We start from the raw sequence: 57,671 nt of genomic DNA, 5'->3' as shown, positions 1-57,671 counted from the left end.
ACCAGCAGAGATAGGCGGCATAAAGCCCCCAGATCACCAACGCCGCCGGAATGACCAGACCAAGGGTAAACCGCTTGAGAGAGCAACGCTCAACACCTTCGGGTATCAAAGCAGAGTCCATAAATCCTTACCCCTCGCCGCCCCATGAAGATGGAGGCGGCCATTTAGAGATTTTTTTAAACGCCCGTGGCTTTTGGGCGTCTGTCATGACTGAAAAAGACGCGCCTTTTAATGCCCGCCCTTGCCCTTGAGTTCATAAGCCCCCGGTGCTCCGGTGGGTTCTTCGTTGCTCAGGTAGTTGTCACCGGCCCGCCTCACCCACTCTCGCTCAGAGAGATAGTACACCTTCGGGTTGGTGTGCAGGCGTTCCAGTAAGCGAAAAGCACGCTTGTCCTTCTTCAGGGTGTAGACGGCGTGATCGGGGTTGTTCAAATCCCCGAAGGTGATGGCACCCGAGGGACACGCCTGGGTGCAGGCGGTCTGGTACTCCATCTCCTCCACGTCCCGCTCTTCCTGGTAAGCCTTATCGCGTGCCAGCTGGTAACGGTGGAAGCAGAAGCTGCACTTTTCCACCACACCGCGCATACGCGGAGAGACATCCGGAGAGAGAGATTCTTCCAGCTTGGCAGGCCAGACAGGATCCCACCAGTTGAAATAACGTGCGTGATACGGGCAGGCCGCCATGCAGTATCGACAGCCGAAGCAGCGGGTATAGATCTGGCTCACGATGCCGGTGGAGTGGTCGTAATCCGTGGCCGTGGCCGGGCAGACCGACACGCAGGGAGAATGACCGTCGTCGTGCTTGCCCCCGCAATGCTGGCAAGGGCGGGGGAAATAACAGATCTCGGTGTCGGGAAAATCTTTGCCGTTGGTGATGCGATAGACCCGTATCCAGGTGATGCTTAAAAGCTTATCGCTTTCATCTTTCCGGACGGGGATGTTGTTCTCGGCCGAACAAGCCACCATGCAGGACCCGCATCCGGTGCACTTGTCGAGGTCGATGACCATGCCGAATTTCTTCGCCCTCGTTTCATTTGATTCCGTATTCATGAAAAACCTCGTGTGAGATGGATTTTCGTCAGATAATCAAGCGCCGTTGTCTTAAAGGCGCTATCCCTTCGCCAGGGAAGCTCGGGCACCCCAGGTGCAATTAAAACCCGTGGCCGAATCGACCATGGTGCCGGAAAGGGCCGTGTAGCTTGTCCCCTTGCCGCCGATAAATCCGTCAAAGGCGGTATGTCCCAAGCCTGCGGCCAGAGCCACCACACCGGGCATCACCCCTTCAAAAAGGGTCACCCGGACCTTGGCGCTCCCGAAGGGCGTGGCCAGGGTGGCGGTGTCGCCCTGCGCAAGGCCTGCCTTTCGAGCGGTGGACGGATGCAACTCCACGTGGGAGACCCCTTCTGTCAACACCCGATCTTCGATGGTCTTCATGGTAAACGGCGCATCGGCAACCGCACCACTGGAGATACGAAGGGACCAGCTCGGAACCAGCGTCAAGGGATGGCTGGATGCCGACCCTTCGGCGGGCAGGGCCACCGGCCCTTCAGGAATGACAAAGGTAAAACGCTGGGAGGTTCCCAGGATGCGTTCAAGCCCCTTCTTCCAGGCGATATCACCCTGCCAGAGGCCATTTTCCGATAGAGACTCCCACATCTCGCCACAGCTCTCTTCGAGGTAGCTTTCGTAGTCGTCCCAGGAAAAGGCGTCACGACCTCCGTCCAGCTGAGCCCCCACGCTGATCAGCACCTCACCGGTATGCTTCGTGTCCATCACCGGCGCAATGGCCGCCTGGGTCAGAGTCACCGTAGACCGCTCAAGACCGGCGCGTACAGGCACATCCTGCATTTTTTCCAGATGGGTGTGATCGGGCAGGATCAGGTCGGCCATGGCGGCCGTCTCGTCCATATAAGGGGAGAAGCTCACGATGGTCCCGATGGAGGCCAGGGCTTCTGCCGCCTTTTTCGAGGTAGCCAGCGTGTAGAAGGGGTTGGTGCCCCAATCCAGAAGCAGCTCGGTTTTCCCCTTTTCGGTGAGGGTGGCCAGCTTTTCCCCCATGGCCTCGGATTCGGCAACCGCCACCGCATAGGGCAGCGCGCCCACCTTAACCAGGCCGCCGTCGCGCTGGACGGAGCCTTTAAGGGCGTTTAAGGCAAACACCGCCAGGGCTTCGGCAAGGCTCACGGGAGTTTCCCCTTTCCCTCGGCCACACAGAGCCACGGGGCGACGTGCGCCGGCAAAGGCCACGGCCACTTTTTTCACCATGGCTGGGGGAACCCCGGTCACGGCTTCGGCTTTTTTCGGGGTATAATTTTCCAGAAGCCAGGCGCTGAAGGCAGGAAAACCTTCCGTGGCGGTGGAAACGAAAATATGATCGTAGAGTTTTTCCTGGACCATGGCCGCGGCGACGGACAAGGCAAAAACCCCTTCGGTACCGGGTTTGGCGGGCACCCACATATCGGCCATGGAGGCGGTGGTGGAGAGATAGGGTTCCACCTGAATCATTTTTTTCGCACCGGCGGCTTTCACCATGCGCACGGGAGATCCCCACCCTTCGGCGACGGAGCTGCCGAGGCTTAAAATCAGATCGGTATTTTCCGTGTCAAACCCGACGCCCTCACCGGGCGCGCGGCCCATGGTCAGGGCCATGGCCTGTTCCAGGCTGTCATGGAGGGAGGGCAGGGTCAAAAAACGATCGGACCCGAGGGTGTCCAGAAGGCGCTGAATCAGAGCCGAAACACTCCCGCTCCGGAAGGCCGACAGGGCGGCAACGCCCTTGCCATCTGAGAGGCTGTTGAGTTTCTTTGCCAGCTGGGCTTCCGCCTCCTCCCAGGTGAGGCGTTTCCACTTGCCCTCTCCCCGTTTGCCCTCGCGGGCCATGGGGCCTTCTATACGGGAAGGTCCATAGAGGAGCTGAGCGGCCGAGAGGCCCACCCCGCAGAGATCGCCGGTGTTGACGGGGCTGTCTGCCTGCCCTTCAATTTTCACCACGCGCTCGCCCACTTTGCGGACCGCAAGATTGCAGCCGCCGGGACAGAGGGTACAGGCACCCCCGGTGTACAGATACTCTCCGGTTTCAGGGACCGGCGTCCAGGCCCAGTTCTGGGTCCAGATAGACGCATCGTCCGTCAACTTCCAGGGAAGAGGAGAGAGCAGGGTACCGGCTGTGGCTCCCATTCCCAAAGCGAGAAAATGTCTCCTGTTGATCTTCATATGTGAATCACCCCTTGAGGCTTGATCGTTCGCGTTGAGATCAGACGGATGTCCAATCTACTTATGGCACTGGAAACAGGCACCTTTGCTGCCCATGGTCTCCTTATGGCAAGCGCCACAATCCTCCATCTTCATACGATCCCAGCTGTTCTTCTTCATGCCTGCGATGTTCTTGCCCCAGATATCCCGGCTGTAGCCGGTCAGTCTGTTCTCTTCGTAGGGCTTCAGGCTCTCGGATTCACCGATGTCGCCATGACACTCGGCACAGTCCATCCCAGCTCCGGTCACATGGGCCGCATGGGAAAAGAAGACACAGTCAGGCTGCCGGGAATAGATTTTCCAGGGCACCTCTTTTTCTTCGGCCACATACTCATTGACGAAGGTCTCCTCGGCTTCACTCTCGCCCTGCACCTCTTCATGACACTCGGTGCACTGTGCAAGGGTAGGGACACCGGCATAGGTGCCATCCTCACGGAAAAAATGACAGCTTTCGCAGTCGCCCACCGCATCGGCGTGGGTGACATGGCTGAAATCAAAGGGCTGCTCGCTCTTGGAGTAGAGAAGCTTGGGGAAGACAATCCATCCTATGGCAAGACTTGCGGCCAGACCCACGATAAAAAAGAGAGCCACCAGTCCCGACTCCCCTTTGTTTGTCGGATCACCGGATGACCCCGTTTGCTCACGACCAGTCTGTTTTTCACCAGGTAAGCTCATGAAAACTCCACGTGTTAATTGTTGAACACCAGATACCCGACCACCGGGTGATTCGGGCATACACCGCGCCAATCTAATGATACAAAAACAGAAGCACGGACATACAAAAAGCCCCTGGCCCCCTGATTACATACCAGGAGCTAACGGCTTTTCCGAACCTGTGGGTGATGACTCCGCACGCCTGTCGAGGCACTCTGCCTCTCAACGGTATCAAACGAATTCACCACATATATCGTCAAACCGACAAACCCCATTCGCCGGTCTTCGAGCATTTTGACACGTATCCTATACGTGCTCGCGCACATTTTTTCAAGGCATGACAATGGTACCTGACGCCCCATATTCCTGTCCCGAAACGATGAATAAACCATTTAAGTATCTGCAACAGGCACAGATTCAAGCAGGACCGTCACCCCAAAAGGTAACCTTTGAGGCGCCGAAAAATATTCCAGCGACACACCCAACTCTTGGGTTGCCATGAAGATTTGAGATCAGGTCTCCGGTTTGTGTGGTGCCCTGTTTTTTCCCGCCACGGCCTGAGAGCTCCCCCCTTATTTACTTGCATTGAGCACATATAAGATTTTCAAGCACAAAATATTGCTAGCACTATTTCTATAGTAACGCCGCCACCTGTGTCAATAAAAAGATCCTTATACTCTCACAAAACAACCCCATGCGTCCGGATCTGTGTTCGCCTTTAAAACCAAAGAAATGGTGCGAATTCCCACAAAAAAAGCCGCTCCCCCCTGTGCGGGAAAAGCGACTTGAAATCCATGCAGCTTAATCAGCGGCTACATACTGCCATAGCTGTGCAGGCCAGGCAGGTAGTTCACACCAAAGTAGGTAAACATCACCGCCATAAAGCCGATGATCGAAATCACGGCAATTTTGGCACCACCCCAGCCCCGCATGTAACGCAGATGAAGCATGATGGCGTAAACAAACCAGGTGATCAGGGACCAGGTCTCCTTGGGATCCCAACTCCAATAGGTCCCCCAGGCCGAGTTGGCCCAGACCGCTCCGGTAATAATCCCCACGGTCAGAAAAAGAAAGCCGAACATCACGGTCTTCTGGATCAACTCATCCAGGACGTACCCCTCGGGAAGCCTGGAAATCAACCCGCCCTTCCTGCCCGGCAGACACTCCCGGACCAGATACATAACCCCAATGCCAAAGGCTGTGGCAAACCCGGCGTACCCGAGAAAACAGGTGACCACATGGGTGGTGAGCCAGTTGCTTTTCAAGGCCGGAATCAGGGGCTGAATCTTGTCACTTACCGACGGCGAGAGGGAGGCGTAGGCCAGGGCGATAAAGGCCAGAGGCATGGCAAAGGTGCTGATCATGTCGTTGCGGTAACGCAGGCCGATGGCGATGGAAATCAAGGCAATGGTCAGGGCAAAGAAAACCAGGGACTCGTAAAGGTTGGAGAGAGGGATATGACCGTAGCCATGACCATAGGACTCCACCCATCGCAACACAAATCCGAACAGGTTGCCAATCACCCCGGCGATGGCGGAGTATCGAGCGACCTGCGCCGGCGTCTTCCGGGCAAAAATCCACGCGGAGATGTATAGAACGGCGGAAAAACCGTAGACAAAGGTAACGATGGAAAGTACCAGGGAACTGTTGATCATTTCACCACCTGCCTTTCTGGGATTCGTGTCTCTCTTTCAAGTTTTTCGGTCAGACGGCGAATCACCATCTCCATCCCCAGCCTGTTTTTGTTGACGCTGCCGTAAAGGGTGACGGCGGATCCCGAGGTATCGGGCGTCACCTCCACCATAAAGCCCTGATGGCTCATGAAAAAGGTAATGTAACACCCGACGATGAGAAAGATGAACCCGGTATAAACAAACCACACTCCCGGATCTTTGGTCACCTGCAGGCCGGTGTAATAGCGGTTTTCAAACTCCCCAACGGTGACGGTGACCTCCCCTCGGCGCATGCGATCAAACTTGGGGGACTTGATGGGCAGGGCCAGGCGAACCTCCTCCCCCCCCTTTTTCTTTAACACACCCAACACCGTGGCCCCCACAGCATGACCACGAAACTTATAGTTGTTAATAAAGTGCAGCGGCGTAAAGGTCCCGAGCCCCTCGGGGATAGGGATGGGCTTGCCGAAATTCCCGTCAACCGGATAAGACATCCCGCTTGCCTTACTGGTAAAGACAAAGGACGCCGACTCCGGCGGCACCGTGCCGTAATTCGACTGATAGAAGCTGATCCCCTTATAACGAAGGGGATCGTTTACCACGATCCGCTTGGAGAGAACCTCCCCCCCCTCGTCCACCACCACCAGGTCAGACCGATATTCTTTCGGAGCCCCTGTGTCGTAAAACGAGACGGCAAAATCATCGCAACGAATCTGAAAACCAAGGGGAACGGTGGCATTGGAGTTGTTAAGGATCACGGTCTGATCACTCTGACCTTCCGTGATGTTCATGTAGCCTTCATACCCAAACAGGGAACCGATCAGCCCCCCGGCAAGCAGCAGAAGCACCGCACCATGCACCACATAAACCCCCAGCCGCGTCCACCGACCTTTCTCGGCAAAAAGAAGCTGCCCCTCCCCCTCTTCAACAAGGGTAAAGGTCGCCATGGGGGCTTTCAACCGCAGGGAAAGGCCCTCGGCAACCTCGGCCGGGGAGCCCTCCATCTTCAGGGTCTCACCTTTCAAGGCACGCCGGTAATTCTCGGGATTGAGGCGCTGCGTTCGTCCGACAATCTTCAAGGCACTGGGAAGCCGATCCATGGAACAGATCACCAGGTTAATCCCCAGAAGCAAGATCAGAAACTGAAACCACCAGGAGTGATACATATCGAATATATCAAGGAAGTGAAGCACGCGATAGGCCGCCTCCCCATACCGTTCCAGATAAAGATTCGCCGCTGCATTCTGGGGAATCACCGTCCCGAAGATGGAGGTAACCGCCAGAAGTGTCAGCACGATAACGGAGAGCCGAACCGATGAAAAGACACCCCACAGGGTATCGACCAGCCCCTTTTCCACTTGTTTCTTGTTCATAGATCCCTTTCGACGCGTCATGAATGGATAATGATACGACCTGAAAACACCCCGGGGAGAACGTGCCTTCCCGGCACCTTCATCAGACGTTCCACAGAGGCACCAACCGATAAAAAGACAAGGCACTCTTACCGTTGTCACAAACCGGCAGCGCATAATACCACAGAGGGCGGCACGGTCACAACGGCCATCGCATGAAAGGCGTCAGACAAATATGTACCCTATTCCTGCCCCACAAAAAAAAGCCGGGCAATCAACCTGCCCGGCCTTTTTAAATCATTCCACGGAACCACTTAAATTCATTTTGCGATAAATTCAAGCCGTTGGTTACATATCGCCCATCACAACCTGAGCAATGTTAAAGGCCTGGTCACCTGTCTTCTCCAGGTTATTCAGAATATCGACAAAAAGAATACCGGTCTCAACAGAACAGGACCCTTTCTGAAGACGGGAAAGGTGATGTTTCTTGAACTCCTTGCGCATCTTATCGATGGTGTTCTCATCCTCGGTGTCAATCTTACGGGGAAGTCCGCCGGCATTGTAGGCCTTCATGACATTTTCCGTAAATCGAATCGCCACGTCAAAGATCTCCTCCATCTCCTGCATCGCCTCATCTGAAAAGCGGATACCGGTTTCGATGAGTTTGTCGGTGTAATTGACAATATTCTCCGAGTAATCCCCTATTTTTTCGAGGTCATGCAGCACATGGAGAATGTTGTTCAATTCACGGGAGGTCTTGGCACTGATCTGCTCCTGGTTGAGCCGAACGAGAAAGGAAGAAATATCCTTTTCAAGAAGATCCACGGTGTTCTCCAGGTCATAGACCTTGAGGATCACTTTGGGGTCCCGCGTGAAAAAGGCGTCCCGGCTCAGTTTGAGCATCTCCAAGGCAAGGGCCGACATGCGGCTCACCTCTTTCCTGGCCTGTGAGACAGCAAAATCAGGCGTTTCGATCAAACAGTCGTCCAAAAACACCAACCCGTCGGTCCGTCCGTTCCCCTTGTCAGGAATAATCCGCTCACACAGACGCGCGAGGAGATGAAGCACAGGAACAAAGATCAAGAGGTTAATGATGTTAAACCCGGTATGAAGGTTGGCGATATGCCGCGCGATAAAGGGTTGGGTGCCGTTGGCGTCGACAAAATTGGGGTCCCCCGGTGTCATCACATCCACCACCTGCATAAAATACTTCAGGAAGAAGAGCATGTAACAGACCCCAAGGGCATTGATCAAAAAATGACCGAAGGCGGCCCGTCTGGCCGTGGGGTTGGTACCGATGGCAGCTATGTTTGCGGTAATCGTGGTTCCAATGTTTTCGCCTAGGACTAGAGCACAGGCAGCGTAATAGTCAATAAGCCCCGTCGCGGCCATGGCCACGGTAATCCCGATAGTCGCCGAAGAACTCTGAACCACCATGGTCAGGATGGCACCTGCGGCAACCGCCAGCAGGGGGTTGTGAGAAAAGGTAATAAAGGCCTCACGAAAAAGGTCGCTGTGCCTCAAGGGGATAAAACCATCTTTCATGATCTTGAGCCCCAGGAAAAGCAGGCCGAAGCCGATAATCACCTCACCCCAATAGTGATACTTTTTATTGCTCGTAAACATGCGCATAAACACGCCGATACCGATGGCGGGGAGAGCAAGTTTACCGATTTTAAAAGCAATGAGCTGAGCCGTGACCGTGGTTCCGACGTTGGCACCCAGGACAACACTCAAGGCCTGAACAAGATTCATGAGCCCGGCGTTGACAAACCCCACCACCATAACGGTTGTGGCGGAGCTACTCTGGATTATCGTGGTTACCACCACCCCGACAAAGGCGCCGATAACCCGATTGGTGGTCAGTTTTTCAAGGATGTTTCGCAGGCTGCTGCCCGCTGATTTCTGAAGGCCCTCCGACATCATTTTCATGCCGTAAAGAAAGAGCCCAAGCCCGCCGACCAGACCGTAGACAAGCGCCAACCAGTTCACTGATTCCACTTAAATCTCCTGTAATAACAATACATTGTATCAACACCCAAGCCGATTTTTACGGCAGGCGCACCTCACGTGAGTCGTAAATGTTTGTGGAGACTATATAAATGATCACTTCACAGGTGTCAACACCCGAAAGGCCTCATCCCCCGGCCCGACATAAAGATGTTATCTTACTGGATACATAGGTCTTTCCAACCGAAACAGCTACAAACACGAATGTTCTCTCCGAAGAAACGCCAGCCCCTCGGCCTCGGTTGGCGAAACCCCATCGCCTCGCACCCCGATTTTTTTCGCAATAAAAAAAAGCCGCCTCGAAAAAACGAGGCGGCTTGATATCGATCCAGGCAACGGGTCCCCATCAAGGCTGAGGGCGTACCGTCAGGGTGGCGGCTTGGGGCTCCGTTAAATAGGTCCGGGCAAGAGCCTGTACCTCACCGGCGGTGATCGCCCCATAATCCGACAGGATATCCAGGGGCCAGACCAGCTTCTCCGGATACCGTGAGGAGTCCTGCATCACGCTGGAGAGCCAGTACCCGTTGGTACGTCGAAAATCAGCGATACGATTCACCAACGGATCCACCACACGCCGTATTTCATCTTCAGAAGGGGGAGCCGAACGCAACCCTGCAGCGATCTCCTTAACGGCCGCCACCACGCCCTCTATCTGCTCTGGGCTCACGGTAATCACCGCCCGCAGGACCCCATAGTCAGAATAGGCCCTGCTGGAACGGTTCCAGGCGCTGGGAGAATACGCCGCCCCCAGCTTCTCTCGAACGGTCTCCCGCAGGCGCTCAGAAAACAGAGACCCCAGAATGCCCAGGCGCCTGACCGTATGAATCTCGGTCATCCCCGTCGTGGGCCAGGCCACGGTCACCACAGCTTTGTCGATGGCGCTTTCAACGGCAAGCTCTAAGCGTTTGCCGGCAGGAAAGGTTAAGGCATGGTCCGGTGTCGGCAAGGCCGAACGCCCGGGAAGACTCCCGAGCCATCGGCCGCACAGGGAAATCGCCATCTCCACATCCATGTCACCGGCCACGGAAAGTTCGAGGGGTGCCTGGGACAACGGGGGCATCACAAGCCCCTTCACCGCGTCAAAACTGATTCCGGCAAGAGAAACGTCCGGGTACCCGAAGCGCGCCCGGTCCCCGGTCAAAAACGTCTCGCTGTGTTGCCGAAGCACCCCATCCACGGTTCGCCCCAGCTCCTCCAACCCTTGAGTATACCGCTGAACGGACAATTGATAAGCGTCCTCTTTCAGCTGGGTATCCACAAGCCGGGTATGGAGCACCTGGAACATCAGCTCCAGCTCCTCAGGCGTCGTCCGGCCGGAGAGAGAAAACCCATCCTGGCCGATTCCGTAAGAAAAGGAGGTGTTGGTACCGACCAGGGCACGAGCCGTCTCTTCTCGATCCAGTTTCCCCAGCCCGCTCTCATTGACCACCATCTCGGAAACCGTCGAAAGGCCGGGGACCAGATCCTTCGAACCCAGAAGCCCCTGGCCGTACCGAAGGGAGTAGAGCACTTCCTTTGCCTTGAAGTCGGTGGGCTTCAGGTTCAGAACCATGCCATTTTCAAAGGTAACCACGGTAAGCCCCAAGGCCTCATGGACAACCCGGGAGGCGATACGCCCCGCAGCGTCAGGGGCGGAAAGATAAGGAAAAACCGCCTCCGACTTCGCCACATAGGGTGTGGCCGCAACCTTCCGACTCCTTTCATATGCGGCGAGTAGAGAGGCTTCCGGGCCGATTTTTCCACCCTCGAGCTGGACATTCCCCTCCACCATCACGAGACGATGAGAAGGGCTCCAGGCCTCTTTTAAGACCTGATGCAATTCGTCCTTTGTCACCGCATCCACCACCGGCTCAAAAAGACGCCGCGCGTCTGAAGGCGAGACCACCGTCTTCTCTGTGGTAAAGCCTCGAATCAACAGAGACGCCAGTTGCCGACTGTTGCGGGTGGAAGCCTTGCGCTCAGCCTGAAGCAAACTGTTTTTCATCTCCTTTTTCACCCGCGCCAGCTCCCCGGAGGTAAACCCAAAGGCCAGGGCGCCCCGCAGGGTATGATCCACAGCAGAAAGGCTCTCTTCCCACGCCTCCGGAGGGCACTCCGCCGAGACGATCCCGTAGCGCACATGCCGCATATAGGTCCCCATGCCAGCCCCCGCATCGGTAAAGGGAGTCCCCGGCTTTCCGACCTGCTCTGCCAGCCGGGTTTCAAGGAGTTGACTCACCATATCGAAGAGAAGCTGACGGCGCCTTGCCACATAGGTATCGGGTGTGCGCTCCACGTACCGCAGCACCTCCAGGGTCACGGTGGTGCTTCCCGCCTCCGGGTTGTAACTGTAAAACGCTTTGGTGCCCACATGAGCAAAGGTCCCATCGTCTGGAATCTTCCCTTGCGGAGCCCGCGCCTCAAGGGAGGCAAATCGGTCCTGAATCATCACCGCAAGGCCCTTTGGGTCCATATCCCCCACCACCACAAGCGCCATGTTGTCCGGACGATACCAGGTATCGTAATAGCTCCGCAGCAAGGCGGAATCGGCGCCCCGAATGACCGTCTCAAGCCCGATGGGGTGCCGCTCATTGATGCGCATCCCGGGCAACTCAAAGGCCAGGCTTTTGACAAAATTTCGGTAGGACTCGGAGTCCCGGTCCCGTTTTTCAGCCAGGATGACCCCGCGCTCATGGTCCACCTCCGACTCCAGCAGAAGCGCACCCCCGGCATAATCGCGCATCACCAGGAGCCCTTCGGCCAGACTCTTCTCGTCCCCGGTGGGCAACACCACGTCATAAACGGTTTCATAAAATCCGGTATGGGCGTTGGCGTCCCCTCCGAACATCATCCCGATCCGCTGGAAATATTTGATCAGCTCTCCGGGAGGAAAATTTTCCGACCCGTTGAACAGCATGTGTTCATTAAAATGCGCCAGCCCCCGCTGGGCTTCTGTCTCAACCATGGAGCCCGACTTGACGGCCAGATGCATGCTCACGCGCCCCTTGGGCTCGCTGTTTTTCATGATCAAATAGGTCAACCCGTTCTCAAGGGTCCCTTCGATCACCGCCGGGTCCTGGGGAAGTCTCGCCGGGTCCCCACCGGCAACCCGGGCATCATGACGGACACAGCCGATCATCAAAGCAATCAACATGGCCAGCACGCCATACACCGCTCGTCGTGAATATCGTTTTCCTGTCATGGTTTCTCCTGAAATAATAACAAAGGCCGGCCAAACGTCGTAACGTTCGCACCGGCCTCCATCAATCGTTTATTCTCTCTGTTTACCTGATAAAGGCAAACCAGATATATCCAATGAAGATCCCCACCCACATAAAGGCGGCAAGGTACCCCAGATAGTTGATCGGCTTTTTCGCCAGTCCAAACCTGTCCACCTTCCCCACACGTTTATGACATCCCAGGCAGGTCTCTGCGGTAAGACTGAGGTTGGTAAAACAATAAGGACATCGCTTAAATGTAAAGACCCGCTTGGCTTTTGCTTTCCCCATACACCCTCTCCTGCTGTGACGTTACCGTGAAATCGGTTGCGTTGACCGCCGTTCCTTTATTGTGGGGGCGAAACGTTCAAAAGCCAGGGAGACGTTGACCGGGGTTGCATCAGCGCGCCGGAGATACGGGTAAACTGCCGCCCGCCGGAAGGAGACGTCCTCACGCCAGAACCTCGGCAGCCACTGATTAACCGCCACTCCGGCCCATGAGACCGTGTGGGTTTGTCCACCACTTCAACCACTTCATTGGGTATGCTACCATAAAAAAAACCTGTCAAGCAAGCCTATGAAGCTTTCCTGACAGGTTTGTGATCTCTCCGGTGCACGTTCAACACCCCACCGCCCATGGACGCCATGATGTTGAACAGTCAAAGGCCCTTACTGCTCCTCTTCGGTGGAATCGAAACGGGGGTCTCGTTTGATCTCTGCACCGTCCCGCAGCTCCTCAATCCACTTGGTCATCACATCGCGGCGCTTGCTGGCCAGGAGTTCAGCCTTCAAGGCCTCCGAGGCGTCGGCGTAGCCATCCAGGCTGGGGATCTTCTTCTCTTTCAAGGCCACCACATAATAGCCGCCATTGCCCTTCACCACGGTATCGGAGACAGGCGTTGTGGCGTTCAGCCCAAAGGCCACCTCAACCACTTTTCGATCGAGATCCCCGGCATCTTTGCCATCCCGTGTAAATAAGGGAGACTCGGTAACCTGGGACCCTTCAGGAAAATCTTTCCCATCTTTAAGAAGCGCCAGAAGCGCACGGGCATCCCCTTCAGCCTTCTGCATCTTCGCCTGCGTCAGAGCATCGGCGGCCACACGCTCTTTGACGGTGGCTAACTCAGGAATCACAGCCTCTGTCTTTTCCATAGACTGGATGATGTAATACGTGCCGTTGTACTCCAAAATATCACTGATCCCGCCAACCTCAAGCCCAAAGGCATCTTTGGCGATACGCATGCGGTCTACTGAGGCCACAGCCTCCGGCCCTTTCCAGCTGGCGAAAAAATCACTTTCGGTCACCGGAAGCTGAGCCGTTACGCCAGCTTCTTTGATACTTTCGCTGCCCAGGACCATATCAAAGGCATCCTCTGATGCCGAATAAGCGTCGGTCTCCGCCTGCTCGTCCACAAGGGCCGCCCGAATCTCATCGGTGACCTTCGCCAGACTCGTCTCCGTGGCGGGGTTCTTCTTCTCCACCTTGATGACATGCCATCCGAACTGGGTCCGCACAGGCTCGCTGACCTCACCGGCCTTCATGGCAAAGGCTGCGTCTGCAAAGGGTTTGACCATTGAGGACCGATCAAAAGCTCCCAGCTCCCCGCCCTTTGATGCGGAGGGGCCTTCTGATAAATCCCTGGCCAGCGCAGAGAAATCACTGCCCTCGGCCGTGGCTTTGGCATAGACCTCTTCGGCACGTTTGAGGGCTTCCGCCGTTTCATCGTCGGTCGCGCCCTCAGCCACCTTGATCAAAATATGACGCGCCTCAACGGTTTCCGGGGTCTGGTATCGGCCCAGATTGGCCTGATAAAAACCAGCGACCTCTTCGTCAGTGACGGTGACTCCGTCTCGGAAGTCCTCGCGGGCAAACCGCATAAAAGAGATTTTTACTTCGGGGTCGGTCTTGTACCGCTCGCCGTTCTCGGAATAAAAAGCCGTCACATAGGCCTCATCCACGGTGATACTTTTATACGATGCCGGATCCATCAGCGCATAGCGTACCGACGCCTGGGTGTTTTTATACTTATACAGCTCCTGGGTCTCGCCGTCTGTGGCCTGAACCCCACTCTCCACCATATTTCGAAGTTTAGAGATAAGCAGAGATTTACGCTGCTGAGCTTCAAACTGAGGAACCGTGAGCCCGTTCTGCCGAAGCAGGGCTTCGTAAAGCTCCATATTAAAGATGCCGTCCCGCTGAAAATAGGGCAAATCCACGATCGCCTTCTCCAGCTCCTCGTCGGTCACCTGAAGCTTTAATCGCGACGCCTCCTGAATCATCAGTTCACTGGTGATAAGACTCTCGAGGGCCTGATCACGCAAGCGGAACATTTTGATCATCTCCTCGCTCAGGTTGCCCCCGAGCTGGCGCCGGTACCCATCCACCAGTTCGTTGTAAGCCAGTCTGTAATCGTCCCAACTGATAACGGTCTTATTCACCTCGGCAACAATATTACTTCCGTTGTTGCGATCCGGCCCAAGCCCGAGAAAAACAAACACCAGGACAATAACACCCAGCAGTATCTTGATTATCCAGGAGCCCGCATTGTTACGCATCATTTGTAGCATCAATATACCTCTGTAATCTTATTGTCGTCGTTTGAAATTTTATCCGCTTCCAGGTTCATACCGCACATAAAAAACTCGAATACCTTTACCATCCCTTGTTTTGAGAGTACAGATTTTATTTACCCGGCAGAACGGATATCGATGGATTTCAAATGGGTCCGGGACCCTATCTTCCTTGAGAAATCCATGTTTTCAAAAACGCCCTCTTTTTTTCATTGACACCCCCGCGGCAATGGTCTAAATACTCTCTCGTTCGTTGCTGACTTTCTTTTGGCATCGAAAAACGTGGGGCTGTAGCTCAGCTGGGAGAGCGCATGACTGGCAGTCATGAGGTCAGGGGTTCGATCCCCCTCAGCTCCACCACAAAAAAAATAATAAAGCCTGTTGATTCTTTCAGCAGGCTTTTTTTATTTTCTGCCCCCGTCTGCCCTCCACCCCCCCTGACTGGTTGACCCGGATTCAAAGGCAACGGTATACTGGTCCCCACCAAAAAAACGACACGCCCCGGATGCGCGACCATCCCCGATGATAAAACCGCCCAAGGAGACCCCCATGAGCGCCTTAACAATCGCACACACCAACTTCACCGTTTTCGACCTCGAAAAAAGCCTGACCTTTTATACCGAGGCCCTCGGCTTTCAAATCGTCCGCCGCCATGAAGCACCAGACGGCAGCTTTGTCCTTGTTTATCTGGGGGACGGCACCGGTGGCCATCAGCTGGAGCTCACCTGGCTTAAAGACCGCAAAGAGCCCTACAACCTGGGAGACAACGAAATCCACCTGGCCGTCACCACCGATGACTATGCCGGCTGGCACAACCGCCACAAGAAGATGGGCCTGAACCTCTGGGAAAATGAGGCCATGGGCATCTACTTCGTGGCAGACCCCGACGGCTACTGGATCGAAGTGGTTCCGGAAAAAATGATGGACTAAGCGAGCTCTTCTTCCAGAATTCAAAAACCGTGGGGGGGGGAGGGGGTGACCTTTCTCTTTTACACGGCTCTTAAGCCAACACCCAAATGGAGCACATGAAAACTTTATCCTGGGAAACAAAAATCGGACTGATCCTGGTGGCCCTGGCCATTGTCCTCAATGGGCTGCTCTACGCCATGTACCACGATTTAAATCACATCATGCTCTGGGGCCTCACCAACCTCGCCTTTCTCCCCGTCTCTGTGCTTTTTGTCAGCCTCATCCTCGACTCTCTGATGGAAAAGCGCAACAAACTGCAGAAGCTCGACAAGCTCAACATGCTGATCGGTACCTTCTTCAGTGTTGCCGGAACCCCCATGCTTCGGTTCTTTGCCGCCTGGGACCTGAATCAAGAAGAGATCTGCACCGCCATGACAAAAAAAGAGGCCTGGACTGACCGCCGCCATTTTTACAAAATCAAGGAGACCCTTGAGGACCGGACATTTAAGATTGACGAAGAAAAAATGCACCTTTCCGCCCTGCGGGATTTTCTTTTGCCACACACCGACTTCATGCTCCGCCTGCTTGAAAACGCCCATGTTCTTGAACACGAAGCCTTTACCGATGTCCTGCGTTCCGCCTTCCACCTCACCGAAGAGCTGAAGGCCAGACAGAACCTGGACGCCCTCCCCGAAAGCGACCGCATCCACCTCGCACGCGACATCGAAAGGGTTTACGGTCACCTGGCCCTCGCCTGGACCGACTACATGAAACACCTCCACAGGGAATTTCCCTACCTCTTCTCCTTTGCCCTGCGCATCAATCCATTTGATCCCGAGGCATCAGCCATCGTATCCTGATAACTTTAGAAACATAGAGGGAAGAAACCATGATCACAATCGACAAAACCCGCACACGCATCGGATGGATCGGAACCGGAGTGATGGGACAATCCATGTGCCGCCACCTGATAGAGCAGGGCTTCCAGACCCACGTCACCAACCGAACCAAAGCCAAGGCCCAACCCCTCATCGACCTGGGCGCAACCTGGAAGGAGACCCCCGAAGAGGTGGCACAAAACTCGGACGTCATCTTTACCATCGTGGGCTTTCCCAAAGATGTTGAAGAGGTCTACTCAGGGGAGACGGGCATCCTTAAAGGGGCAAAACCCGGCTCCGTGGTGGTGGACATGACCACCACCCAGCCCACCCTGGCCCAGACGATTGACAGGGCCGCAAAGCAAAAAGGGGTCTTTGCCGTAGACGCCCCCGTCTCCGGTGGGGACGTGGGTGCCCGAAACGCCACCCTCTCCATTATGGTCGGGGGTGACAAAGAGACCGTCACCGCCCTCACCCCCCTTTTTGAGATCCTGGGAAGCCAGATCGTCTATCAGGGCCCGGCCGGATCCGGACAGCACACCAAAATGTGCAACCAGATCGTCATCGCCGGCACCATGATCGGCATGTGTGAATCGCTTCTCTACGGGCAGAAGGCCGGGCTCGATCTTGAGGTCATGCTCTCAAGCATCACAGGCGGAGCTGCGGCCTGCTGGTCCCTGACCAACCTGGCACCCCGAATCCTCAAGGATGAATTCGACACCGGTTTTTTTGTCGAACACTTTGTCAAAGACATGGGCATCGCCCTGGAGGAGGCAAGGCTGATGGACCTGGCCCTGCCAGGCCTCGCCCTCGTCAACCAACTCTATCAGGCCGTCATGGCCCACGGCGGCGCTCGCATGGGCACCCAGGCCCTCATGCGCGCCCTGAAACAGCTCAACAACGTGGGGTAAAAAACGTGCCTCCGGCGGCCAGGGGATGATCCCCTGGACCCCAGGTTGCGAATGCCCCCTCCCCTCGTGCCTCGGGGAGTGGGCACTCGCATACGTGTCATCACGTGAGCCACCGGATGAACCACCGAAGCATTTTTAGCCCTTAGCCCTTAGCCCTTAGCCTTTAGCCTTTAGCCCTTTAGCCCTTAGCCCTTTAGCCCTTAGCCCTTTAGCCCTTAGCCCTTTAGCCCTTAGCCCTTAGCCTATCACCTATTAACTGGATTTCCCTCATGCCCATTGACACCCTCCGAACCCACCTGAAAGAGATCTTCCAAGCCGGCCTCGACCGGGTCAACCCCTTCACCATGATCACCGAAAATGTCCACCTCGAGGGGGAGTTACTCAAGGTGAACATGGGCGGCGTCATCCTGACAGAAGACCTCACGCACTATGATCGGATCTTTCTGCTGGGGGCTGGCAAAGCCTCTGCCCGCATGGCCCTGGCCTTCGAAGCCCTCTTGGGCGACAGGATTTCAAAGGGGCTGATCTGCGTCAAATACGGGCACACCGAAGCCCTCGTCCATGCCGAGGTGGTGGAATCGAGTCATCCGGTCCCCGATAAAAACGGCGTGGAGGCGGCCCTGCGCCTCGCCGCCCTGGCCGATGAAGCCGATGAAAAAACCCTGGTCATCACCTGCATCTCTGGAGGTGGCTCGGCCCTGACCCCGGCCCCCCTTTGCGTGGAGACACCCACCGGATCCGCCCGCCTCACCCTCGCCGACAAACAGGAGACCACCCGGCTTCTCCTCGCCTCCGGCGCAGCCATTGAAGAGCTCAACTGCGTACGCAAACACATCTCAAGCCTCAAAGGCGGACATTTTCTCTCCCGGCTTCACCCGGCCCGAAGTCTGACCTTTATCCTCTCGGATGTCATCGGCGACGACCTTGGAAGCATCGCCTCGGGCATGACCCATTATGACACCACCACCTTTGCCGATGCCCTGGCCATTCTTCGCAGATACCAGGTGCTGGAGACCGTCCCCTTAACGATTCGCACCCTGCTGGAGCAAGGGGCCAACGGGGACATTCCGGAGACCGTCAAGCCCGGCGATCCGCTGCTGTCCCGGACAACCAACCTGCTCATCGGCACCAACCGCCAGGCCCTCCTGGCTGCCGCCGATAAAGCAAAAAATCTGGGGTACACCGTCTCCCCCATCACCGCACGGCTCACCGGCGAGGCCCGGCACGCAGCCAAAGCCATCGCGGATATCGCTCGAGATGCCGCAGACTCGGAGACCTTCACCCCCAAACCGGCCTGCCTGATCTTCGGGGGCGAGACCGTGGTCACCCTCACCGGCAACGGCAAAGGCGGCAGAAACCAGGAGATGGCCCTGGCCTTTTTGCATGACATGAAAACATGGGGCACCGAAAAACACCGCGTGGCCTTTCTCGCCGCCTCCACGGACGGCAACGACGGCCCCACAGACGCCGCCGGCGCCTTTGCCGACGCAACCCTCCTTGAAAAAGCCCTCACATCAGGCCTCTCAACCACCGCCTGCCTTGCCGCCAACGACGCCTACACCTTCTTCGACACCCTGGGTGCCCTCCACAAAACCGGCCCCACCAATACCAACGTCTGCGACCTCCAGATTGTGCTCATTGCCTGATAAAAAGCAGGCTACGGCGGCAAGGTGGCGCCACCTTGAAAGCGGGTTTGCGAATGCGCGACGGTAACCGGGACCCTCACCACCTCGTGTCCGCATTCGCGTGAGGGGCGAGGGGTCGCCTTCCTTCTGTTCCTTTTCCCGTCACTCTGATATATTTTTCTTATTCATTGATTCAACAACAACCCCTCTGGTTCTACCAACACCAAACCCCAGGGATGCCTGCATGATAAAAACGACCCGCCGGCTCGGAATCATCGCGTTCATCGCCTGTCTCCCCCTCCTGGTGTGCCGAACAGGGGCCGCTGAAATCGACGTCACCATTTACTGCGACGACAACTACCCGCCTTACAGCTACAGCATCGACGGCCAGGCCCGCGGCATCTACCCCGCTATCCTGGAAAAAGCCTTTTCACGGATGAAGGGCTATCGCATCACCGTCCTTCCTATCCCATGGAAGCGAGGGCTGCATGACATCAAAAATGGCAGAGCCTTTGCCATCTTCCCACCCTACATCAGACCCCTGGCACGTCCCTACATCTGGCCCTACTCAACACCCATATTAAAGGAAGAGGTGGTGGTTCTCTGCCGCGATGAAATCATGGAAAGCGCCCCCAGACACCGGTGGCCCGAAGATTTTTACGGCCTGGCCATCGGCAGCAATGACGGCTTCGTCCTCGGAGGAGACGCCTTCTTCCAAGCCGCCCAAAAAGGCCATCTAACCATTGAAGAGGCCAAAAGCAATCGAATCAACATCCTCAAACTCGGCATCAAACGAATAGACTGCTACATCAACGATCGACGCGCCATTCTCTGGGAGCTGAACCAACTCAAACAAAAGGGCCTCTATGACGAAGGAGGCAAGCACGCCGCGCTCCAAGAGGCCCTTGTCATCTCCTCGGAATGGGGTCATCTGGGATTTACGCGCATGGACTCCGGTCGGTTTCACTTCAAAGAAGATTTCATCAGGCAATTCAACGCCATCATAAAAACCATGCACGAAAGAGATGAGATTCCGCGCATTATGGACCAGGTGATGGCCCCCCTCACCGAATCGCCCCCCACGGACTGATGTCCCCCCCCATCTTTTTTTCTCTTCCCCCGATAAAAACCACAGTAAAAGAAGCACACCCCTCGACATTCCTGTACCTGCACCTCTGCTTTCCTTACAATTTCCAGAAAGCCAGCCGGACGTCACGGATGCGTCACCTGCAAGCAAACAAATCTGCGTTTTCAAACATCTGACGCCACTATACATCCGACCTTTCCGGCTCCATTACCTTACACTTTTAAGGAGTATTGTATCATGCAGAGGAAAGACCAGAATCTAAGTATTCTCACAGGGCATTTGCCAGAGCCATTAAAGGAATCGTCCATCAAGGTATTTATTGACGGATTCGGACAAAAGATTGACCACCTCATGCTCAATCCCCATGACAGCAATCAGGCAAAACGGGTCTACCGAGACGGGGCTGACTTTACGTCTGGAATCTATGCTCTCTGCGAAGGAAAGCTTGTGGGCCTTATAGGACTCCAGTTTCAACGACAGAAATTCATTCACCTCAACCTGACAACCCTCCACCAGGAGTTCGGCTTTTGGGGCGGGGTGACCCGCAAACTAAGCGGGTCTGTATTCAAGGACCTTCACCCCCTCAAGGACGATGAACTCCGGGTGCAGGTCATCTCGGTGGCCGGGTCCTTTCGTGGCACGGGGGTGGGACACCGCCTTCTGGAGGCACTGTTCGCCTGGGGCAAGGCCCGCCACCTGACCTGCGTGCGCCTGGAAGTCGTTAACACCAACCCCCAGGCAAAAAAACTCTACCACGAGTTGGGGTTCACCCGATGCGGATGGCTTCCCTACGGCCCCATCGCCTCTAAAGCCGGCTTTTCATCACAATTCCTGATGAAAAAAGAGCTGTGAACCCGGGACCGAACCCGCCCCTCCTAAAAAACCGCACGACGCGGACCCACAGAGAAAAATCACACACAGCGCGGACACAAACCGCCAGAAATTCGCAAAAGGAACCCCAACGTTATGCAGAGCTACAAAAAATTCGGTTCATTTACCATGGCCTACTCCGTGAAAGCAGACCCAAATTTCTCACAGTTCAACCACGAAAAAGGCTCCATCGCCTATCAGGATGCACAGGGCGTCCGGATCTTTGTGGGCGACCCCTTCTGCAGAAAAACCGATGCCGAAGCCGTGGTGAAGGCCTTCATCAAGGCCAGCCATGAATGCCACCTCCCCCTGGTCGGCCTGCAATGCAGCCTCGAGACGGCACGACAGTTTAACGTATTCGGATTTAATGCCACCCACATGGGCGTTGAGACCCTGATCCTGCCGGGCTGGACCCTCAAGGGGAAAAATGTCGGACGGCGGATCCGCAAAGCCCGCAAAAGCAAGTTGTCCGTCTCTGAAGCCCGATGGGACTCCGAGGCAACCCTGACCGAAGAGGCCATCGCCGTTTCAACGAAATGGCGATGCACCCGATCAACCCAAACCCCGTTGAACATCCTGCTTCGGGACCCCACCTTCCGGGATGAGCCCAATGAGCGAACCTTCTTTGCCTGGCTGGATCAACAGCTGGTGGGCTATGTCACCTTTGAGGCGATGTACGACAATCACCAAAAAATCGGCTGGTATGCAAACATCAACCGACGAGATGACAGCCGCAACGTGGCCGTCTTCGATGCCATCATCGATGTTGCCCTGAACTGCTTCAAAAAAGAACCCGGTTTTCAGACGCTCTCCCTGGGCCTGGCCCCCATGGCCTGTGCGCACAACACCCATGGGTTCGCCAACCGGATCGTGGCAAAGATCACCGCCCTGAGTTTTGCCCATGGGAATGAGATCTACAACTGCAAAGGAATCCTTCAATCCAAAAAAAACTACTGGCCGAAAGCCCCGACCCAACACCCGAACCAAATTGAGGTGCGGGACACCTACTGCATCACCCACGGCCGGATGCCCCTGAATTCTGTGGCCCGGGCCTTCATGGAGGTCGGTATTCTTCCCGACGGCCTCCGGCGCACGGTGTGGTTTGCGGTCAGAATCACAATCCAAGGCACATGGCGTGAGTTCTGGAAAAACCATCCCGTGAACCCCCTGGCCCTCTGGCACGACCTGACCACCTGAACCGGAGCCGTCGCGAGGCTGCCAGCCACCCAAACAAGCCATAACAACAGGCCATGCCTCCGACACCTTCCCTGAAACACCCCGGGGGCTTTGTCAAAACAAAGCCCCCGGATACCGCTCAAAAAATAAAAATCCGACCCCAAAGGGCCGGACCGTTGATCACCACATCAAGGTGGTTTTTACTCCCGTGGCTTGGCCACCTTTCAGGCATCGACGATGGAGGGCACGCAATGCTGGGGCGTTCCAGCCAAATACATCCGAATGTTTTCCGCGGCAATTTCCAGCAGACGGATTCTTGCTTTTTGGGTGGCCCAGGCGATGTGGGGGGTGATGTAGCAGTTCCGGGCCGTCAGAAGGGGGTTCTCCGGTCCCGGAGGTTCGACGTCCAGAACGTCCAGGCCGGCACCGGCGATTGTTCCGGCATTTAACGCCGCGGCCAGAGCCGCCTCATCAATAACGGCGCCCCGGCAGGTATTAATCAAAAAGCTGCCTGCCTTCATCCCGGCCAGCCACCGTCCATTGACCATCTGGTGGGTCGCCTCGGTCAGGGGGCAGTGCAGAGAAAGTACATCGCTCTCGGCAATGAGCCGGTCCCGATCACAAAAAATCACGCCCTCCTCGCCCCCCTCCGGGACGGTGCGGGTATGAACCAGCACGTGCATTCCAAAGGCGCGCCCCAGAGCCGCAACCCGCCGCCCGATGCCCCCAAACCCGAAAATACCCAAGGTCTGGCCCGAGAGCCCCACCTGGGGGTAATCCCAATAACAGAAATCCTGGCACGCCGCCCATTGTCCCGCTTTGACGGTGGCATCATGATGGGCCACCCGGTTGGTCAACTCCAGCATCAGCGCAAACACCATCTGAGCCACGGCATCGTACCCGTACCCCGGCACATGGGTCACCACCACCCCCTTTTTATGGGCGTAGGCAATGTCCACCACGTTGTACCCCGTGGCCAGCACCCCAATGTAGGAGAGTTCCGGGAGCAGGGCATCGATCTCGGCTTTGCCCAGGGCCGTCTTGTTGGTGAGCACGATCCCGGCCCCTTTGGCCCGGGAGAGGACCTCATGGGGTTGGCTTCGATCAAAAATCTGGGTCTCACCCAAGGCTTCAATCCCACTCCAGGCGATGTCTCCCGGAGAGAGAGCGTATCCGTCCAATACAACAATTTTCATCATATCCTCCTTCATCGGGAAAGGGGCCTTACATCCCTGGAATGCGTTTCATCGTAAAAAAGCCCTTGATGATCTTGTTTCCAAAGCCTTCCATCTCGTCCAGGGCGGCCTCCTGAAACTGGAAAAAGGTATCACAGATCACCTGAGGCGCCGCGTAATACCGGTGTCCCAAGACAAACTGCTCGAACTTAATCCTATTTTCACCAAAATCGTAACGCGGATCCGCCAAAAACGAATCGAGAATCACCGCATAATCATCGGCGGCCTGGGGCGGTGACGGGTTGTCCCTTGAGGCCCGGATCACGTCGGCAATCGCCGCCTCATACGCCTGACGCAATTCGCCATTCGGATAGACCAGGAATTCCCCATGGACCTCTCGCCGGGACGCAATGATCTCTTCACAGTCACACTCGGCGCTCCCCTGGCAGTCGGCAATCTCAGCCTGAAGGGTCACAAAATAGGATCGAAGCGCCTCGGCAGGGGCCCTGCGCGCACAGGTTAAAAAATAGGCGCTGACATCCCGGCTGGAGATCTCCACCAGAAATTCCTTTGGCATCTTCCCCTGCAGATACTCACGCTGATAAAGACGCAGTTCATGATACATTTCCGCGTCCCCGGTTCTCAAAAGATCCCACAGCGGCTCACTGAGAAACGATGAGGCGTCATTGCCGGCCGCTGCCCTGCCACCGAACATCCCGGAGTCTTTAAAAATAACCGCCTCCGAGGTAAAGATAACACCGACAAAAACCAACCAACCAATGGCGCGGCCCATGCCGAAGTGCCGTTTTGCAAAAAAAGCGGCCGTGTATGACAGAAGGGTGGCAATGAGAAGGACAAACAGAAATCGCATCAGAAATCCTTTGCGGTGGCTGCCGCCACCCGGTTCAGGGTTATCGTCCGATCGTGAAAACGTATTTTTTTGAAGGATCTTTCTTAAAAACGGCGCCATAGATGGAAGAATAAAGGCCTTTTGCATTCCAGGACTGGACTTCATGGGGATAAAGGTAATGCGGGTTTTCAAAGGGATAACTGTGGTAATGGACCTCGCCGTCAAAGGTCATGATCCATTCATAATGGTTCTTGAAACTGGTATTCGGTTTGAGGTAAACCCTGGCTTCGTTGATCCCGCTTTTCAATCGGTAAGCGATTCTGCCGTTGATCAGAGTAAACGGCTTGTAAAGGCCGTTGAAAAAATCATTGGGAAACCCGGTGGCTCGAAAGCAGAGCTTCTCCTCTTCGGCGGTTTGGGGGGGAGGGCAGGATTCCACCTGGAGATCGCAGGGCCCGCTCCCGTCGGCAAGCTCCCAGCGGCCCCCGGTATAGTTGGCCCCACGACCCCGGGGCACATTTTTCAGGACGTATGTGCTGCGACGGGAGGTTCCATTGCGGCGGGTCGAAATTTTCCCAATCTCCCATCTCCCGGTATTCTTCTCGCAATTGCGGGCCGACAGGTAATAGGGGCTGAACACCCTTCGGTACTCCGGACATCTCTTCTCCAGAGAATAAACCTCCTCGTAGATGCCATTTTCCACATAGCCCCCAAGGGAGAAGACGCGATAGTAGTTCGGCATTCGGATAAAGATCTCTTTTTCATCCTGAGAAGAGCTTGAGGCATCATCCACGGAGGCCACCTTGGATTCCGGTATCCCGATCGTCTGCTCGCCGACCACACAATAAACAAAGCCGTTTTCCCGGTAATAGGAATCGGCTGTAATACTTCGTCCATTGACCAGATGGATGACATCCGCAAACGCCCCGCCCACACAAATCAACATCAACCCCACCAGAAAACTCAGTACTTTTGTCACCTGCTCTCCCCTTCCTGCTGCGACGCCTCCCCGGCACCCAATCATCCCTCGGCACTCAGGACACCCCCATGCCAGCCAGAACCTTAACTTAAAGTCCCTTCCCTCACCGATCGTACACCTCAATCCGCGTGATTTTTACGTGACACCTTTTTCTCGAGACCCGGTCCTTCCACGCTTCGATATCCTGGGGATAGGTTTCCGGCGACACGCCTTCCGTCTCCGCATACACCACCTCGGGCCCCGGGTTGATATACACGCGACTTGAGCCGGCCAGATTCCACGTCCATTTTTTATAATGATGGACCGTGGCGAAAAGAGTATAGCCGTTTTCATTGGCATAGAAGGGATGCGCCACATTCTTTTTGTACGAAATCTGCGGCGTGTACCGACCTTTCATTGCGACGTTGGGGGCCTCATCTACGATGAAATCATATTTGACCCAGGGATATCGATCCAACGGCACATCGGAGATCTCCCTGAAATAGGTATGATCATAGGAATCGGCCGTCACCGGGACCCATTTTTTGGTCACACGGATGGGGTACAGGACCTTTTCACCAATCTCGTGATACCAGGGGGTCGACGCAACCGGCGAGGAATCCATGGGCAATTGACGGGTACGGTAATAGGTCTTGCCCCCACCGGCGATCTTCCACGTCCAGCGCCCCTCCCCCCCGCTGCCACTTAAATAAATTTTATGCGGGGTGGCCTTGGAATCCAGCTTAAAAAGCATCACATTCCGAGACCCTTTCGCGGGAATGTACGTTCCGTTTAAAAAAGACTCCTTTGCATTTTCAACAATATATATTTCAGCTGAAAAATACTTATCTTCCTGAATCACTTGGTAGTCGTTATCGTCCTGCATCATCGATTTTTCCTGGGGCGGTGCATCGGAATAGTGGGTCACACCGTCGCTGTCCCGCCACGTATAGACGCCACAATAACCGATAGAAACAAAGAAAAACAAAATGAGAGAAATGCCCCAGACCACCCATCCCCGGCTATTATCCAATGCGTTGCCCCTTGGCGAAAAGATTAAATGACTACCCGAATAAAAACATGAATTACTTTTGGGGTATACTAAAAAAAGCGCCATTTTTCTACACTATTTTTACCACAGAGGCGGGATAGAAATTTCGTTTTATACAGGTAATTCAGGTGTACAGGGAGGCTGTCTCAGGAAGGACCAGGCGCGAAACCTACGCCCTCCCTTTACGGTCAAAAAACGATGCAGTAGATGTCGGAAACACTGATCACCTCCTCTGCATCGCTGAAACCCGACTAATCTGATTCGGAAGCCAGTGGCTTTTTCATTCTATGTCCCGGCTTGGCCAGGATTTCCAAATAAAACGATTCCAGCTGTTCTTCTTTCACGCCATCAAGGCACTTGGGAATTTCAGTGACATGAATCTCCCGGGCCTCGTCCTCGATATTGCCGAAGCGGCAGTCGAAATCCCAGAAATCGACACCTTGCGGCAACTGCTTATTGCGTTCTCTCTTCAGATACTTCCTGACATCGCATCGTACCGCTTCCAAAAGACGGTCCGGCTTGATTTTAGGATGGGTCAATTTAAAGGTTTTTTTCATAATCATCCTCAAAAAATTATTTCGAATCATGCGGTCATGCTCTGCATTTCGGGACAGTTCTAACAGACTCTCTGGATTTAGCAAAAGGGATTCTTTTTCCATCTTTTAATCGCCGGTCATCGCCCCTCGCCAAGACCGGTTCCCACCTTGAAAGGCATAACATCCACAACGCATTCGCCCCTTCCATCGGAGGAGGCCGTAGACAGAGCCCGTATTAAAAAAACCCCTTGGCACGTCACGGCTACATTTTGCTGATACTGAAGACAATATAATTGTAAGGAATGGACGTCGCCGGGTCAGCTGTTGAGATAATTTGCCCGCTGGTCGGGCTGTAGACCCATTGGGCCCAGTCAAAGGGCAGCGGCGCTTGAACGACCACATAGGACCCCTCCTTCAGCTTCGCCCGGGTCTGAATGGTGCTGAAATCCAGCCCCAGATCAAAGGCTTGAACCGGCACGTTCTTTTTCCCGTTGAGCACGGCCTTCGTGATTCCCGTGGCGAAGCCTGTCACAACGGGAATGGCCGGATTGACCGTGTTGACGAGTTGAAGTCCCTTCTTGAACGCGTCGCCCTCCATGATCCCCAACAGCTTTTCATCTGCTTCGTTTTTTACATTAATGGTCTGGCATTTGAAGGCGACGCCTTCAGATCCGACGTTCAATCCGACAAATATCGGGTACCCGGAAATGGGGGCACTCTGCCCCTCCTGCACACGATAGGTCTGGGTAAAATGAAGATCCTGAGCCTGCCCCGTCGTCTGATGCTGAGCATAAAAATCAAAGAGAATATGATGCACCCCTTTCCCCGGATAATCACGCACGACCAGCCGATCCAGGGTAATCTTGATCGCCTGATCCTTCAGGGCGGTATCCGCGATGATATTCCCCGCGTTGACGATGGAGACCTGGGCGTCCGAACGAGAGTCTGCAGGCGGAATAAACCCATAGGCATGGGAGGTGAACTTCCAGATCGGATCGTCTTTATCCCAGGGCCAATTGAGAAAATTTAATTCAACATCCTGATCACTCATCAAGGCGACTTCCCGGACGTCAAGGGCATGTCTATCCCCAAGGCCGTCGAGCAAATCAGCCACATCGAAAGCGTTCATGTTCCCCAGCACCTTTTTCATGTCGCGTCCTCCATGTCCGTTTATGAGAGAGTGTCCAACTAACTGATTTTAAACAGAGCCGCGCCCCATTGTCAATGGGTCATCCCCCGCCACATTCGCCTCCTGGGCCTTTTTTCTTCTTGATTTTTTAGTTAGGGTACCTTACAAAAAAAGCCATGACCCCAACACACCAAGCATTCGAGACAATGCAAAAAAACCTGATGGAGCTCATCGACACCGTCAACAGTCGACACGCCAAAGGGGTTGATTTCGGGACGGGGCACCGCCTCTTTCCGGCAGAGATTCACACCTTGACCGCCATTGAACGTGACGAAGGGCTCACCATGACCCAGCTTGCACATGCGCTTACCGTCTCCAAACCCACCGTCTCGGAGCGCATCCGCAAGCTGACAACACACGGACTGATCACCCGGGAGAAAGGCCCCACAGACGCCAAGTCTGTCCTGCTTCGCTTGACCGACGCCGGTCACATCGCCTGCCAGGGCCATAAAGCCCTGCACGAAGAGATGTATGACCGATTTGAGGCCCATTTTGCCGAAGAAGCCCCCGAAAAAATCAAGCAATTCACCGACACCTTCACCCAGCTTCTCACACTGGCCAAATCCTTCGACTCCCACCGTACATAAGGAGTGAAAGCCGTCGCCAGTGAACTCTTATTCACCACGCGTCCCCCCACAGGAGGTTCCCATGAAAACTGCGCTGATCTTCTTCTCTGCCACAGAAAACACCGCCCGCATGGCGCGGGTCATCAGACACCGGCTTGAACGTTCCGGGGTTGACGTGGATGAGTTCGACATCACCGCCTGGTCGGACCGGCAAAAACAATTGGATCTCGCCCCGTATCATACCCTTGTCTTCGGATTTCCGGTGCACTCGCTGCGCGCCCCCCGGGTGACGAGGGAGTGGCTCCGCACCTTAAACGGCGGCGGAAAGAAATGCGCCCTGTTTTTCACCTTCGGAGGCTTTACGGTGCACCCTGCCCATCAGACCACACGAGAGATTCTGAGGGAACAGCACTTCTCCGTGGTGGCCTCGGCCGAGTTCCCCGGTGCCCACACCTTTAACCATGGCGGATGGAGAGCGCTTGCCGATCGACCCAATGCCGCAGACGACGCTCTGGCCGAGGAGTTCGCGGACCGAGTCCTCAAACGCTTTACCGGCGAGGACCCCGCCATCCTGGGAGAGCTCGATCCCGGAATCTACAGCGCCGAGGAGTTGGATCGGTTCGAAGGGTTCCGTTTTCGCATGGTCACCCAGATCCCCACGCGAGCCGGCGCCCCCTGCAGCCTCTGCGGCCTTTGCGAAGAGATCTGCCCCACCCAGGCCATGGACGCCACCTCCGGCACGGCAGACCCTGAAAAATGCATCGCCTGCCTGCGGTGCCTGGCCAGCTGCCCGGAGCAGGCCCTGACGATCAACGACATGTCTGCCTCATGGACCCCAAAGCTTAACCTCGGAAAAACAACCGAAGACGCCTTGAACGCCCAGCAGGGGACGCTTTACCTGTGAACCGTTACAAAAGGTCCTCAATATTCAGCTCTCCACGGATGCCGAAACGCGTGAGGCAAAAGTCGTAACGGGTGGGATCCTCGGAATTGAGGCGGGCAAGGTGTCGGGTGACCTCTACGGCGGTTTTAAGATCGGCGGCTTTGCGGGTGGTGAACCCCAGGGCCAGGGATATTTTATGCATATGGGTGTCGATGGGGATGATCAGTTTGGAGGCGGGGAGGGCCTCATGCCATCCGCCGGGGTCGACCTCATCGCAGCGAACCATCCATCGGAGAAAAAGGTTCGCCTTCTTGCAGGCGCTCTTGCCGTCGGGATCGGAGAGAAGGTGACCGGGAATAAGGCGATCACCCTTCACGGCTTTCACGTAATGGGAGAGCGCGGGAAGCAGGGTCTCATCCTCCGGGCTGTATCCGGCAAGGAAACACGATTTCAAGGAGCCGTGGGTGAGGATCGCCTCGCGAATGCCTGTAAGGAGTGCTGCCATGTGCACGTCTTTGGTGAAGCGGTGGACGAAGCCGGCGCAGGCCGCCTCAATTTCTACAGATTCCCGGGAGACCAGCCAGCCGCAGGGAGACGGCCCCATAAAACCGAGAACCCGCCGGACGCTGATGAGAATCTGGGCCACACGCCCATATGCCAGGCTTGAAGCCACCATCCCCACCACCTCCCGGTCCCGGGGATCCTCATAATCGTAAAGGGTCTCCAAGGGATCCGGGCTCACATACTCCCGCCGGTTCCACGCATCGTGCAGAGCGTCCAGGCGAATTTTCATGCCTTTTTCTTTTTGATTCACACACTCATCCTTTACGGAAGGTCACGATTCAGCCCGGAGATAACAGCCTTCTATGGTTAAAGTGACCCAAAAAATGCCTCCGGCGGCAAGGTGTGCCACCTTGAAAGCAAGTTGCAAATGCGCTTTGTCCTTCGTTCCTCAGGCCAAATCACATTTGCCTTAGGTTTTAGATTGACCCGAGATTTTTTTAAAGACCTGTTTGGCAACCTTTTCAAAAGGTTGGCCCCCGGCAGGGCCGCCACCCTTGGACATAGAAGACTGGCGTTCTAAAAGTTCACCACAATCTCATCGTATGTTTTCCGCCATTTGGGCGGGGCGAGTTCCTGGGCATCGTTAAAATAACCCACGGAGATAAGGAGGGGCACCCAGTAGGTCTCCGGAATATGAAACTCTTTCATGACGCCGTCCATGGAGAAGCCGTCCATGGGATGGGTATGAAGGCCCTTACTCCGGGCGGCGAGCATCAATGCCATGGCAAAAAAACCGGTGTTTTTGGTGGCAAAGGCGAGCTGGGACGCTTCAGAGGTGCCGTAAAGATTGGTGCGTGCCTTGGAGAACCAGGCGCGCCGCTCTTCGGTCATGGCACCGGCTTGGATCATCTCCTGGAAATTCTTCTCGGTAAAGGGGCACTCATCGGCCCACCCTCGACGATCGGCGAGCACAATCAGGGTCACCGGGGCCTCACTGACCTTCCCCTGGCCCATGGCCTGTTTCTGAAGTCTCAACTTCTCCTCTTTGTCCCGCAGGACCATGAGGCTCCAAGGCTGGAGATTAAATGAGGAGGGTGTCGTGGCGGCCATCTCCACGACCTCTCGCAGGAGCGCGTCCGGCACATCCCGGTCGGGATCAAAGTAATTCACGGCACGTCGGGTGGCAATCACGTCAGAAAAATCCATGGGGTCTCCTTCATGTCAGAATAAAAAGAGAGGCTCCTGCGGCAAGGGACGCCACCTTGAAATCGGCGTCGGCCTTACCGGGAGTCCACATTCGCCTGTCCCGGATATTTCACGGGTCGAGTGCACTCATATTTAAGGCATCCGGGAGAGGGCCGGAGTCCTATCCAAGCGACTTAAAGGCCTTTTTGCTGGCCCCGCATACCGGGCATTTCCACTCTTCCGGCAAATCCTTAAACGCGGTGCCTTTGGGAATCTTTCCCCGACGATCCCCTTTATCAGGGTTATAAATGCATCCACAATTGGCGATCTGGCACTGGTACATCTCTTCAGGTTGACAGGTCATCATCACTCCTTTCATAGTATTCACCGATACAGGCAAAAGAATCACTCATTTGGATCAGAACAAATTCAGGGTCAGGCACAAACGTCCTTAGCCCGGACATTTCATGTAAAAACGATCTATACGTAGCGATAAGACGTCATTGCAGTCTGTTACTGTGATAAATTTAGATATTTGTAAAATACAAAATGTAATTCACGCTTTCTGCTCGATTTTCTCACCCTTCGGGCGCATGGGTCGCATTGCCAATGCCTCTTTTTATCTCACCTTAAATCTTATTATATCAAAAACCGTGCCATAAAGCTGCATCCGTGTCCTTTGACGGTTTGCCGCTTTTTTCAGCCAAGAATAATGGGGGTTATCCTTCCCCACCCTTTGACATCCCGTCCACCAAGGGCTCAAAAAATCAGCGCCCGGCCATGCCGCGGGATGGTTCTGTCTCACCTTTCGCGACACATGAGACAATTCAAGCCACCCCGCCCCCTGACTGAAGGCCACCGTATCATTTCATCTCAAAAAAATAAGGCCTTGAAAATAAAATAACATGTTTCCGTAAAACGGCGTTACAATCAAACAGTAAAACGCAGCATCCCATCGTCAACAGCGTTTTACAGCGATGGTTTTGCCACCCCTGGCCAGCGGCACGGGGTTTTGCACGCGTTATCTTTATTGCACGCCTTTATTTTCAGCCGGAGCTAAAAAGCGGTCCGCGTCATTCCAGGGATCGGTATTTTTATTCCGACATGGTCTCTAATTTGCAACTTACCCTGTCAGGCGGCCCCAACCCTGCAAAGGTGGCAGGATTAAGCGGACCTGGAAGGATGAAAACTGTTGTATTCCAGACAAGCTATAAAGCTTTTCACGAATAGAGCACCCTTCAGGCCCACACGTGAAGGTGTCCATATCTTTTCCACCTTGGCACCCCTTGCTTCGACATGGCGTGATAGCTTTGCCCGAAATCTCACGGGCAACTCACCCTGACTGTCTCGCGCATGAAAAAGCAAGGGGACGGCCGCCTCATTTCTAAAGAAGGAAATGCCCTCCATGAGCCTTGACACCCGAATAAAAGAAAAAGAAAAAACACGAGGCCGGAATTACGTGCCCCGCACACGGCACCTGAACCCCGACGGCACCGCGACATATACCAATCGGCTCTTCCTGGAAGAGAGCCCCTACCTGCTCCAACACGCCCACAACCCCGTGGACTGGTCTCCCTGGGGAGAAGAGGCCTTTTCCCGTGCCAGGGCAACAAACCGCCCTCTTTTTGTCAGCATCGGCTACGCCACCTGCCACTGGTGCCACGTCATGGAAGAGGAGTCCTTTGAAGATGAAGAGATCGCCGAGGTGCTAAACACCCATTTCATCCCGGTCAAGGTGGACCGCGAAGAGCGCCCCGATATCGACGCCATTTACATGAACGCCGTACAGCTGCTGACCGGGGCCGGAGGCTGGCCCCTGAACGTCTTTTTGACCCCCGAGGGAAAACCCTTTTACTGCGGCACCTACTTCCCGGCACGGGACGGTGACCGCCCCCCACACACCGGCTTTCTGACCCTGTTGCATCGCATCAGCGATCTCTACGCCACCGAAGAAGAGAGAATTTCCGATTCCGCCCTCAAAATCACCCAGGCCCTTCACCGCCTGGGTGAAGGCGACAACGGCGGTGCGCTCCCCGACAGGCCCTGGGTGGAGACGGCCATCGCCACCTTTGCAGACCGCTACGACCCACGCTTCGGTGGATCCAGGGGCGCGCCCAAATTTCCTTCGACCCTGCCGGTCTCCCTGCTTTTACGTGCCCACCAGAGAACAGGTATCTCACGGTATCTCCATAGGGCCGAGCACACCCTTTCTGCCATGGCCAATGGGGGCATCCATGACCAGGTCGGCGGCGGATTTCATCGTTACAGCACCGATGAAAAATGGCTGGCCCCCCACTTTGAAAAAATGCTCTACGACAACGCCCTTCTGGCCGCCACCTATGTGGAAGGCTTTCAGGCCACGGGCACCCCCCGATTCAAAAAAGTGGCCGAAACCACCCTGGATTATCTGCTTCGGGAGATGGAGTCCCCCAAGGGCGGCTTTTACTCCGCCACCGATGCCGATTCCCTGACCCCTTCAGGCGAAAAGGAAGAGGGCTATTTCTTTACCTGGAGCCGCAGCGAAATCGACGCCGCCCTTCCCGAAGATCCCTGGGCACCTGTCCGGGATCACTTCACCCTCACGGGTCCGCCTCATTTCGAGGGACGCTATATCCCCCACATCCAGACGCCGCTTTCAGAGACGGCCAAAAAACACGGCCTCACCGAAGAGGAGCTGTCACATCTCGTGGACAATGCCTGTCAGCTTCTTCGCGGCGCCCGAACCGATCGAAAAGCCCCCCTCACCGACACAAAAATCATCGCCGCGTGGAATGGATTGACCCTCTCCGCCTTTGCCCGGGCAGGCCGCGCCTTTAACAACGCAACCTACCTGAACGCCGCCGATCGCACCGCCCGATTCATCCTCTCTGAGCTGACAAACAAGGGCCGGCTCCACCGCAGTCGGCTCGAAGGGCTCGGCCCCTTGGGATTCCTGGAGGATTACGCCTTTGTCATCGCAGGCCTCATCGACCTCTTTGAAGCCACCGGAGAAAAAAACTGGGTGGAAGCTGCCCTTCACCTTCAAGCAGAGACCGACCGGCTCTTCTCTGCCAAAGACGGCGGCTACCTCATGACCGGCATCGACGGCGAAATCCTGATCACCCCGGACAAACCCGCCACCGATGGCGCCATCCCCTCCGGCAACAGCGTGGCCGCCATGAACCTCTTCCGGCTCTATGCCCTCACCACCGATACCACCTGGCTCAAAAAAGGACTCGCCACCGTCTCGACCTTCATCCCCCCCAACCAGGACCCGGCCCCCTATTCCGGCATGATCACCGCCCTGGATTTCCATCTGTCCGAGCCCCTGGCCCTCGTCCTCCTCCTGCCGGAAAACCCCTCGCCGAAAGACCCGGTGGCCCTCTCCACCCTCGCCTCGATCTACACGCCCTATGCCGCCATCATCCCCGTCCGGGAAGGCGCGCCCCTCAAAAACCTGAAATCGCTCCTCCCCCTCATCGATGGAAAAACCATCGCAAAAGAGTCCCCCACCCTCTACCCCTGCCGAAACGGCACCTGCAACCTCCCCGTTTCTGACCTATCGGAATTTAGAAGGGTGATTTTGGATAAAAGAAACCTGCCTCCGGCGGCCAGGGGATAATCCCCTGGACCCCAGGCAGCAAATACCCTCTCCCTTCGTTCCTCAGGGTGAGGGCATTTGCGAAGGTTTTCATAAAAACAAAGAACCAAACACGAAGAACGCTCTTTCCCTTCCCATCGATGGAGCGGAGCGACTCCTCAACCAAGAACGAGGAACCAAGCACGAAGAACGCTTTTTCCCTTCCCATCGATGGAGTGCAGCGACTCCTCAACCAAGAACGAAGAACCAAGCACGAAGAACGCTCTTTCCCTTCCCATCGATGGAGCGGAGCGACTCCTCAACCAAGAACGTGGAACCAAGCACGAAGAACGCTTTTTCCCTTCCCATCGATGGAGCGGAGCGACTCCTCAACCAAGAACGAAGAACCAAGCACGAAGAACGCTTTTTAAAACCCCCACGCCTCAACCAGCTTTTCCCGGTTGTCCATCAGAAGATAGATATAGGAGAGTTCTAAGTTAATCATCTCGGCGTCGGCTTTACGAAGCCATTCGGAGAGCCAGGCGTACCGCAGGGCCATAATGCATTCAGGGAGAAGATTCCAGCTGGTGGTATCCGCAAAATCAGTGGAATGAAGAGCCCGGGTCTGGGTGGGGGCCAGGCCATGAAGAAGAGCGTCGGGGGTTTCCATACCGCAGCATCCCACCATATTGGCCACGTCGTAGAGAAGGGGTTTGCGGCCGAAAAACTCCCAGTCAATCACCGAGGCGATCCCATTTTCGCCCCAGAGAATATTCATCCCATGGACATCGCCATGGGCCAGGGCCGTAGGCAGATCCTGCCAGCAGGGAAAGAGACGCCCCCTCAAGTAAGCGGTGGCTTCGGCGAGGGCTTCGGCCACCCGGGGATGCCGGTCTTCAAGGGTATGGGTGAGGGTCTCAATGTAAGCGGGTAAATTGAAAGAGTCTCGTAGGAAGGACGCATCGAGTCCGTGAGAGACGGCACGCAGATTTTCTAAAAAAATGGCCAGGGAGTGTCCCCTCCATGCTTCCCGGGTGTATCCGGGCCGATCCAGGCTGATCCCCTGCACAAAGGGTGTCAGCTGCCAAAGGCCGGTTTCCCGGGCCACCAGAGCTTCTCCGGCAGAGGTCATCAGTGGCGCAGCCACGGGCAACCCGTCCCTGGCCAGGGCCCGCATTAAGCGGCCCATCTCCCGTTTCCTCGGAGCCACCGTGCCGTCAATCCGCTCCAGGAGAAAAAGCGCCCCGTCCCCCCCTTCCACCACGGTTCGCTCCAGGCACCGCTCGGGGCTTCCTGCCAAATAAAGGTCTTCCCGGAACGCAGCGCACCGAACGCCCCAGGCCCCAAGGGCTCGCACCCCGTCACTCCTCTGCATGTCATCTCCCCATAAAAAAACCACAGCCTTTGCTCCCGGAAACCCAGGGAACAAGCGCTGTGGCTGGTTGTTTCATCGATCTATACCGCCTGGCTATTCGGCAGGTGTCGCAGAAGAAGCCGTCGCCATCCGCTTTCCTAATTCGCCATCCATCATAATCAGAGCGGAAGGATTGTCTCCGACCCGGCGAAGGCGCTGAAGAACCTGACCGACGCTCTCCTCTTCCTCCACCTGCTCGGTGACAAACCACTGGAGAAAAATACCGGCGGCGTGATCCGAAGCATCGCGTGCAATATCCACGAGGCTGTTGATCGATCCGGTGACAAAAACCTCATGGGCCAGGGTCTCTTCAAAAAGTTCCAGGGTCGATTCCCATCCCACTTTGGGTCCGGCCACGGCCTCAAGACGCACCGTGCCGCCCCGCTGCTGAATGTAAGCGTAAAACTTCTGGGCGTGGGTCAACTCTTCCATCCCCTGAGCGACCATCCATTGGCTGAACCCAGGCAAATCCTGACTGTTCAGCCATGCCGCCATGGAGAAATAGAGGTAGGCGGAAAAAGTCTCTCTGTTTAACTGAAGGTTCAACGCGTCTTCCACATCTTTTTTCAACATGGGTTACTCCCTCTTCCAATGGCCATAAAGGTTGCAGTCAGTCCGAGCAATATCTTGTCTTACCTGATCTTATTTTAATAAGGATGACAAACCTCTCATCATCCGGCAGCACTCGAATCATTGCTGAGTAAGCTTTTCAATAAGCATGCCAGCCGCCACAGCCGCAGACAAAAAAGGATACAGGCCTTTAAAATAACAGGATATTAAATGTACGATTCTGTTTCCGAACGAATGGATGTAATGCAAAGGAGGAGGGCTTGGGATAAAAAATGCAAAAAAAGTGTCTCGCCAAAATGTCTCACGACTCCCTTTCCGGGACAGGACGCATCAAAAAGCGCTGTTTAACACCCCCACAATGGAGGCCATGTGCTTTTTCTCGCCCTCGCCGATATCGAGGAAAAGCTTTTTAAGGGTGGGATCGTCGGAATGTTCCCCAGCGTAACGGTAAAGATCATAAGCCGTGAATTCGATATCCAGAGCCAGCTCATAGATGGCCAAATCCATGGGAACCATCGTGCTCTCCAGGCGAAGCATCGCCTCGGTCAGAGACATGCCCCCTTCGAGGAGTTCCCCTTTGAGCCCGGCAAACAGGTCTTCGAACTGCGGAGGATCAGCCTCAGCCGTTCGCCACACATCATAAAGCGCTTCGGCGTGATTCATCTCCGCCATGGAAAGATACTCAATGGTCTGGGACAGGCGAGTTCCCGGAAATTGTTCCTGAATATAACGGTAAATATTCCAGGCACCTTTTTCAAGGTCCATGGCCGCCATAAGGGTCTGCTGCATCCCCTCTTCAAGGACCAGGATTTTCACGCGGGGAAAGTCCGTGACCGTGTAGCCCTGCCAGGCGAGAATACCGCCTTCCAGGTTATAAAGGGTGCCGTGCTGCCCCATCTTTTCGGCAGCCATCTGAGCCGCCACCCGGGATCTGACGCCACTGCGGCAGGCAAAAATAAGATCACGATGCGGGGGAAGATCACCGAGGCGGGATTCCAGCTGCCCGAGGGGAAGCAGCTGAGCCCCAGGGATATGAGCCTGTTCATACTCCGGGGGTTCCCGGACATCAACGAGCAGGTACTCGCCATCGGAATGCTCGCTCATATACCTTCGAAACGAATCAGGGGTCACATCAACAACAGGATTCTCACTCATAAAACCTCCAGCTCGGCACAATGAGAAAAAGCGGTCACGGGCAAAACCTTTAAGACCGCAGACACGTATCAGGGTCTTTCAGACCTCCTGGCCCTCCGCAACATCGAGGGAATCGGAAATGTCTTTATCCAGCTTTGTCTCTGGCAATGTATCAAAAAATCGCCAACTTGCGCCAGAAATAATCCGCGCCCCTTTTTTATTGGTCAGGTAGGAAAAACACCACTTCAGAAAAATGGAGAGGCGATTGTTAAATCCGGCGATAAAATAAATATGCACCAGGAGCCAGGTCATCCAGGCGATAACCCCCTGGAGACGGACGAAGCCCAAGTCCACGATGGCCCGACTGCGACCGATGGTCGCCATCTGCCCCTTATTCGCATAGTCAAAACTCACCCGAGGCTCCCCCTTAATATCCCGAAGAATATTTTCGGCAATGGCTTGCCCCTGCTGAATGGCCACCGGAGAGAGGCAGGGAAGAAGCTGGCCTGAAGGATCGGTAAAAGCGGCCTGATCGCCAGCCACAAAGACATCGGGCTGCCCGGGAATATTGAGATATGCATCCACCACGAGACGCCCCTTGGCTCCCGTCTCTACCCCAAGGCCCTGGTTGATCTCCGTACCGGTAATTCCGGCGGCCCAGAGCACCGTCATGGTTTCGATCTTCTCGGCCCCCACCTCGATGCTCGTTTCGTTAATCTGGCTGACCGGACTCTGGATCCACACCTGCACCCCGAGTTTTTCGAGGTCCCGCGTGGCTCGGCTGCTCTGCTTTGGGGGAAAGGAGCCCAGAATTCTTGCCCCGGATTCCACAAGAATAATACGGGTCAACTTGGGGTCGATGTTGCGAAAATCCCGAGACAGGGTGTAGCGGGTCATCTCTCCGATGGAACCGGCCAGTTCCACGCCGGTGGGGCCTCCGCCCACCACCACAAAGGTGAGCGCTCGACGCCGCACCGCCGCGTCTTCGGCCCGCTCTGCGACCTCAAAGGCGCTTAAAATTCGCCGTCGAATCTCCACGGCCTGCTCCAGGGTTTTTAAACCCGGAGCATAGGGTTCCCACGCTTCATGGCCGTTGTAGGAGTGCCGGACGCCACAAGCAAGAATCAGGTCGTCGTAAGAAAGCACCCCAAAGTCGGTGGTCACCGTGCGGGCCTTAAAATCGACCCCCGTCACCTCTCCCTGAAGGACCTTGATATTTTGAAACTCAGACAGGATGCTTCGAATGGGCATGGCAATATCGGACTGGCTGAGCCCGGCTGTGGCAACCTGATACAAAAGGGGTTGAAACAGATGATGGTTGGCCTTGTCAATCAGTGTGACATGAACCCCTTCTGTATGTCCCAAAACCTTGGCTGCCCTAAGACCGGCAAACCCTCCACCATCAATGACCACCTCTTTCGTCATAATCCCTGGTTCCCGCCGCTGAAAATGAAAAAAAATAACCCCCGGAGCCCCGCCCCAAAGCAGAATGTGGTCCCTCTGATACAAAAGAGGGGCACCCAAAGCGTCTTAGACGCCTTGATGCCCCACTCTATCAGATCAAGGTATTTCTTACCTACTCAATAATATGTCAACAGAATAATCCCCGTCTGTCACCCGTCTTACTCAAAGGGCGTCCAGCTGCCCCTTGAGCCAGCTTTTGATGTTCGGGTCCAGTTCGTAAATCCCCCGATGGTTGCTGATGGACGTCATAAACGCCTTCTCCATGTCCGAAGGCATACGAAAGGTGGCCAACTCCTCCATATCAAATCCTTTGCGGTATACCAGCGTGATCACCGGATACTCGCCCCAGGTGTTGATGGCAAAGTACGTGGATTCATCGTCACTTCCCCGGCCCCGCTGGTCATCGTAATACCATCCGGCGCCCCACTCAAGATGACGGCCCACCGCTGTCGCGGGGTTCATGTTCCAATCTACGCTGTTGATCAGAGAGATATCATTTTTAAGCTCGTCCAGTCTTTTCATTCGGCGCCTCCTGTGTCGTGGCGTTTATGTCATGCCCATCCGCATGAAGCTCAGTTCTCACCTTCTGCATGCAAGGGGTCTTGAAGTCCCTTATGTCTCTTCAGGCTTTTTTTAGAAGGAGTGGCACCCGCCATCCTTGGCCCTGTGCCATAGAACACTACAAAAGCTGTGCCAACGCCAAAGCAAAAAAGCAATCACACTTAGTTACAGGGTGTTACCCAGAAACATCACAGTCAGAGACGACCGGCCCACGGCATTTAATGACACACCTGTGTATCAAATAGGTGATACACACCGCAGACAGACAGGCTTCGCTGGCGAAATGAACAAGGGGGGTGGATGGAACCACGAGACTCTGACGAAGCCCCTTCGGCTTACGTACATTATGATTCAACGCGACCCCCCCCCACGATACACCCCTTTGTATCCCGCACCGGTACATGCCACACGAATGCGGACGCATTTCATCCCGGAATTACGACCCCCGATGCGCATTCGCAAACCCGCTTTCGAGGTGGCACACCTCGCCGCCGGAGTTATTCCGGTTAAAGTCAACCCGTGAATTGACACGGAAGCACCGACAGCTCATGCACTTGCGAGATCCGTTGTCATCCCTCACCCGTCGCGCGAATGCGGACGCGAGGTGCCCAGGGTACCGCCAGCCGTAGAGCATTCGCAAACCCGCTTTCAAGGTGGCGCCACCTTGCCGCCGGAGGCACTTTTTCTCAAAGCCCGAACACAACGGGTGATTTGACCATGGGGGCCTTGCTCCAAAAAGGAGCTCAAGGGGGCCTCAAAAAATGGAAAGGGTGAGGTTCCGGAAAGGGCCAGGGCGGTCAGGCGTTCGGCCTCCGGGCCAAAGACACGGCCCAGCTCGGGCAGGGAGGTGTTCCGTATCGAGGCGTCAAGGCGGGCCTCCAGACACCGGTAGAAGAGCCTTCGTCTGGAAGGAATCTCCATCTGGGCGGCCATGGCACTCCAGCGTGCGGCCCCCTCTTCATCGCCACCGCGAAGCCGGACCAGGGCAATCATCTCGGCCACCCTGGCATCGGACCAGGCGCAGCCGTCAGCCACCTCCACCCCCACCAGCTCACACAAAGAGGCCTCCGGCCCCCAGCCCCCCTCCTCCAGAAGATCGGCGAGGTGCTCCGCCTCTTCCGGCGTCAGATGCTCCAGCTTAAGCAGGGAATGTCTCACCTCCGCCTGCCTGCTTCGGTTTTCCCAGAGAAGATCTTCCACGGGGTAGATCTCGGACATCCCCGGCACCACCATCCGGCAGCAGGGCATGCCCAGATGATCCGTGACCCAGCTGTAAATCTGAAATCCCGCTTCGTGGATCTGAGCCGCCAGGGTATCGTACTCCCGGCCTCGGCCGGTATCCGCGGCTTCCCCTATCCCCCAGGGGGTAAACGGATAATCCGGGATTTCCTTAAAAAAATCCCAGTGGAGCACGCCAGCCGAATCCACGAAATGTTCTTCAATATTGGTGGGAGAGGCCACCAGCTCCTCGTCAAAACTGGGAGCCGGAAACCCTTTGAGCTCTTTTCGCCCCTGCAGCATCTCGGTGAAGGTGCGTTCCAGGGCGACCCCGAACATCGGGTGCGCGCCAAAGGCCGCAAAGACACCGCCATCCTCTGGATTGGCCGCCACGATGCAGATCACGGGCCAGCGCCCCCCTAAGGAAGCATCCTTGGCGTAGATCACAAGGCCTCGTGCCTCAAGCTCCGTCAGGGCCGCCTTCACCCCCGGGTACCGATCAAGGACCTCCCCCGGAATATCGGGCAACGCCATGCCCTCTGCAATAATTTTACCCTTAACGTACCGCTCTACCACCTCGGAGAGCGCCTGCACCTTCGCTTCCAAAAAAGTGTTCCCCGCCGCCATCCCGTTGGAGACATACAGATTTTCAAGGATCGCGACGGGAAAGAGAATCGAGGCCCCACCTTCCTCAGAAAAAGGCAGACAGCACACCCCGCCTGCCCCGCCGGTGTTAAAATCTATAAAATGACGCGCCTCAAGCTCTTCCTCCGGATCAAAATAATCCCAAAGCGAGGGGGAAAGCGCCTCTTGACGAAGGGTTTCCATCTCGGACGCCAGCCACACCTCTCCGGGTCCATGGAAAAAACCCCCGTCCGGCGGGATCTCCGGCAAATAAAGATCCGAGAGCAGGTACCCGGTACTCAGCCGCTCAAAAAGCTCCCCATAGGCACTGGCCAACGCCGCCCCCTCCGAGCTCCCCTTGCCGTTGGTGTACAGGTTCGGGCAGTCTGAGAGACGAAGATTCACCGACCACGCCCCGGCCACGGGATGCAGCCAGGCCCGCTCCTCGACCCCAATGCCCAGATCCAGAAGCTTCGCACGCATCGCGTCAATGGACGTCCCAAACCAGGCGTCCTTTCCCAAAGGCAATTTTATCGTTGTGTTTGTCATCTCTTCATTTCTTCCCTATTTGAAAACTGCCTCTGGCGGGCAGTTTTTTTTTACCCACGTGGCTTCGCCACCCACTGTTCACTATTCACTATTCACCACGGACTGTCGATTATTCATCATTCCGCCCTTTTCCCCTTTTCCCCTTCTTCCCTTTCCCCTTTCCCCTTTTGCCTTTTGCCTTTTGCCTTCTGCCTTTTGCCTTCTGCCTTCTGCCTTTTGCCTTTTGCCTTCTGCCTTTTGCCTTTTGCCTTCTGCCTTTTGCCTTTTGCCTTCTGCCTTTTGCCTTTTGCCTTCTGCCTTCTGCCTTTTGCCTTTTGCCTTCTGCCTTTTGCCTTTTGCCTTCTGCCTTTTGCCTTTTGCCTTCTGCCTTCTGCCTTTTAGCCTATCCCCTTTATCCTTCCACAATAAACCAGACGGCGACGCACTCAAAGAAAAGAAAAATCAGGTCGTACCAGAGACGGGCCACAAGGCCCATGGGAAAAAAGACAGATGTCGGTATCGCTTCATGGCCCCTCCATTCCCATTTTTTGAGTGGTTGTGATACTGTACCCTTTAATAGGGTTTAAATTGCTCCCGACGTAAAGAGTCATCACAACAACGTCTCACGGCACTGTCTCAAACATACCCGAGCACAGGTCTCGTCACCCGACCACGGCCATCGTCACTCTGACTCCCCGGGCGAGCCGTACCAAAGCCCAAACATTCAGCCATTTCAAGAAAATAAACGACACCTCACGGGCTGTTCAACAAAAAAAACAACCCGTCCACCCATTCTGGCATTGCCTTTGCTTTTCTCTTACCATGCTATCTCTTCTGGAGCGTCCTCCCGGAGATCATTGCCAAAGGAGACCCATCGCATGAACCGTACCATGAAAGTAGCCGTCCTTTTGATTCTGGCCCTGCTGGTCGTGCTCTTTTTTGTTTTCGACCTCCAGGAGCTGCTTACCCTGTCGGCCCTGAAAGAGAAGCAGGCGGAGTTCGGGGCTTTCTATGCCGATCATGCCTTTTCAACCCTCGCCCTCTACTTCCTGACGTATGTGGTGGTGGCCGCCCTTTCCCTTCCGGGCGCGGCGGTGATGACCCTGGCCGGAGGGGCACTGTTCGGCTTTCTCACCGGCCTGGTGGTCGTCTCCTTTGCCAGCACCCTGGGGGCCACCCTGGCTTTTCTCGTCTCCCGATTCCTCCTGAAGGATTGGGTCCAGAACAAGCTTGGAGAACGGCTCTCGGCCATTAACGAAGGGATTGAAAAAGACGGTGCCTTTTATCTTTTCACCTTGCGTCTCGTGCCGATCTTCCCCTTCTTCGTCATCAACCTCGTCATGGGACTGACTCCCATTCGCACCCTCACCTTCTCCTGGGTGAGCCAGCTTGGCATGCTGGCCGGCACCATGGTCTACGTGAACGCCGGGACCCAGCTCGCGCGCATCGAAACCCTTTCAGGGATTCTTTCCCCGGCGCTGCTCTTCTCCTTTGCCCTGCTGGGAATCTTTCCCCTGATTGCGAGGCGGATGATTGACGCCGTCAAGGTCAAGCGGGTCTTCAAGGCCTACGAAAAACCCAGGCGATTCGACTACAACCTCGTGGTCATCGGCGCAGGCTCAGCCGGCCTGGTCTCCGCCTACATCGCGGCAGCGGTCAAAGCCAAAGTGGCCCTGATTGAAAAGGACAAAATGGGCGGAGACTGCCTCAACACCGGCTGCGTGCCCAGCAAGGCCCTGATCAGATCCTCCAAGATGCTCGCCTACGCCAGGCGTGCTGAAGAATTCGGGTTTAAAAGCGGATCCTTCGATTTTCATTTTGCCGACGTCATGAAACGGGTCCACACCGTCATCTCCAAGGTGGAGCCCCACGATTCGGTGGAGCGCTACACCAAGCTCGGTGTGGAGTGTCTCAAGGGCGAGGCAGAGATTCTCTCCCCCTTTGAGGTGAAAGTGGGTGACCAGGTGCTCACCACCCGAAGCATCATCATCGCCACGGGCGCCCGCCCCTTTGTGCCTCCCATCAAAGGCATGGAACAGATCACCCCCTTGACCAGCGACACCGTGTGGAACCTCACAGACCTTCCGAAACGACTGGTGGTGCTGGGCGGCGGCCCCATCGGCTGCGAGCTGGCCCAATGCTTTGCCCGCTTCGGCTCAGAGGTCGCCCAGGTGGAGATGTCCCCCAAATTAATGATCCGGGAAGACCCGGAGGTGGCTGATCGGATCACCAAAAAATTCGAGCAAGAAGGAATCCGGGTTCTCACCGGCCACGCGGCCACCGAGATCCGTGTGGACAACGGGGAAAAGGTCCTCCTCTGCAACGCCGGAGGCCGGGAGGTGCCCGTCCCCTTTGACGAGATCCTGGTGGCTGTGGGGAGAAAACCCAACACCGAGGGATTCGGACTGGAGAAACTCGGTATCGGCCTGGTCCCCCGGGGCACCATCGAAACCGACCCTTTCCTTGCCACCACCGTTCCCAACATCTTCTGTGCAGGGGACGTGGCCGGGCCTTATCAGTTTACCCACACGGCCTCCCACCAGGCTTGGTTTGCCTCGGTGAATGCGCTCTTCGGTTTTTTAAAACGCTTTAAAGCAGACTACAGCGTCATCCCCTGGTGCACCTACACCGACCCCGAAGTGGCCCGCGTGGGCCTCTCCGAGACCGAGGCCCGAGATAAAAAGATCGCATATGAAGTCACCACCTATGAGATCGGCGAGGTCGACCGCGCCATTACCGACTCCGAAGACCACGGTTTCGTCAAGGTCATCACCGCCAAAGGAAGCGATCGCATCCTGGGGGCCACCATCGTGGGCCATCACGCAGGAGATATCATCGCTGAATTTGTCCTGGCCATGCGTCACAAACTCGGCCTGAACAAAATTTTAGGGACCATCCACATTTATCCCACCCTGTCCGAAATGGTGAAGGGCACGGCCGGAACCTGGAAAAACGCCCACAAACCGGAAAAAGCCCTCCAATTTCTTCAAAAATTTCATGCCTGGAGACGTTCATCATGAGACACCTTTACCCTGACTCAAACAGACGGCCACCCCACAGCCACTCATGGATGAGAGCCAAGGCAGAAAGCCTGCCCGCCCCGTCCCGAGCCCTATGGGCAGCCCTCATGCTCAGCCTGATCCTCGCCCTGTCCACCACCGTGCGGGCTGAAAACTACAACCACGCGCCCCTGGGTGATCTCCTTTCGACCCACGTCCGGGGAGGCGGCGTCGACTATGCGGGCCTTGCCAAAGATGAAGCCAGACTTAACGCCTACCTCACCCCGGCCGAAACCTTTCACGCGGACGGCCTGGCCCGAAACGAGGCCATGGCCTTCTGGATCAACATGTACAACGCCTGGACCCTGAAACTCATCCTTACAAAATACCCCGAGGTGGACTCCATCAAGGACTTGGGAAGCCTTTTCTCCTCACCCTGGAAAAAACGATTCGTAAAAATCGGTGGCAAGACCCTCACCTTGAGTGAGATCGAACACAAGATCCTGCGAGAACAATTTAAAGACCCCCGCATCCACTTTGCCATCAACTGTGCCTCCCGAAGCTGCCCGCCCCTGCTGCCGGAAGCCTACCGGGGAGCCACCCTTGACGCTCAACTCGACCGCGCCACACGCGCCTTCATCAACCAGGCGGTCCACACCCGAATCGACGGCAACCGACTCGTCGTCAGCCGCATCTTCAAATGGTATAAAGAAGATTTTCATGACGATATCCCCGCCTACATCGCCCGATACGCCGCCGGCTCCCTGCAGGCGGCGCTAAAGAATATGTCCCGTCCCTCAGAGGTTGTCTTTATGGATTACGACTGGTCCCTTAACGATTATAGATAAGGAGTAAGGCATGAGTCCCCGAATTCCCCTCCTCAACATGATTTTTATTGTCCTGTCTCTCATTGGAACCTTTGGCATAGGAGCAACCCCCATCATGGCAAATGAAACCGAAAAAGCGACCCTGGCAGGGGGCTGTTTCTGGTGCATGGAACACCCCTTTGAAAAACACGAGGGCGTCCTCTCCGTGGTCTCCGGCTATATCGGTGGCCAGAAGGAGAACCCGACGTACAAAGAAGTCTCTGCCGGCGTCACCGGCCACGCCGAAGCCGTGGAGATCACCTATGACCCAAACATCATCTCCTATAACCAGATCCTGGAGATCTTCTGGCGCCAGGTGGACCCCACCGACGGCGGCGGTCAGTTCGTGGATCGGGGCAGCCAATACCGCACCGGCATCTTCTACCACAGCGAAGCCCAGAAAAAAGCGGCTCTGCTCTCCAAGACGGCCCTTGAAAAACGCATGATCTTCGGCAAGCCCGTGGTCACAGAGATCACGAAAGCGGAGACCTTTTACCCTGCAGAGGAATATCACCAGGACTACTACCGAAAAAACCCGGTCCGATATAAATTCTACCGCAGCCGCTCCGGGCGGGACACCTTCCTGGACCGCCACTGGCCTGACGACGAAAAAGAGACCGTGCAAATCATCTGGACCGAGGAAGAGCTCAAAAAAAAGCTGACCCCTATCCAGTACAAGGTGACCCGAGAAAACGGCACCGAGCGCCCCTTTGACAACGCATACTGGGACAACAAGAGGGTGGGAATCTACGTCGACATCATCACCGGCGCCCCCCTGTTCAGCTCCACCGACAAATTCAAATCCGGCACGGGCTGGCCCAGCTTCACCCGGCCCCTTGAGCAGGCAGATGTCGACGAGGTGGAAGACACCTCCTTCTTCATGAAACGGGTGGAGGTCCGAAGCAGCCAGAGCAACTCGCACCTGGGGCACCTCTTCACCGACGGACCGCCCCCCACCGGCCTGCGCTACTGCCTCAACTCCGCCGCCCTGCGCTTCGTCCCCAAAGAGGAGATGAGAAATGAGGGCTATGAGCGGTATCTGAAACTCTTTGAATGAAAAAAGGGAAAAACGGAAAAACGTTCTTGGTGCTTGGTTCTTGGTGCTTCGTTCGAGGAGTCGCTGCGCTCCATCAATAAGAGAAGAACCGGCTTCGATCATCGTTTCGGCCCAAGGCATGATTTTTCGTCTTAACGGAGAAGGAGGGAAGCATCTCAACCCAAATTTTCGGGGACCCGATGCGCATTCACAAATCTGCTTTCGAGGTGTTTTGGCCTAACCCGGATATTTCACGAGTTGGGTGCGCTCATATGCAAGGCATCAGAGCTGAAGATGTAGTGGTTTACCTCAAAGCTCTGATAACGCGGCAGATGAGTGCACCCGGCTTGCCCGAAGGGTGCGAAAATCAGACAGAATACTGTGGATTACATTTTGCATTTTTGAAACGACTGAAAATATCACTGCAAAAAACTGTAATTACGGGTTATTCCTTAGTCCTGATTGTTTTCTCATGAAATATCCGGGCTAAGTGGCTTTGCCACCCTCGCCGTCCTTCGGGCGGAACATCCCGAAAAGCCAGAGGGTGGCGAGGGCAAAAAGGGCGGCAAAAGTGCCGATGGCGGCACTCCAGACGGGTGGGGCCACAAGGGCAATGAGGATAAGAACGGTGACCACGGCAAAGCCGGAGTTCCGAAAGGCGACGCGGTAGTTGTGGCCGTACCGCAGGGAGAGCAGGACGATGAGAATATTGCTCAGGACCAGAAGGGTATAGATGGCCTGAAAGGCAGGTCGGGTATGCACACCGGTGGCATACCCCAGAAGACTCTGAAAAGCGATGAAATGAAAGGCGGCCAGCAGGCACAGGGCGATGCATTTTTTAGCGGCGATAAAGCTCTGCCGGTCCTCTTCATCTCTGGCAAGGGTCGCCTCCTTTTTTATCCGATAGTAGAGGGCAAGAAGACCAAAGACAATCAACGCTCCGGTAACAGCCGCTGCAATACCGGGCATCCCGGCTTCGAGGGTGTCCCAGGAGAGAGGAGTGTGATGAGAGATCTCTTTAAACACATTTCGCAGCAGAATAAGGGAGAGGATCTCCAGCTGGCGCCCCACGGAGGTACTGACGGAATGAACCATACTGAAGACAAGGCCCATGACCTCAATCACCAGAAGAAGGGTCAGGGCGACCCCGATGGAGGCCAGGTGATTGGCGGGCACCAGGTGATCGAGGGCTTCTGGAAGCGCCACGAAACGATTTAACTCCACAAGCATCAGGCACGCAAGGAAAGTGCCCACAAGCAGGCTTCCGGCCAGGCGATGCCCCAGAGGCCCCTCCCAACATCTTTCCAGAATATCATACAATGTCAGCACGGGTCGAATAAAAGACATGGGGATTCCTCCAGGCGCGGATCAATGTGACAGCAGCAAGAACAAACGTCCAAACACCATGACACATGACGAGTCAGGAAGGCCAGAAAAAGACGAAAGGGACGCCCCCCTGTCACCCGGCACGCGACCCCATCACTTGTCCTTGATGCCTCTGCTGTACCGAACCTGTCTCATGTTTACATGAGACATCCGCTTTACCCATATTTCCAGAATGTTCCCCCGTCCCGCCCATGATTCCGTATCACGGTGTCACGCCTCTGCGACCCAAACCAACCACGGGACACCGGCCAACGGCCCCCACATCCCCAAAAAATCACCCGCAGATATTAAAATATAAATTCAGCCCTTTAAGCTGCAAACACCAGGCAGAAGCGCCCCGCCGCTCATTTTTTCTATTCACTTTGGCACACCCTTCGCATTATACCCCAGACACAACGCGACGCTGCACCGGTCGCCTGAATGAAGCGAAATAAACCATACGATCTGAATTCAACACACGAACCTTAGATCTCGATTTGCCAAGGAGAAATTTAATCATGTCCAAGTATGTCTGTTCTGTTTGCGGTTATGTCCATGAAGGTGAAAATGCCCCTGAAAAATGTCCCCAGTGCGCCGCTCCGGCCAAAAAATTCAACGTACAGGCGGAAGGTCCCCTCGCCTGGGCTGATGAGCACGTCATCGGTGTGGCCGAAGGGGTTGATGCCGAGATCGTCGAAGGTCTTCGCGCCAACTTCACCGGCGAATGCACCGAGATCGGCATGTACCTGGCCATGAGCCGCCAGGCCGACCGCGAAGGCTTCCCCGAAGTGGCCGAAGCTTACAAGCGCATCGCCTTTGAAGAGGCCGAGCATGCCGCCAAGTTTGCCGAGCTCCTTGGAGAGGTGGTCACCGGTGACACCAAAACCAACCTCAAAGTGCGCGTTGAAGCTGAGCACGGCGCCTGCCAGGGCAAAAAAGACCTGGCCACCCGTGCCAAGCAGCTCAACCTGGACGCCATCCACGACACCGTCCACGAAATGTGCAAAGACGAAGCACGCCACGGAATGGCCTTCGCAGGTCTCTTGAAGCGCTACTTCGGCGAATAGGCGCTACTTCGGCGAATAGGCGCTACTTCGGCAAATAGGCGCTACTTCGGCAAATAGGCGCTGCTTCGGCGAATAAGCGCTGCTTCGGCAGAATAACAGAGCTGTTCCTTTCCCCTCCCGGAACAGGGGGCCTGCGGTTCCCCTCCGCAGGCCCCTCCTTATTTTGATCATTTTAGAATTGTATGATATAGTCCCGAAAGTTTTGAAGAAATACCGTTCAACCCTATGGAGATGAGTCCATGAAACGTGTCCCCAATGTCGAACTGTCTGACTGTGTCCTCTGCGAATTGTGCACCGACCTCTGCCCCGACGTCTTTATCATCAACGCAAGCGATTATGTGGCGGTGATGGAGCTGGAAGCCTACCCTGAAGAGGAGGTGGATGAGGTCATCAAAAACTGTCCGGCCGACTGTATCAACTGGCAAGAAGAACTCTGAGAAAGGGTCTCCAAGGCTCTTTACGCTGTCGATCTTTACCGTGAGGTACTCACAAAAACTATCTACGGATTGATTTTCAGTAAAAAAAGTGGAACATCTACTTCATTTGGTATAAATGCAATAGGGTAAACAGTGTCTCGATTGAGGCCTCATGCCCGTTGCAAAAGTACAATGGAGATCTTTCCATGATCGACTACATCATACGTCCTGAGCTCGAATTAATTCTAATCTGGAATCGGGGCATCACCTCTCCGGCTGAAATCATTAACCAGATCCATCACCTCCACAGAGACCCTCTGTTTTCTTGTGAATTTGATTCCGTCTATGATGTTTCAAGTATAGAGATCGACTTTACCCGCCAGGAGATTCTGCAGATGGCGCACTTCGCTGAGAGTCTTCCAAAAGGCAAGAAAACCAGAAAAAATGCCATTATTGCCCCCTCGAATCGAGCCTTCGGCAACAGCCGCATGTTCGAGCTGCTCACCAACGGGTTTACCCCCGTCACAACAGGCGTTTTCAGAGATTGGGAGTCTGCGCTGACCTGGCTCGGAAAAGATCCCGCGTCCATCCTCAATGTTCTAAAAGCCAGCTGAGTTCTCGACCCCTTCCATTTATATTTTGTTTGCATTTCTCCTCCTTCCGGGCATAGAAAGCAAAGATGTTTTCTTGATGATAGTTTTTGTCTTTCCACATCACGCGACACCACTGCTTTGCCACGGAGGTTTCTTCCATGTCCGTTTTCGATCTCATCGATCCCCCTGCCCTGCTTGAGTCCACAAACCAATGCATTCAATGTGAAGCCTGCCTGGAGGTATGCTGCACGGCAAACTCCGCCGACGGACTCTTCATGAACCCCATGGATCGGCTCTCCATTATCAACCGGCTCCTCAAGGGCTATCCACCCCTCCCCGATGAGGTAAAAGCCCTTTACTACTGCACCGAATGCGGAAAATGCGACACGGTCTGCCCCCAGGAGATCCCCATCTCCCAGACCATCGCCGACGGCAAAGTGATGATGGTGAAAAAAGGGTTCGGCCCCCTTCCGAAACACGAAAAAATGATAAAAAGCATTTTTGAAAAGCGCAACGCCGTGGGAAAACCGGCCGAAGCGCGCCTGGACTGGATCCCCGATCACCTTAAGGGAAAAATCCAGTTCGAAGAAGCCGAGGGGGATACCCTCCTCTACGTGGGCTGCCTCTCGTCCTATATGGACAAAGCCACGGCCGCCGCGTCCCTCGAAATTCTCATGGCCGCAGGTGAAGAGGTCAAACTCCTGAGGGATGAATACTGCTGCGGGATCTACCCCTACAACGCCGGAAAATGGGAGGAGGCAAAAACCATCTTCACCGAGATGGCGGAGACCTTTAAAAAAGCCGGCATCAAACGGATCATCGTCCCCTGCGCAGGCTGTCACCGTGCCTTCTCTACATATTACCCCAGGCTTCTGAAAGACTTCGACATCAAGGTGCTTCATATCGCCGAAGTGATCAAAGAGCTGCTGGACGCAGGCCGCCTGACCCTTTCACCCTCAGAGCAGTCCATCACCATCCACGACGCCTGCAAAATGGGTCGCAAATTTGGTCTCTACGACATCCCGCGTGAGATCCTGGCCGCCTGCGGCGCTACCCTCACCGAGCTCCCTGAGAACCGGGATGAAGCCCTCTGCTGTGGGTCCGGTGCCGGGGTCCGCTCCCTGGACGCCCCCCTCTCCATGAAGATCGCAGGCAAAGTCCTGAACACGGCGGAGACAGAAACCCTCGTCTCCACCTGTCCTTTCTGCATCTTCAATATGAACTATACCTCCCGGAAAACCGAGGCCGGGAAAAAAGCCGTGCATATCGCAACAATCGTGCGCTCGGCGATGGAATAAGGAGAGACGTCACGTGATGAGAGAGGCCTCTCCCAGCCCGGCGGTCAACCTCAAGGCAGGCCTTGCCTGCCTCATGGTCATGACCGCCGTGGCCACGGTGTTCATGACCCAGTCTATTTTTCTGGAGATCGCGACCTCCTTTCATCTGGAGATTGCCCGGGCCCGGTTCGCCTTCAGCGTGGCCTCCCTGAGCTACTCCGCGGCTTTTTTCTTCATCGGCCCTCTGGCCGACCGCTTTGACCTGCCCAAAATGGCCCTCACCGGCCTCATGGCCCTTTCCGTGGTGATCTTCGGTGCCGCCTCCATCACCCGGTTTTCACTCTTTGTCACAGCCATGGGACTCATCGGCGTCAGCGCCGCCCTGATCCCAGCCTCACTGTTCCCCCACATGACCCTTATGGCCCCCCGTGAAAAAATCGGGCTCCATGTCGGCGCCATCGTGGCCTCCGGGACCCTGGGCATCGTCTTCGGACGAGTCATCATGGGGGTTCTCACCGCACACCGGGGCTGGCCATCAGCGTTCCGCATGGTCTCCGGCCTCCTCCTGGTCCTGGCGGTGGCAGGATGGGTTTTTCTGGTAGAAAAAGGCCCGCGGAGAACCCAGCCGAAGGCAAACCTCTCGGACCTGTACAAGGGGTCCCTCAGACTCCTGCTCCGCCCCAGGCCCCAAGCCCTTCTCGCCACGGGTTTTTTTCTCTTCTTCGGATTCCTCGGCATGGTGACCTTTCTCACCTACCGCCTCACCGCTCCGCCCTTTGACTTCACCTCCGGAGAGGTTGGCTGGATCAGCCTTGCGGGCATCACCGCCCTCATCGCTCCCTTTGCCGGCCACCTGTCCCAGAAGACGGGCCCCTTCAGAGTCATTCTCCCAGGGCTTGGTCTCTGCCTCGTTGCCCTCCAGCTGATGGGATGGTTCCAGTCCATCCCCCTCGTCACCCTCGGCCTGCTCCTGCTCTTTGCAGGCGCTTACTGCTGCCAGCCCCTGCTCTTTCTCCTTATCGGGGAGTGCGTCCCCAAAGAATCCCTCGGCACCGCCTCCTCCCTTTATATCCTTGTCTGTATCGGTGGCGGCAGCCTCTCCTCCATGGTCCTCGGCCCGGTCTGGACAGCCTGGGGCTGGCCCGGCGTCACCCTGGCTTGCTCCCTCTCGATTGCGATCGCAGCTGGCATCACAGGCACTCTGGCGATCACGGAAAATAAGAAAAAAAATCTGGGTGGGTAAAAAATAAAAACGACCTCCGGCGGCAAGGTGGCGCCACCTTGAAAGCGGGTTGGCGGCGGAGCACGGAGCCCCACTGGGCGCGCCGTGCTCCGCCGCGGCTTTTTTTGCCGGGGGCTTGGCCCCAGCCCGATCCACCTTAACAGCCAAAACCTGCCTCGCATCCGTTATCACACCCCAACAAGCGGCTCTCTCCCAGCGGTATCGCTTGATTGCCGGAAGCCTGGTCCCAGCCAGTGTTACCCTAAAATATTCATTATTGAACATAGCCAAAAAACGATACAAAGCTTGATCCCCTCCACCTCTTCCCCGGCTGCCCGGAAAAATGGATCCGGTTGTGCCGTTTTACAGTCCAACACCCGCCTTCTTTTGTATCGCCAAGTGGCTGGGGATCCATGCGTGCTTTACATTTCCCTCTGTATCCTATTCCTAACGGCCGGGGGGCGTACTCACAGTTTTTATGAGCTTGGCCGAAAAATTTTACAAAACTGTTTGAACACGCCCCGGCATTCCCGTAGAATAATAAATAAATCAACAACTCCCAACCCATCTCCTCTCTGCGATATACCGACCATCCTGCTTGCCCCTTTTTTTCGGTTGGCCCCTTCTCAGCGGTGAAACCCTGTCTCTGAAAATCCATTTTTCTATTTTTACCCGTCGACAACTAAGACCAAACCTCCTTCGCCATGTCATCTGCCATGCCTCGAAGGAAAACTCACATCGTTTTGTCACCCCGTGAATTGACAAAGAAGCACCGATGGCCATAGAGCATTCGCAAACCCGCTTTCAAGGTGGCGCCACCTTGCCGCCGGAGGCCGCTTTTTCCCTTAACGTGGTTTCCTCTCATCATCTATTCAGGAGGTTTTCTCATGCAGACTGTCTATGATGCCATTGTGGTCGGATCCGGACCGGGCGGGGCCACGGTGGCCCGGGGGCTTTCTCGAGCCGGAAAGACGGTGCTTCTTCTTGAAAAAGGGAGGGATCACCAGAACCTGGGGACCTACGCAGGAGCCTTGAGCATTGTGGAGAAAGCAGGATTCTTCAAGAGCCAGGAGGGGGTCGCCATGCTCATGGCCTCCTCCACCGGCGGGGCCACCACGGTCTACTCCGGGTCGGCGGCCATGCCGCCGACCTGGCTGAAACAGCGCTACGGGATCGACCTGACGCCCTATGCCGAAGAGACATGGAAGGAGCTTAAAGCCGCCCCCCTTCCCGACGCTCTTCTGGGAGACGCCTCCCGGCACATCATGGAGACCGCCAACCACCTCGGATATGACTGGACGCCCACCCCCAAGCTCTTTGACCTGGATAAAGTCAAAACCGGAGGCAGCTGTGGGGCGACAACCTCCCTGGGATGTACCTGCGGGGCCAAGTGGACGGCCAGGGAGTACATCAAAGAGGCGGTGACCCATGGTACCCATCTCATCACCCAAGCCGAGTGCACGGAGGTGCTGGTAGAAAACAATCGCGCCACCGGCATCCGGGCAAAAATCGCGGGTCAGGAAATTCAGGAGCTGCGCGCGGAAAAAATCATCCTGGCCGCAGGGGGCATTCCCTCACCAGGTCTTCTGCTCAAGGCCGGCGTTGAAAACGCCGGAAAAAGCTGCGTCATCGACCCCACGGTCCTCCTCTACGGCATCTCCCCCGTCAAAGGCTCCTGCACAGACCCCCTGGTCAGCGTGGACACCTGGGAGTTCTGCGACAGCCACGGGGTCCGCATGGGCACCCTCATCGACCCCAGACTCATGACGCTGATCAGCCTCGGAAAAACAGGCCTCCGGCACCTGCCGAAGGGCTTTCATTACGACCGCATGGTGGGCATCCTCATTAAAATCAAAGACAACCCCGGTGGGTGGGTAGACATCGACGGCAAGGTCTCCAAAGCGCTGACAGAAGCCGATTTTGAAAAACTGGCCATGGGAAAAACCATTGCTGAGGAGATCCTCACCGCCTCGGGCTGTCCCCCCTCATCCATTGTGGCAAGCCCGGTGCGGGGCGCCCACCCCAGCGGCACCTGCGGCATCGGGACCGTGGTGGACACCACCCTTGAAACCGAGATCAAAAACCTCTTTGTCTGCGACGCCAGCGTCTTCCCCGAAGCCCTCGACCGCCCCACCGTCATCACCCTGATCTCCTTCGGAAAACGACTGGTGCAACATCTGATAAACGGGGAAAAAGCATAAAAAGCATGCCTCCGGCGGGCAGGGGATAAATCCCCTGCACCCCAAGTTCGCGAATGCTCCCAGCCCTCGTACCTCGGGCTGATCACATTCGCTGACGGGCTGCGCCCGTGACAAAATCTGACGGTAACTATTCAGCTCCTAAAAAAGCCTCCGGCGGCCCTGTAGGATGGGCAAAGCGCGAAGCGTGCCCATCTTTCATCGGAGAGCCCGCAACGATGAAAATTACAAAAATATCGGAAACACGACACCGGCCCCCGGCGTGGACGGTTATATCCGCGGCCGATGGGCACGGCACACCCTTTGCCCATCCTACAGAGTTCTAACCGTTTCCAATGGACAGGGGTCGTGCTGAACCAAAACGTGACCGGTGGTTCAGCAGATATATTTAAGACCTGTTTGTTAAACTTTTCAAAAGTTTAGTCCCCGGCAGGGCCGCCGGAGGCACGCTTTTTTTCTCTTACCCAATCAAGGAGACAATGATGCGTATTATGGAAACAGGCACTGTGGTCATCGGGACCGGACCGGGGGGAGCGACGGTGGCACGGGAGTTGGCGAAAAAAGGGGAGGGGGTGGTGCTTCTGGAAAAGGGAAAAACCCGGGACTGGTCGGTGGGGAACCCTCTGGCCTATGCCGCGATGTATGACATCCGGAGGTCGAAGCAGGGGATTCTGGTCAGGCGGGGCATCACGCCGGGAGGGTCCACCATGATTTACTCGGGCAACGCGTATGATCCGCCTGCTTTTTTAAAAGAGGAATGGGGGATCGATCTGGACGCCGAGGTTCGGGAGACAAAAAAAGAGTTGGGGATCAAGCCGGTTCCCGAGAGCTTTTATCAGCACCATCCCGGCACCCGGCGTCTCGTTGCAGCGGCAGGGGAATTAGGGTATGCCATGACCCCCCAGGCGCGATTCATCGATGCCTCACGTTGCGACCCCCACTGCGACAAATGCCTCTTCGGGTGTAAGAAAGAGGCCAAATGGACTGCCCGCTCTTATGTAGCCGACGCGGTGGCCTTAGGCGCCCTCCTTGTGGCGGGATGCGATGTCCGGCGTATTCTTCACGCCAGGGGGAAGGTCCAGGGCGTTCAGGCCGAAACCGATCACGGGCCGCTCACCGTCCATGCAAACCGGGTTGTCCTGGCGGCCGGCGGCATGGGGACCCCAGAAATTCTCCACCGATCCGAGGTGGAAGGCGCAGGGACCCACTTTTTCACCGACCCCATGTCTGTTCTCGTGGGTGAGATGCGAGAGGGTCCGGGTACCTATCGGGAGATCACCTACACCTTTGCCGATGAATCCCGAAAAGGGGAGTTCGTCTTTGGAAACGTCGGCGCCTTAAATGCCTTTATAGCCCAGATGGCAGCCAAAAATTTTTCCTTCTTGCCCCGGGGTGCCCACATGAAAAAACTGGCGGGCATGTTCGTCAAGCTCTGCGACGAGCCCTCTGGAGAAATCCGAAAAGACGGCTCCTTTCACAAAGCCCTGACGCCCAAAGATGAAGCCCTCATGAGCCAGGGCATCGCCTCTGCCAAAGCTGTCATGATCCAGGCCGGGGTCCGCCCCGAGACCCTCACCGTGGCCAAGGGCATTGGGGGTCATCCCGGCGGTACCGCCGCCATCGGCCGGGTGGTGGGAACCGATCTCCAGACCGACATCGAAAATCTTTACATCTGCGACAACAGCATCATGCCCCTCTCCGGCGGCATTCCGCCCGTGCTCACCCTCATCGCCCTGGCCAAGCAGTTCGCCAGGGGATTAAGCAAAAACCCAAAAGCCTGAAAAGGCGGCCTCCGGCGGCAAGGTGGAGCCACCTTGAAAGCTCGTTGGCGAATGCGCATCCGACCGTCTTCATTCGGGGCTGAAATACGTCCGCATTCGCTTTAAGAGCACGGGAGCATGCCATACGTCGCAAGTGCAGAATCTACCGGTTCGTCCGTGTCTAATTGATATGCGACTTCATTCGCCCTTCCACAGAGACTTCCAGCTTGCGGTACACCTTTTTTTTAAGAAAAAGGTAAGCGGCATCACGGTCTTTATCCATCATGATTCGTTCCAGCTCAATCAACTCCTCAGCGCTTAACGAAAGTGTGCTGTCTTGAATTTTCAGCATATTTCCCCTTTCTAAACTATTGCCTCACGAGGTTTCAATGACTACATAGTCTCAAGATAGCACTTCACTCTTTAAGACAGCAAGCTTCAATGGCAGCAGGCCATGCGGAAGCGATCCCCTCGCGTCTCCGTTTATCGAATTCATTCTCATCGCCCTCCACGAGGCAGTGGACACCGACCAAGTAACCGACCAAGTAACCGATCAAGTAACCGACCAAGTAACCGACCAAGTAGCCTCGTTTATCCGGGTCATAGAAACGGGTTCTTCGGGCAGCATGGAATTAATGCAGGCCCTATCCCACCGCCCCACCTTTCGAAAAAACGACCTCAATCCGGCATTGGAAGGCGAATGGATCGAGCGCACCCAGCCCGACTCACCGCGCAGCC

General features: G+C 55.7%; 49 protein-coding genes, 1 tRNA gene and 1 pseudogene (1 of these 51 running past the window's edge). 22 read left to right on the top strand and 29 right to left on the bottom strand.

The genetic code is table 11. The features are described 5' to 3' along the window. The 10 genes from qrcD to Q1Q75_RS04245 form a co-directional block, all read right to left on the bottom strand. A protein-coding gene (gene qrcD, locus Q1Q75_RS04290) for a menaquinone reductase integral membrane subunit QrcD (RefSeq protein WP_300667812.1) crosses the window boundary here: on the bottom strand, positions 1–121 show its 5' end (the start). 1,127 nt of this gene lie to the left of the window's left edge; only the first 121 of its 1,248 coding nucleotides appear in the window; the start codon lies at positions 119–121; its stop codon lies off the left edge, out of view. A 107-nt stretch (positions 122–228) separates the two neighbouring features. Continuing rightward, positions 229–1,050 (bottom strand): menaquinone reductase iron-sulfur cluster-binding subunit QrcC, encoded by an 822-nt coding sequence (gene qrcC / locus Q1Q75_RS04285; protein ID WP_300667810.1) that lies wholly within the window; start codon positions 1,048–1,050, stop codon positions 229–231. A gap of 60 nt (positions 1,051–1,110) precedes the next feature. Then, a complete protein-coding gene (gene qrcB, locus Q1Q75_RS04280; protein ID WP_300667809.1) occupies positions 1,111–3,213 on the bottom strand; it encodes a menaquinone reductase molybdopterin-binding-like subunit QrcB in 2,103 nt (700 codons plus the stop codon). 57 nt (positions 3,214–3,270) lie between these two features. Continuing rightward, positions 3,271–3,927, bottom strand: coding sequence for a menaquinone reductase multiheme cytochrome c subunit QrcA (gene qrcA, locus Q1Q75_RS04275; protein ID WP_300667808.1), 657 nt, complete (start codon positions 3,925–3,927; stop codon positions 3,271–3,273). Positions 3,928–4,718: 791 nt separating this feature from the next. Further along, positions 4,719–5,561 carry a c-type cytochrome biogenesis protein CcsB gene (ccsB, locus tag Q1Q75_RS04270; protein WP_366945154.1) on the bottom strand — a complete coding sequence of 281 codons (843 nt, stop codon included), beginning with the start codon at positions 5,559–5,561 and terminating at the stop codon, positions 4,719–4,721. Further along, positions 5,558–6,952 (bottom strand): cytochrome c biogenesis protein ResB, encoded by a 1,395-nt coding sequence (locus Q1Q75_RS04265; protein ID WP_300667806.1) that lies wholly within the window; start codon positions 6,950–6,952, stop codon positions 5,558–5,560. Before Q1Q75_RS04265 ends, ccsB begins: the two co-directional genes overlap by 4 nt. Positions 6,953–7,279: 327 nt before the next feature. Further along, entirely contained in the window at positions 7,280–8,932 is a 1,653-nt protein-coding gene (locus Q1Q75_RS04260; protein ID WP_300667805.1) for a Na/Pi cotransporter family protein, read from the bottom strand. Between the two features lie 355 nt (positions 8,933–9,287). Continuing rightward, positions 9,288–12,122, bottom strand: a complete 2,835-nt coding sequence (locus tag Q1Q75_RS04255) for a pitrilysin family protein (protein WP_300667803.1) — start codon at positions 12,120–12,122, stop codon at positions 9,288–9,290. Positions 12,123–12,204: 82 nt separating this feature from the next. Next, positions 12,205–12,429 carry a hypothetical protein gene (locus Q1Q75_RS04250; RefSeq protein ID WP_300667801.1) on the bottom strand — a complete coding sequence of 75 codons (225 nt, stop codon included), beginning with the start codon at positions 12,427–12,429 and terminating at the stop codon, positions 12,205–12,207. A gap of 378 nt (positions 12,430–12,807) precedes the next feature. Further along, the gene (locus Q1Q75_RS04245; protein ID WP_300667800.1) at positions 12,808–14,697 is read right to left on the bottom strand and encodes a SurA N-terminal domain-containing protein; all 1,890 of its coding nucleotides are present in this window, start codon (positions 14,695–14,697) and stop codon (positions 12,808–12,810) included. A gap of 296 nt (positions 14,698–14,993) precedes the next feature. Here Q1Q75_RS04245 and Q1Q75_RS04240 point away from each other — a divergent pair. From Q1Q75_RS04240 to Q1Q75_RS04205, 8 genes are all read left to right on the top strand, one after another. After that, positions 14,994–15,069: transfer RNA gene (locus tag Q1Q75_RS04240), tRNA-Ala, on the top strand. A 189-nt stretch (positions 15,070–15,258) separates the two neighbouring features. Beyond that, complete coding sequence (locus tag Q1Q75_RS04235; protein ID WP_300667799.1) at positions 15,259–15,639, top strand: VOC family protein; 381 nt, start codon at positions 15,259–15,261, stop codon at positions 15,637–15,639. 95 nt (positions 15,640–15,734) lie between these two features. After that, a complete protein-coding gene (locus tag Q1Q75_RS04230) occupies positions 15,735–16,478 on the top strand; it encodes a hypothetical protein (RefSeq protein ID WP_300667798.1) in 744 nt (247 codons plus the stop codon). Between the two features lie 29 nt (positions 16,479–16,507). Beyond that, complete coding sequence (locus Q1Q75_RS04225) at positions 16,508–17,407, top strand: NAD(P)-dependent oxidoreductase (protein ID WP_300667797.1); 900 nt, start codon at positions 16,508–16,510, stop codon at positions 17,405–17,407. 269 nt (positions 17,408–17,676) lie between these two features. Next, positions 17,677–19,053, top strand: a complete 1,377-nt coding sequence (locus Q1Q75_RS04220; protein WP_300667795.1) for a DUF4147 domain-containing protein — start codon at positions 17,677–17,679, stop codon at positions 19,051–19,053. Positions 19,054–19,276: 223 nt separating this feature from the next. Then, positions 19,277–20,122: an ABC transporter substrate-binding protein gene (locus tag Q1Q75_RS04215; protein ID WP_300667794.1), complete on the top strand. Its 846-nt coding sequence runs from the start codon at positions 19,277–19,279 to the stop codon at positions 20,120–20,122. Between the two features lie 234 nt (positions 20,123–20,356). Beyond that, positions 20,357–20,971 carry a GNAT family N-acetyltransferase gene (locus tag Q1Q75_RS04210; RefSeq protein ID WP_300667793.1) on the top strand — a complete coding sequence of 205 codons (615 nt, stop codon included), beginning with the start codon at positions 20,357–20,359 and terminating at the stop codon, positions 20,969–20,971. Between the two features lie 114 nt (positions 20,972–21,085). Next, positions 21,086–22,186, top strand: a complete 1,101-nt coding sequence (locus Q1Q75_RS04205; RefSeq protein ID WP_300667792.1) for a DUF2156 domain-containing protein — start codon at positions 21,086–21,088, stop codon at positions 22,184–22,186. A gap of 203 nt (positions 22,187–22,389) precedes the next feature. On the opposite strand, the gene Q1Q75_RS04200 is transcribed toward Q1Q75_RS04205, so the two are convergent. The 7 genes and pseudogenes from Q1Q75_RS04200 to Q1Q75_RS04175 all read right to left on the bottom strand — a co-directional run bounded on the left by Q1Q75_RS04200 (position 22,390) and on the right by Q1Q75_RS04175 (position 27,885). Continuing rightward, a complete protein-coding gene (locus Q1Q75_RS04200) occupies positions 22,390–23,364 on the bottom strand; it encodes a D-2-hydroxyacid dehydrogenase (RefSeq protein WP_300667790.1) in 975 nt (324 codons plus the stop codon). Between the two features lie 25 nt (positions 23,365–23,389). Further along, a complete protein-coding gene (locus tag Q1Q75_RS04195; RefSeq protein WP_300667788.1) occupies positions 23,390–24,211 on the bottom strand; it encodes a hypothetical protein in 822 nt (273 codons plus the stop codon). A gap of 40 nt (positions 24,212–24,251) precedes the next feature. Then, positions 24,252–25,169 carry a hypothetical protein gene (locus tag Q1Q75_RS04190; RefSeq protein ID WP_300667787.1) on the bottom strand — a complete coding sequence of 306 codons (918 nt, stop codon included), beginning with the start codon at positions 25,167–25,169 and terminating at the stop codon, positions 24,252–24,254. Between the two features lie 103 nt (positions 25,170–25,272). Further along, positions 25,273–26,037 (bottom strand): hypothetical protein, encoded by a 765-nt coding sequence (locus Q1Q75_RS04185; protein WP_300667786.1) that lies wholly within the window; start codon positions 26,035–26,037, stop codon positions 25,273–25,275. A gap of 18 nt (positions 26,038–26,055) precedes the next feature. After that, positions 26,056–26,265 (bottom strand): annotated as a pseudogene (locus Q1Q75_RS22585) (DUF4124 domain-containing protein); the annotation flags it as partial. Positions 26,266–26,450: 185 nt separating this feature from the next. Next, complete coding sequence (locus tag Q1Q75_RS04180; protein WP_300667784.1) at positions 26,451–26,858, bottom strand: DUF6172 family protein; 408 nt, start codon at positions 26,856–26,858, stop codon at positions 26,451–26,453. A 139-nt stretch (positions 26,859–26,997) separates the two neighbouring features. Further along, positions 26,998–27,885 carry a hypothetical protein gene (locus Q1Q75_RS04175; protein WP_300667783.1) on the bottom strand — a complete coding sequence of 296 codons (888 nt, stop codon included), beginning with the start codon at positions 27,883–27,885 and terminating at the stop codon, positions 26,998–27,000. A 185-nt stretch (positions 27,886–28,070) separates the two neighbouring features. Between Q1Q75_RS04175 and Q1Q75_RS04170 the strand changes: the two genes are divergently transcribed. Then, a complete protein-coding gene (locus Q1Q75_RS04170; RefSeq protein ID WP_300667782.1) occupies positions 28,071–28,511 on the top strand; it encodes a MarR family transcriptional regulator in 441 nt (146 codons plus the stop codon). A gap of 61 nt (positions 28,512–28,572) precedes the next feature. Continuing rightward, a complete protein-coding gene (locus tag Q1Q75_RS04165; RefSeq protein WP_300667780.1) occupies positions 28,573–29,394 on the top strand; it encodes an EFR1 family ferrodoxin in 822 nt (273 codons plus the stop codon). A gap of 4 nt (positions 29,395–29,398) precedes the next feature. Here the strand turns inward: Q1Q75_RS04165 and Q1Q75_RS04160 are convergent, their stop codons facing one another. The 3 genes from Q1Q75_RS04160 to Q1Q75_RS04150 all read right to left on the bottom strand — a co-directional run bounded on the left by Q1Q75_RS04160 (position 29,399) and on the right by Q1Q75_RS04150 (position 31,426). Continuing rightward, on the bottom strand, positions 29,399–30,187 hold the full coding sequence (locus Q1Q75_RS04160; protein WP_300667779.1) for a TIGR02757 family protein: 789 nt from the start codon (positions 30,185–30,187) through the stop codon (positions 29,399–29,401). 266 nt (positions 30,188–30,453) lie between these two features. Further along, positions 30,454–31,083, bottom strand: a complete 630-nt coding sequence (locus Q1Q75_RS04155; RefSeq protein ID WP_300667778.1) for a nitroreductase family protein — start codon at positions 31,081–31,083, stop codon at positions 30,454–30,456. A 160-nt stretch (positions 31,084–31,243) separates the two neighbouring features. Continuing rightward, a complete protein-coding gene (locus Q1Q75_RS04150) occupies positions 31,244–31,426 on the bottom strand; it encodes a rubredoxin (RefSeq protein WP_300667872.1) in 183 nt (60 codons plus the stop codon). A 1,041-nt stretch (positions 31,427–32,467) separates the two neighbouring features. Between Q1Q75_RS04150 and Q1Q75_RS04145 the strand changes: the two genes are divergently transcribed. Next, positions 32,468–34,663, top strand: coding sequence for a thioredoxin domain-containing protein (locus tag Q1Q75_RS04145; protein WP_300667777.1), 2,196 nt, complete (start codon positions 32,468–32,470; stop codon positions 34,661–34,663). A 385-nt stretch (positions 34,664–35,048) separates the two neighbouring features. On the opposite strand, the gene Q1Q75_RS04140 is transcribed toward Q1Q75_RS04145, so the two are convergent. From Q1Q75_RS04140 to Q1Q75_RS04110, 7 genes are all read right to left on the bottom strand, one after another. Next, on the bottom strand, positions 35,049–35,996 hold the full coding sequence (locus tag Q1Q75_RS04140) for an aminoglycoside phosphotransferase family protein (RefSeq protein WP_300667775.1): 948 nt from the start codon (positions 35,994–35,996) through the stop codon (positions 35,049–35,051). A gap of 93 nt (positions 35,997–36,089) precedes the next feature. Next, positions 36,090–36,608 (bottom strand): ferritin, encoded by a 519-nt coding sequence (locus Q1Q75_RS04135; protein ID WP_300667774.1) that lies wholly within the window; start codon positions 36,606–36,608, stop codon positions 36,090–36,092. A 327-nt stretch (positions 36,609–36,935) separates the two neighbouring features. Then, entirely contained in the window at positions 36,936–37,760 is an 825-nt protein-coding gene (locus tag Q1Q75_RS04130) for a rhodanese-like domain-containing protein (protein WP_300667772.1), read from the bottom strand. Positions 37,761–37,838: 78 nt separating this feature from the next. Beyond that, entirely contained in the window at positions 37,839–39,164 is a 1,326-nt protein-coding gene (locus Q1Q75_RS04125) for an NAD(P)/FAD-dependent oxidoreductase (RefSeq protein ID WP_300667771.1), read from the bottom strand. Between the two features lie 201 nt (positions 39,165–39,365). Beyond that, the gene (locus Q1Q75_RS04120; RefSeq protein ID WP_300667769.1) at positions 39,366–39,725 is read right to left on the bottom strand and encodes a DVU0772 family protein; all 360 of its coding nucleotides are present in this window, start codon (positions 39,723–39,725) and stop codon (positions 39,366–39,368) included. 687 nt (positions 39,726–40,412) lie between these two features. Beyond that, the gene (locus Q1Q75_RS04115) at positions 40,413–42,155 is read right to left on the bottom strand and encodes a YcaO-like family protein (protein WP_300667767.1); all 1,743 of its coding nucleotides are present in this window, start codon (positions 42,153–42,155) and stop codon (positions 40,413–40,415) included. Positions 42,156–42,236: 81 nt separating this feature from the next. After that, the gene (locus Q1Q75_RS04110) at positions 42,237–42,584 is read right to left on the bottom strand and encodes a hypothetical protein (RefSeq protein ID WP_300667765.1); all 348 of its coding nucleotides are present in this window, start codon (positions 42,582–42,584) and stop codon (positions 42,237–42,239) included. A 428-nt stretch (positions 42,585–43,012) separates the two neighbouring features. Between Q1Q75_RS04110 and Q1Q75_RS04105 the strand changes: the two genes are divergently transcribed. The 3 genes from Q1Q75_RS04105 to msrA all read left to right on the top strand — a co-directional run bounded on the left by Q1Q75_RS04105 (position 43,013) and on the right by msrA (position 47,056). Then, positions 43,013–45,154 carry an FAD-dependent oxidoreductase gene (locus Q1Q75_RS04105; RefSeq protein WP_300667763.1) on the top strand — a complete coding sequence of 714 codons (2,142 nt, stop codon included), beginning with the start codon at positions 43,013–43,015 and terminating at the stop codon, positions 45,152–45,154. Then, positions 45,151–45,981 carry a DUF547 domain-containing protein gene (locus tag Q1Q75_RS04100; RefSeq protein WP_300667761.1) on the top strand — a complete coding sequence of 277 codons (831 nt, stop codon included), beginning with the start codon at positions 45,151–45,153 and terminating at the stop codon, positions 45,979–45,981. Before Q1Q75_RS04105 ends, Q1Q75_RS04100 begins: the two co-directional genes overlap by 4 nt. 91 nt (positions 45,982–46,072) lie before the next feature. Continuing rightward, positions 46,073–47,056, top strand: a complete 984-nt coding sequence (gene msrA, locus Q1Q75_RS04095; protein ID WP_366945155.1) for a peptide-methionine (S)-S-oxide reductase MsrA — start codon at positions 46,073–46,075, stop codon at positions 47,054–47,056. A gap of 465 nt (positions 47,057–47,521) precedes the next feature. Here the strand turns inward: msrA and Q1Q75_RS04090 are convergent, their stop codons facing one another. Further along, positions 47,522–48,382 carry a hypothetical protein gene (locus Q1Q75_RS04090; RefSeq protein WP_300667757.1) on the bottom strand — a complete coding sequence of 287 codons (861 nt, stop codon included), beginning with the start codon at positions 48,380–48,382 and terminating at the stop codon, positions 47,522–47,524. A gap of 536 nt (positions 48,383–48,918) precedes the next feature. Between Q1Q75_RS04090 and Q1Q75_RS04085 the strand changes: the two genes are divergently transcribed. The 7 genes from Q1Q75_RS04085 (at position 48,919) to Q1Q75_RS04055 (ending at position 56,954) form a co-directional block, all read left to right on the top strand. Further along, positions 48,919–49,467: an NADH peroxidase gene (locus tag Q1Q75_RS04085; protein ID WP_300667755.1), complete on the top strand. Its 549-nt coding sequence runs from the start codon at positions 48,919–48,921 to the stop codon at positions 49,465–49,467. Positions 49,468–49,706: 239 nt separating this feature from the next. After that, a complete protein-coding gene (locus tag Q1Q75_RS04080; protein WP_300667754.1) occupies positions 49,707–49,904 on the top strand; it encodes a ferredoxin in 198 nt (65 codons plus the stop codon). 185 nt (positions 49,905–50,089) lie between these two features. Next, entirely contained in the window at positions 50,090–50,497 is a 408-nt protein-coding gene (locus Q1Q75_RS04075; protein WP_300667752.1) for a hypothetical protein, read from the top strand. Positions 50,498–50,634: 137 nt separating this feature from the next. Continuing rightward, entirely contained in the window at positions 50,635–51,774 is a 1,140-nt protein-coding gene (locus tag Q1Q75_RS04070; RefSeq protein ID WP_300667751.1) for a (Fe-S)-binding protein, read from the top strand. A 16-nt stretch (positions 51,775–51,790) separates the two neighbouring features. Continuing rightward, on the top strand, positions 51,791–52,996 hold the full coding sequence (locus tag Q1Q75_RS04065; RefSeq protein ID WP_300667749.1) for an MFS transporter: 1,206 nt from the start codon (positions 51,791–51,793) through the stop codon (positions 52,994–52,996). A gap of 866 nt (positions 52,997–53,862) precedes the next feature. Continuing rightward, entirely contained in the window at positions 53,863–55,176 is a 1,314-nt protein-coding gene (locus Q1Q75_RS04060; protein WP_300667747.1) for an FAD-dependent oxidoreductase, read from the top strand. Between the two features lie 476 nt (positions 55,177–55,652). Continuing rightward, on the top strand, positions 55,653–56,954 hold the full coding sequence (locus Q1Q75_RS04055; protein WP_300667745.1) for an FAD-dependent oxidoreductase: 1,302 nt from the start codon (positions 55,653–55,655) through the stop codon (positions 56,952–56,954). A gap of 160 nt (positions 56,955–57,114) precedes the next feature. On the opposite strand, the gene Q1Q75_RS04050 is transcribed toward Q1Q75_RS04055, so the two are convergent. Beyond that, positions 57,115–57,285 (bottom strand): hypothetical protein, encoded by a 171-nt coding sequence (locus tag Q1Q75_RS04050; RefSeq protein ID WP_300667743.1) that lies wholly within the window; start codon positions 57,283–57,285, stop codon positions 57,115–57,117. Positions 57,286–57,451: 166 nt separating this feature from the next. Here Q1Q75_RS04050 and Q1Q75_RS04045 point away from each other — a divergent pair. After that, positions 57,452–57,671: Fic family protein (locus Q1Q75_RS04045; RefSeq protein WP_366945152.1), on the top strand; the 220-nt coding region annotated here is incomplete at its 3' end.

This window comes from Desulfoluna sp., assembly GCF_030145185.1.
In the GTDB taxonomy this organism is placed as follows: domain Bacteria; phylum Desulfobacterota; class Desulfobacteria; order Desulfobacterales; family Desulfolunaceae; genus Desulfoluna.
The sequence above is the reverse complement of the archived record's forward strand: the minus strand, read 5'-3'. Positions and strand labels throughout refer to the sequence as shown.

Coding starts and splice junctions, on each gene's coding strand:
- Q1Q75_RS04255 (WP_300667803.1), bottom strand. CDS start 12,122: ATGACAGGAAAACGATATTCACGACGAGCGGTGTATGGCGTGCTGGCC.
- Q1Q75_RS04085 (WP_300667755.1), top strand. CDS start 48,919: ATGTCCAAGTATGTCTGTTCTGTTTGCGGTTATGTCCATGAAGGTGAA.
- Q1Q75_RS04220 (WP_300667795.1), top strand. CDS start 17,677: ATGCCCATTGACACCCTCCGAACCCACCTGAAAGAGATCTTCCAAGCC.
- qrcC (WP_300667810.1), bottom strand. CDS start 1,050: ATGAATACGGAATCAAATGAAACGAGGGCGAAGAAATTCGGCATGGTC.
- qrcB (WP_300667809.1), bottom strand. CDS start 3,213: ATGAAGATCAACAGGAGACATTTTCTCGCTTTGGGAATGGGAGCCACA.
- Q1Q75_RS04070 (WP_300667751.1), top strand. CDS start 50,635: ATGTCCGTTTTCGATCTCATCGATCCCCCTGCCCTGCTTGAGTCCACA.
- Q1Q75_RS04210 (WP_300667793.1), top strand. CDS start 20,357: ATGCAGAGGAAAGACCAGAATCTAAGTATTCTCACAGGGCATTTGCCA.
- Q1Q75_RS04185 (WP_300667786.1), bottom strand. CDS start 26,037: ATGATGCAGGACGATAACGACTACCAAGTGATTCAGGAAGATAAGTAT.
- Q1Q75_RS04105 (WP_300667763.1), top strand. CDS start 43,013: ATGAACCGTACCATGAAAGTAGCCGTCCTTTTGATTCTGGCCCTGCTG.
- Q1Q75_RS04060 (WP_300667747.1), top strand. CDS start 53,863: ATGCAGACTGTCTATGATGCCATTGTGGTCGGATCCGGACCGGGCGGG.
- Q1Q75_RS04145 (WP_300667777.1), top strand. CDS start 32,468: ATGAGCCTTGACACCCGAATAAAAGAAAAAGAAAAAACACGAGGCCGG.
- Q1Q75_RS04250 (WP_300667801.1), bottom strand. CDS start 12,429: ATGGGGAAAGCAAAAGCCAAGCGGGTCTTTACATTTAAGCGATGTCCT.
- Q1Q75_RS04225 (WP_300667797.1), top strand. CDS start 16,508: ATGATCACAATCGACAAAACCCGCACACGCATCGGATGGATCGGAACC.
- Q1Q75_RS04175 (WP_300667783.1), bottom strand. CDS start 27,885: ATGAAAAAGGTGCTGGGGAACATGAACGCTTTCGATGTGGCTGATTTG.
- Q1Q75_RS04150 (WP_300667872.1), bottom strand. CDS start 31,426: ATGACCTGTCAACCTGAAGAGATGTACCAGTGCCAGATCGCCAATTGT.
- Q1Q75_RS04055 (WP_300667745.1), top strand. CDS start 55,653: ATGATGCGTATTATGGAAACAGGCACTGTGGTCATCGGGACCGGACCG.
- qrcA (WP_300667808.1), bottom strand. CDS start 3,927: ATGAGCTTACCTGGTGAAAAACAGACTGGTCGTGAGCAAACGGGGTCA.
- Q1Q75_RS04205 (WP_300667792.1), top strand. CDS start 21,086: ATGCAGAGCTACAAAAAATTCGGTTCATTTACCATGGCCTACTCCGTG.
- Q1Q75_RS04065 (WP_300667749.1), top strand. CDS start 51,791: ATGAGAGAGGCCTCTCCCAGCCCGGCGGTCAACCTCAAGGCAGGCCTT.
- Q1Q75_RS04235 (WP_300667799.1), top strand. CDS start 15,259: ATGAGCGCCTTAACAATCGCACACACCAACTTCACCGTTTTCGACCTC.
- Q1Q75_RS04115 (WP_300667767.1), bottom strand. CDS start 42,155: ATGACAAACACAACGATAAAATTGCCTTTGGGAAAGGACGCCTGGTTT.
- ccsB (WP_366945154.1), bottom strand. CDS start 5,561: ATGATCAACAGTTCCCTGGTACTTTCCATCGTTACCTTTGTCTACGGT.
- Q1Q75_RS04050 (WP_300667743.1), bottom strand. CDS start 57,285: ATGCTGAAAATTCAAGACAGCACACTTTCGTTAAGCGCTGAGGAGTTG.
- Q1Q75_RS04200 (WP_300667790.1), bottom strand. CDS start 23,364: ATGATGAAAATTGTTGTATTGGACGGATACGCTCTCTCTCCGGGAGAC.
- Q1Q75_RS04080 (WP_300667754.1), top strand. CDS start 49,707: ATGAAACGTGTCCCCAATGTCGAACTGTCTGACTGTGTCCTCTGCGAA.
- Q1Q75_RS04155 (WP_300667778.1), bottom strand. CDS start 31,083: ATGGATTTTTCTGACGTGATTGCCACCCGACGTGCCGTGAATTACTTT.
- Q1Q75_RS04130 (WP_300667772.1), bottom strand. CDS start 37,760: ATGAGTGAGAATCCTGTTGTTGATGTGACCCCTGATTCGTTTCGAAGG.
- Q1Q75_RS04090 (WP_300667757.1), bottom strand. CDS start 48,382: ATGTCTTTTATTCGACCCGTGCTGACATTGTATGATATTCTGGAAAGA.
- Q1Q75_RS04215 (WP_300667794.1), top strand. CDS start 19,277: ATGATAAAAACGACCCGCCGGCTCGGAATCATCGCGTTCATCGCCTGT.
- Q1Q75_RS04180 (WP_300667784.1), bottom strand. CDS start 26,858: ATGGAAAAAGAATCCCTTTTGCTAAATCCAGAGAGTCTGTTAGAACTG.
- Q1Q75_RS04195 (WP_300667788.1), bottom strand. CDS start 24,211: ATGCGATTTCTGTTTGTCCTTCTCATTGCCACCCTTCTGTCATACACG.
- Q1Q75_RS04245 (WP_300667800.1), bottom strand. CDS start 14,697: ATGATGCGTAACAATGCGGGCTCCTGGATAATCAAGATACTGCTGGGT.
- Q1Q75_RS04120 (WP_300667769.1), bottom strand. CDS start 39,725: ATGAAAAGACTGGACGAGCTTAAAAATGATATCTCTCTGATCAACAGC.
- Q1Q75_RS04100 (WP_300667761.1), top strand. CDS start 45,151: ATGAGACACCTTTACCCTGACTCAAACAGACGGCCACCCCACAGCCAC.
- Q1Q75_RS04125 (WP_300667771.1), bottom strand. CDS start 39,164: ATGACGAAAGAGGTGGTCATTGATGGTGGAGGGTTTGCCGGTCTTAGG.
- Q1Q75_RS04165 (WP_300667780.1), top strand. CDS start 28,573: ATGAAAACTGCGCTGATCTTCTTCTCTGCCACAGAAAACACCGCCCGC.
- Q1Q75_RS04265 (WP_300667806.1), bottom strand. CDS start 6,952: ATGAACAAGAAACAAGTGGAAAAGGGGCTGGTCGATACCCTGTGGGGT.
- Q1Q75_RS04230 (WP_300667798.1), top strand. CDS start 15,735: ATGAAAACTTTATCCTGGGAAACAAAAATCGGACTGATCCTGGTGGCC.
- Q1Q75_RS04135 (WP_300667774.1), bottom strand. CDS start 36,608: ATGTTGAAAAAAGATGTGGAAGACGCGTTGAACCTTCAGTTAAACAGA.
- Q1Q75_RS04075 (WP_300667752.1), top strand. CDS start 50,090: ATGATCGACTACATCATACGTCCTGAGCTCGAATTAATTCTAATCTGG.
- Q1Q75_RS04140 (WP_300667775.1), bottom strand. CDS start 35,996: ATGCAGAGGAGTGACGGGGTGCGAGCCCTTGGGGCCTGGGGCGTTCGG.
- Q1Q75_RS04170 (WP_300667782.1), top strand. CDS start 28,071: ATGCAAAAAAACCTGATGGAGCTCATCGACACCGTCAACAGTCGACAC.